At 61.3% G+C, this 57,671-nt stretch carries 35 protein-coding genes (2 of these 35 cut by a window edge); 21 read left to right on the top strand and 14 right to left on the bottom strand.

The window, feature by feature from the left end; genetic code table 11:
* Positions 1–4,222: the 5' portion of a glutamate synthase large subunit gene (gene gltB, locus I6L45_RS18685; RefSeq protein ID WP_216982918.1), read on the bottom strand. Its footprint begins 236 nt before the window's first position; the window shows 4,222 of its 4,458 coding nt (coding positions 1–4,222); it begins with the start codon at positions 4,220–4,222; the stop codon falls past the left edge of the window.
* Positions 4,223–4,834: 612 nt separating this feature from the next.
* On the opposite strand from gltB, the gene I6L45_RS18680 reads away from it, so the two are divergent.
* From I6L45_RS18680 to I6L45_RS18640, 9 genes are all read left to right on the top strand, one after another.
* On the top strand, positions 4,835–5,764 hold the full coding sequence (locus I6L45_RS18680) for a TIGR01212 family radical SAM protein (protein ID WP_216982917.1): 930 nt from the start codon (positions 4,835–4,837) through the stop codon (positions 5,762–5,764).
* Between the two features lie 374 nt (positions 5,765–6,138).
* Positions 6,139–8,283 carry a type I secretion system permease/ATPase gene (locus I6L45_RS18675; protein ID WP_216982916.1) on the top strand — a complete coding sequence of 715 codons (2,145 nt, stop codon included), beginning with the start codon at positions 6,139–6,141 and terminating at the stop codon, positions 8,281–8,283.
* Positions 8,276–9,691, top strand: a complete 1,416-nt coding sequence (locus tag I6L45_RS18670) for an HlyD family type I secretion periplasmic adaptor subunit (RefSeq protein WP_216982915.1) — start codon at positions 8,276–8,278, stop codon at positions 9,689–9,691. Before I6L45_RS18675 ends, I6L45_RS18670 begins: the two co-directional genes overlap by 8 nt.
* A 35-nt stretch (positions 9,692–9,726) precedes the next feature.
* A complete protein-coding gene (locus tag I6L45_RS18665) occupies positions 9,727–11,058 on the top strand; it encodes a TolC family outer membrane protein (RefSeq protein WP_216982914.1) in 1,332 nt (443 codons plus the stop codon).
* A 144-nt stretch (positions 11,059–11,202) separates the two neighbouring features.
* Complete coding sequence (locus I6L45_RS18660; RefSeq protein WP_216984245.1) at positions 11,203–11,925, top strand: transglutaminase-like cysteine peptidase; 723 nt, start codon at positions 11,203–11,205, stop codon at positions 11,923–11,925.
* A gap of 3 nt (positions 11,926–11,928) precedes the next feature.
* Positions 11,929–13,854: an EAL domain-containing protein gene (locus tag I6L45_RS18655; RefSeq protein ID WP_210550444.1), complete on the top strand. Its 1,926-nt coding sequence runs from the start codon at positions 11,929–11,931 to the stop codon at positions 13,852–13,854.
* Positions 13,855–14,121: 267 nt separating this feature from the next.
* The gene (locus I6L45_RS18650; protein WP_254204349.1) at positions 14,122–26,298 is read left to right on the top strand and encodes a retention module-containing protein; all 12,177 of its coding nucleotides are present in this window, start codon (positions 14,122–14,124) and stop codon (positions 26,296–26,298) included.
* Positions 26,299–26,384: 86 nt separating this feature from the next.
* Entirely contained in the window at positions 26,385–26,942 is a 558-nt protein-coding gene (locus tag I6L45_RS18645) for a hypothetical protein (protein WP_216982912.1), read from the top strand.
* Between the two features lie 55 nt (positions 26,943–26,997).
* Positions 26,998–27,699, top strand: coding sequence for an SIMPL domain-containing protein (locus tag I6L45_RS18640; protein ID WP_216982911.1), 702 nt, complete (start codon positions 26,998–27,000; stop codon positions 27,697–27,699).
* A gap of 213 nt (positions 27,700–27,912) precedes the next feature.
* Here I6L45_RS18640 and I6L45_RS18635 read toward each other — a convergent pair whose 3' ends face one another.
* Positions 27,913–29,289, bottom strand: a complete 1,377-nt coding sequence (locus I6L45_RS18635; RefSeq protein ID WP_043759717.1) for an amino acid permease — start codon at positions 29,287–29,289, stop codon at positions 27,913–27,915.
* 355 nt (positions 29,290–29,644) lie between these two features.
* Here I6L45_RS18635 and I6L45_RS18630 point away from each other — a divergent pair, with 355 nt between their 5' ends.
* Positions 29,645–29,938, top strand: coding sequence for a hypothetical protein (locus I6L45_RS18630; RefSeq protein ID WP_216982910.1), 294 nt, complete (start codon positions 29,645–29,647; stop codon positions 29,936–29,938).
* Between the two features lie 121 nt (positions 29,939–30,059).
* Here I6L45_RS18630 and I6L45_RS18625 read toward each other — a convergent pair whose 3' ends face one another.
* Entirely contained in the window at positions 30,060–30,872 is an 813-nt protein-coding gene (locus tag I6L45_RS18625) for a pyruvate, water dikinase regulatory protein (RefSeq protein WP_216982909.1), read from the bottom strand.
* Positions 30,873–31,180: 308 nt separating this feature from the next.
* Between I6L45_RS18625 and ppsA the strand changes: the two genes are divergently transcribed.
* Together ppsA and modF are read left to right on the top strand one after the other, a co-directional pair.
* Entirely contained in the window at positions 31,181–33,553 is a 2,373-nt protein-coding gene (gene ppsA / locus I6L45_RS18620) for a phosphoenolpyruvate synthase (protein WP_210549915.1), read from the top strand.
* Between the two features lie 120 nt (positions 33,554–33,673).
* On the top strand, positions 33,674–35,125 hold the full coding sequence (modF, locus tag I6L45_RS18615) for a molybdate ABC transporter ATP-binding protein ModF (RefSeq protein ID WP_216982908.1): 1,452 nt from the start codon (positions 33,674–33,676) through the stop codon (positions 35,123–35,125).
* An 18-nt stretch (positions 35,126–35,143) separates the two neighbouring features.
* Here modF and I6L45_RS18610 read toward each other — a convergent pair whose 3' ends face one another.
* The 3 genes from I6L45_RS18610 to I6L45_RS18600 form a co-directional block, all read right to left on the bottom strand.
* Positions 35,144–35,323: a hypothetical protein gene (locus tag I6L45_RS18610; protein WP_254204348.1), complete on the bottom strand. Its 180-nt coding sequence runs from the start codon at positions 35,321–35,323 to the stop codon at positions 35,144–35,146.
* Between the two features lie 16 nt (positions 35,324–35,339).
* Complete coding sequence (locus I6L45_RS18605; RefSeq protein ID WP_216982906.1) at positions 35,340–35,879, bottom strand: hydrolase; 540 nt, start codon at positions 35,877–35,879, stop codon at positions 35,340–35,342.
* A gap of 84 nt (positions 35,880–35,963) precedes the next feature.
* Positions 35,964–36,350: a VOC family protein gene (locus I6L45_RS18600; RefSeq protein ID WP_216982905.1), complete on the bottom strand. Its 387-nt coding sequence runs from the start codon at positions 36,348–36,350 to the stop codon at positions 35,964–35,966.
* 346 nt (positions 36,351–36,696) lie between these two features.
* Between I6L45_RS18600 and I6L45_RS18595 the strand changes: the two genes are divergently transcribed.
* Complete coding sequence (locus I6L45_RS18595; protein WP_216982904.1) at positions 36,697–37,518, top strand: MetQ/NlpA family ABC transporter substrate-binding protein; 822 nt, start codon at positions 36,697–36,699, stop codon at positions 37,516–37,518.
* Between the two features lie 77 nt (positions 37,519–37,595).
* Here I6L45_RS18595 and I6L45_RS18590 read toward each other — a convergent pair whose 3' ends face one another.
* The gene (locus I6L45_RS18590) at positions 37,596–38,318 is read right to left on the bottom strand and encodes a phosphatase PAP2 family protein (protein ID WP_216982903.1); all 723 of its coding nucleotides are present in this window, start codon (positions 38,316–38,318) and stop codon (positions 37,596–37,598) included.
* A 280-nt stretch (positions 38,319–38,598) separates the two neighbouring features.
* Here I6L45_RS18590 and I6L45_RS18585 point away from each other — a divergent pair, with 280 nt between their 5' ends.
* The 7 genes from I6L45_RS18585 (at position 38,599) to I6L45_RS18555 (ending at position 47,473) form a co-directional block, all read left to right on the top strand.
* A complete protein-coding gene (locus I6L45_RS18585; protein WP_216982902.1) occupies positions 38,599–39,720 on the top strand; it encodes a 4-phosphoerythronate dehydrogenase in 1,122 nt (373 codons plus the stop codon).
* A gap of 153 nt (positions 39,721–39,873) precedes the next feature.
* Positions 39,874–40,890: an aspartate-semialdehyde dehydrogenase gene (locus tag I6L45_RS18580; protein ID WP_216982901.1), complete on the top strand. Its 1,017-nt coding sequence runs from the start codon at positions 39,874–39,876 to the stop codon at positions 40,888–40,890.
* Positions 40,891–41,183: 293 nt separating this feature from the next.
* Complete coding sequence (locus tag I6L45_RS18575; protein ID WP_216982900.1) at positions 41,184–43,280, top strand: FimV/HubP family polar landmark protein; 2,097 nt, start codon at positions 41,184–41,186, stop codon at positions 43,278–43,280.
* A 166-nt stretch (positions 43,281–43,446) separates the two neighbouring features.
* Positions 43,447–44,256, top strand: a complete 810-nt coding sequence (gene truA / locus I6L45_RS18570) for a tRNA pseudouridine(38-40) synthase TruA (RefSeq protein WP_216982899.1) — start codon at positions 43,447–43,449, stop codon at positions 44,254–44,256.
* Positions 44,257–44,375: 119 nt separating this feature from the next.
* Positions 44,376–45,239, top strand: a complete 864-nt coding sequence (gene accD / locus I6L45_RS18565) for an acetyl-CoA carboxylase, carboxyltransferase subunit beta (protein ID WP_043759743.1) — start codon at positions 44,376–44,378, stop codon at positions 45,237–45,239.
* A 2-nt stretch (positions 45,240–45,241) separates the two neighbouring features.
* A complete protein-coding gene (folC, locus tag I6L45_RS18560) occupies positions 45,242–46,495 on the top strand; it encodes a bifunctional tetrahydrofolate synthase/dihydrofolate synthase (protein WP_216982898.1) in 1,254 nt (417 codons plus the stop codon).
* Between the two features lie 141 nt (positions 46,496–46,636).
* The gene (locus tag I6L45_RS18555) at positions 46,637–47,473 is read left to right on the top strand and encodes an SPOR domain-containing protein (RefSeq protein WP_216982897.1); all 837 of its coding nucleotides are present in this window, start codon (positions 46,637–46,639) and stop codon (positions 47,471–47,473) included.
* A gap of 52 nt (positions 47,474–47,525) precedes the next feature.
* Here I6L45_RS18555 and I6L45_RS18550 read toward each other — a convergent pair whose 3' ends face one another.
* The 5 genes from I6L45_RS18550 to I6L45_RS18530 all read right to left on the bottom strand — a co-directional run bounded on the left by I6L45_RS18550 (position 47,526) and on the right by I6L45_RS18530 (position 54,346).
* Positions 47,526–47,870 (bottom strand): TusE/DsrC/DsvC family sulfur relay protein, encoded by a 345-nt coding sequence (locus I6L45_RS18550; RefSeq protein ID WP_216982896.1) that lies wholly within the window; start codon positions 47,868–47,870, stop codon positions 47,526–47,528.
* Between the two features lie 129 nt (positions 47,871–47,999).
* Positions 48,000–50,144, bottom strand: a complete 2,145-nt coding sequence (gene yccS, locus I6L45_RS18545; RefSeq protein WP_216984244.1) for a YccS family putative transporter — start codon at positions 50,142–50,144, stop codon at positions 48,000–48,002.
* Positions 50,145–50,323: 179 nt separating this feature from the next.
* A complete protein-coding gene (locus tag I6L45_RS18540; RefSeq protein ID WP_043759751.1) occupies positions 50,324–50,980 on the bottom strand; it encodes a Bax inhibitor-1/YccA family protein in 657 nt (218 codons plus the stop codon).
* Positions 50,981–51,412: 432 nt separating this feature from the next.
* Positions 51,413–52,936 carry an arylsulfatase gene (locus I6L45_RS18535; RefSeq protein WP_254204347.1) on the bottom strand — a complete coding sequence of 508 codons (1,524 nt, stop codon included), beginning with the start codon at positions 52,934–52,936 and terminating at the stop codon, positions 51,413–51,415.
* A gap of 156 nt (positions 52,937–53,092) precedes the next feature.
* Positions 53,093–54,346 (bottom strand): anaerobic sulfatase maturase, encoded by a 1,254-nt coding sequence (locus I6L45_RS18530; protein ID WP_216982895.1) that lies wholly within the window; start codon positions 54,344–54,346, stop codon positions 53,093–53,095.
* A 360-nt stretch (positions 54,347–54,706) separates the two neighbouring features.
* Here I6L45_RS18530 and I6L45_RS18525 point away from each other — a divergent pair, with 360 nt between their 5' ends.
* On the top strand, positions 54,707–54,988 hold the full coding sequence (locus I6L45_RS18525; RefSeq protein ID WP_216982894.1) for a DUF6719 family protein: 282 nt from the start codon (positions 54,707–54,709) through the stop codon (positions 54,986–54,988).
* 57 nt (positions 54,989–55,045) lie between these two features.
* Here the strand turns inward: I6L45_RS18525 and prpF are convergent, their stop codons facing one another.
* Both prpF and acnD read right to left on the bottom strand, forming a co-directional pair.
* Positions 55,046–56,245 (bottom strand): 2-methylaconitate cis-trans isomerase PrpF, encoded by a 1,200-nt coding sequence (gene prpF, locus I6L45_RS18520; RefSeq protein ID WP_216982893.1) that lies wholly within the window; start codon positions 56,243–56,245, stop codon positions 55,046–55,048.
* Positions 56,246–56,402: 157 nt separating this feature from the next.
* A protein-coding gene (gene acnD / locus I6L45_RS18515) for a Fe/S-dependent 2-methylisocitrate dehydratase AcnD (RefSeq protein WP_216982892.1) crosses the window boundary here: on the bottom strand, positions 56,403–57,671 show its 3' portion. The gene runs 1,350 nt beyond the window's last position; the window shows 1,269 of its 2,619 coding nt (coding positions 1,351–2,619); its start codon lies beyond the right edge, outside the window — the gene reads right to left on this strand; its stop codon occupies positions 56,403–56,405.

Below are 57,671 nucleotides of genomic sequence, written 5' to 3'. Positions count from 1 at the left end.
GGTTGGTGCGCTTGGCGAAGCTGCCGCTCTCGTCGAGCACGTAGGCAAAGCCGCCTGTCATGCCCGCCGCGAAGTTGACGCCCGTCTCGCCGAGCACAGTGACGATACCGCCGGTCATGTATTCACAGCCGTTGTCGCCAATCCCCTCGACCACCGCGAGAGCGCCGGAGTTGCGCACCGCGAAGCGCTCGCCGGCGGTGCCTGCGGCATAGAGCTTGCCGCCGGTGGCGCCGTAGAGACAGGTGTTGCCGATGATGGCCGCCTCGTGGGACTTGAACGCCACGCCGACGTGGGGCTTGATCACCAGCTTGCCGCCGGTCATCCCCTTGCCCACGTAGTCGTTGGCATCCCCGGTGAGGATCATCTCAAGACCGCCCGCGTTCCAGACGCCGAAGCTCTGGCCTGCGGTGCCGTTGAAGTGAACCCGAACCGGATCCGCCGCCATCCCCTGGTTGCCATGGCGCTTGACGATCTCGCCGGACAGGCGCGCACCCACGGAGCGGTCGGTGTTGCGGATGTCGTAGCGGAACTCGCCGCCGCTCATGTTCTCGACGGCCTCCAGCAGGTCTTCCACCATCTTGAGGTTGAGCGGCCCCTTGTCGAAGGTGGGGTTGTGCTGCTGGCTGAACAGGCTGGAGCCTTCCGGTGCTACCGGGCGGGCAAGCACGCCGGACAAGTCCAGCTTGGCCTGACGGGCAGTGAGGCCGGGCAGGGCTGCCAGCAGGTCGGTGCGACCGATGAGGTCGGTCAGCTGGGTGACCCCGAGTTCGGCCATCAGCTCGCGGGTCTCCTCGGCGATGAACTTGAAGTAGTTCATCACCATCTCCGGCAGACCGGTGAAGTGCTCGCGGCGCAGCTTCTCATCCTGGGTAGCGACGCCGGTGGCACAGTTGTTCAGGTGACAGATGCGCAGGTATTTGCAGCCGAGCGCCACCATGGGGCCGGTACCGAAGCCGAAGCTCTCGGCGCCGAGGATGGCCGCCTTGATGATGTCCAGACCCGTCTTGAGACCGCCGTCCACCTGCAGGCGCACCTTGTGGCGCAGGCCGTTGGCGACCAGGGCCTGCTGGGTTTCGGCCAGGCCCAGCTCCCAGGGGGAACCGGCATATTTGACCGAGGTAAGCGGGCTTGCACCTGTGCCGCCGTCGTAGCCGGAGACGGTGATGAAGTCCGCGTAGGCCTTGGCTACGCCGCAGGCGATGGTGCCGACGCCGGGCTCGGAGACCAGCTTGACCGACACCAGGCAGTTCGGGTTGATCTGCTTGATGTCGAAGATGAGCTGGGCCAGATCCTCGATGGAGTAGATGTCGTGGTGGGGCGGCGGCGAGATAAGCGTCACGCCGGGCACGGAGTAACGCAGCTTGGCTATCTGGGCCGTCACCTTGTCACCGGGCAGCTGGCCACCCTCGCCGGGCTTGGCGCCCTGGGCGACCTTGATCTGCACCACGTCCGCGTTCATCAGGTAGTGGGGGGTGACGCCGAAGCGACCGGACGCCACCTGCTTGATGCGCGAATTCTTCTCGGTGCCGAAGCGCTTGGGATCTTCACCGCCTTCGCCGGAGTTGCTCTGACCGCCGAGGCGGTTCATGGCGATGGCCAGCGCTTCGTGGGCTTCCGGGCCCAGGGCGCCGATGGACATGGCGGCGGAGTCAAAGCGGGGGAACAGCTTGGCCGCCGGCTCCACCTGATCCAGCGCGACCGGTGTGGTCTCTTTCTTGAGCACCAGCAGATCGCGCAGGGTGGCGACCGGGCGCTCGTTCACCAGGCGAGCGTACTCCTTGTAGTCGGCATAGTTGCCGGAGCGCACCGCCACTTGCAGGGTCTGCACCACGTCCGGGTTGTAGGTGTGGTATTCGCCGCCGTGGACGAACTTGAGCAATCCGCCCTGGGCCAGCGGCTTGCGACCGAGCCAGGCCAGGCGAGCCAGGTTCACCTGATCCTGCTGGATGTCGGTAAAGTCGGCACCCTGGATACGGCTCGATACGCCGCGGAAGCAGAGCTCGACCACGGCGCTGGAGAGGCCCACCGCCTCGAACAACTGGGAGCAGCGGTAGCTCGCCACCGTGCTGATGCCCATCTTGGACATCACCTTGTAGAGGCCCTTGTTGATGCCGTTGCGGTAGTTGAGCATGGCCTGGCGCAGGCTCATCTTCAGCACCCCTTCCTCGACCTGTTTGGCGAGGGTCTCGTAGGCGAGATAGGGGTAGATGGCGGTGGCACCGAAGCCCAGCAGGACCGCGAAGTGGTGCGGGTCGCGCACGCTCGCGGTCTCCACCAGGATGTTGGCGTCACAGCGCAGGTTGTTGTCCACCAGGGTGCGCTGCACCGCCCCCACCGCCATGGCGGCCGGGATGGGCAGGGTATCCGGGCTGATGTCACGATCCGACAGCACCAGCAGCACGGTGCCGCTGCGGGCCGCAGCCTTGGCCTCTTCGCACAGGCGCTCCAGAGCCGCCTGCAACCCCTCTTCGGGCTGGTAGTTGAGGCTCAGCACCGCATGGCGATAGTGCTCCCCTTCCAGGGCCAGCAACTGGTGGAAGTCGGAGTAGAGCAGGATCGGTGACTGGAACAGCACCCGGTGGGCGTGACCGAAGGTCTCGTTGAACACGTTCTGCTCTCGGCCGATACAGGTGGCCAGGGACATGACGTGGTTTTCACGCAGGGGATCGATGGGCGGGTTGGTCACCTGGGCGAACATCTGGCGGAAGTAGTCGTACAGGGTGCGCTGGCTGGAGGAGAGTACCGCCATGGGGGTGTCATCCCCCATGGAGCCCACCGCCTCCTGGCCGTTCTCGCCGAGCACGCGGATCACCTGATCCAGCTCCTCGTAGGAGTAGCCGAACAGCTTTTGATAGGTCTTGAGGCGGTCGTCCGGGAATTCGCGGGAGCCCGTGCTGGCGTCGTCCATCTGCTCGAACGGCACCAGGCGCTTGCAGTGCTTGTCCATCCACTGCTTGTAGGTGTGGCGGCTCTTGAGGTCGTCGTCGATCTCGAAGCTGGTCCAGATCTTGCCGTTGCTGGTATCGACCACGAACAGCTCGCCCGGGCCGACCCGGCCCTTCTCCAGCACCTCGTCCGGGGTGTAGTCCCAGGTACCGACCTCGGAGGCGAGCGTGATGAACTTGTCCTTGGTGATGACGTAGCGGGCGGGGCGCAGGCCATTGCGGTCGAGCGCGCAGGTGGCGTAGCGACCGTCGGTCATGACGATGCCGGCCGGGCCATCCCAGGGCTCCATGTGCATGGAGTTGAAGTCGTAGAAGGCGCGCAGGTCGTCATCCATGTTCGGGTGCTTCTGCCACGCAGGCGGGATCAGGAGGCGCATGGCACGGAACAGGTCCATGCCGCCAGCCAGGAAGAGATCCAGCATGTTGTCGAGGCTGGAGGAATCCGACCCCGTGGTGTTGACGAAGGGGGCAGCTTCCTGCAGATCCGGGATGAGCGGGGTCGCGAACTTGTAGCTGCGCGCCTTGGCCCACTGGCGGTTGCCGGCGATGGTGTTGATCTCGCCGTTGTGGGCGAGGTAGCGGAACGGTTGTGCCAGCGGCCAGCGCGGGCTGGTGTTGGTGGAGAAGCGCTGGTGGAAGACGCAGATGGCCGCCTGCATGCGGATGTCGGCGAGATCCAGATAGAAGCGCGGCAGGTCCACCGGCATGCACAGTCCTTTATAGACGGTGACCAGATTGGAGAGGCTGACCACATAGAAGTAGTCGTCGCTGATGCGTTTCTCGATACGGCGGCGAACGATGTAGAGGCGGCGCTCGAGATCCTTGTCGACCCAGCCCGGGGGAGCGTTGACAAAGACCTGTTCAATGCTGGGCAGAGAAGCCTTGGCGATGGTGCCGAGTACATTGGTATCGATGGGCACCTTGCGCCAACCGACCAGACTCAGGGTCTCCTTTTCCAGCTCCTCGTCGATGATATCGCGCGTGGCCTGGGCCAGGATGGGATCGGGGTTCAGGAACAGCATGCCGACCGCATAGTTGCGGCCAAGGTGCCATCCCTTCTCTTCGGCGACCGCTCTGAAGAAGCTGTCGGGTTTTTGCAGCAACAGGCCGCAGCCGTCGCCGGTCTTGCCGTCGGCGGAGATGCCGCCGCGGTGCTGCATGCGAGCCAAGGCTGACATCGCGAGACGGACAAGCTTGTGGCTGGCTTCCCCTTCCATGTGGGCCAACAGGCCGAAGCCACAGTTATCCCTCTCCAGCTTTGGATCATATAGTGACATTGCATTTCTCCCTTGCTCGGCCTTCCATCGCACTGTCATCAACAGACTGCATAAATTGCGATTGGCTCTTGTGGTTCCGTCCGCCTGAGGTGGCGAATCTCCAAACTAATGGGATTTTTCGGCAAGGTCAATTGGACATCCCGCCTGTTTGCAATGTTACATGGCCATAACAAAATGTGGGTTTCAGAGACTCGATTAGGATTTTTATGTATTTAATGCTGTATATTCGTTGTTTATTGGTCACATTGACTGTTATTGGTGGCTTTGATGGTTGAGTGCTTCGTTGCGGGAAACTGTAGTAATTTTACAAATCCATGCGGGCTGGGTCCGACAGGGATCACATTTCAGGATCCTGCACCTTGCATTTGCCCAGATGCGGGCTAATCAGGATTTTTTCATTTTGAACAGATGCTTATAGGTTGGTTGCACTTTCTTTTTCCGTTCGGTGTGGCGCTTCGCTAGTTTCCAAAAGTAGCCATAAATGCCTTCTATTGGGTATTTATCCTGTCTGGTCTGAATATTTATATGACTTTGGGGGAGGATTGCCCTTGATCCAGCGCAGCCTGTCAGGCGACCCGTCCCGGTAAAATGACGCCTCATTTCGGAGGTGTCATGCAGTTACACGAACTCATCAATACGTTTGGCCAGGATCTCAAGCAGCGTCATGGCCAGAAGATCCACAAACTCTCCATTCACGGCGCCTTCACCTGCCCCAACCGGGACGGCACCCTGGGGCGCGGCGGCTGCACCTTCTGCAATGTCTCATCCTTTGCCGACGAGTCGGCCCAGCAGCTCTCCGTGGTGCAGCAACTGCTGGCACGCCGGGATGAAGTGACCCGTGCCAGGCGCTACCTTGCCTATTTTCAGGCCTATACCAGCACCTATGCCGAGGTGGAGTACCTGCAGCGCATGTATGAGGAGGCGCTGTCGGTCAGCGACATGGTGGGGCTCTGTGTGGGGACTCGCCCCGACTGCGTGCCGGACGCGGTGCTCGACCTCCTGGCCGGCTATCAGGCCCGGGGCTACGAGGTGTGGCTGGAGCTCGGGCTGCAGAGCGCGAGCGACAAGACCCTTGCCCGCATCAATCGGGGCCATGGCTACGCCGCCTACGCCGATGCGGTACGGCGAGCCCATCTGCGTGGCATCAAGGTGTGTGCGCACCTTATCGTCGGCTTGCCAGGTGAAGTGCCCATGGACAGTCTGGAGACCCTGCATCGGGTCGTGGAAACCGGGGTGGAGGGGATCAAGCTGCATCCGCTCCACGTGGTGCAGGGCAGCACCCTCGGCAAGGCGTGGCAAGCTGGCAGGCTGGAGGTGCTGACCCAGGAGCAGTATGTGGAGGCGGCGGTCGCCATGATCCAGCACACGCCCCCCGAGGTGGTCTATCACCGCGTGTCGGCCTCGGCGCGCCGACCGACCCTGCTGGCCCCCGCCTGGTGCGAGAACCGCTGGACCGCCATGGCGGCTATCGCCGCCGAGCTGGCTCGTTCCGGCCCCCAGGGTCTGCGACTGGGGCGCGCCTTCACCCTCTCAGATGCATGAACATCAGCTCTAATTTCATTAAAAAAACAGAGGGTTATTAGATGATTTTCAGTCTTTGCAGTATAGTTTCGGGCAGGTCGCCTTGATAAGATGGTCGGCTTAAAAAGATATGGTTATCAATAACTCTTTGCCCTTGATGTGCCGTGCGAGACTGTTTCGCACGCAGTGGCAGGTTCTTTGACGACACCGCGAGCCCTGCCCCCTTCCCGGCATGAAAACAGGTGAGTCTGGCTATGGCATGCCATCTCAATGCCCGGTGCGCTGACGGGGTTGCCGGTGTATGGCAGGGGCTTGCCCTGTATGCATGGAATGCTGCACGGTGCCGGGAGAGGATGCCAGTGACCACCTTCTGAATCATGTTTTGATGGGATGCTATGCAAGCTGAAACCAGCCATATAGATGAGCTATTGGAGTGCCTGGTCTTTTTGACCCGTTTTTATGGGGTGCCCAATAGCCAGGATGCTCTCACCACGGGCTTGCCACTGGTCTCGGGTCGTCTGAGTACGGCCCTCTTCAGCCGCGCCGCCGAGCGTGGTGGTCTCTCCGCCCGGGAGGTGATCCAGCCCCTCGAACAGATCTCCCCACTGCTGTTGCCCTGTGTGCTGCAGACGCGCAATGGCGGAGCCTGCATCCTGCTGGAATGGAATGAAGACCGAAGCCAGGCCAAGGTCATCTTCCCCCAGGCAGGGGACGCGGCCCAATGGGTCAGCACTGCCCAGCTTGGTGACGAATACAGTGGCCGGTTGTTTTACGTCAAGCGGCAGTTCAAGTTCGACGAGCGTTCTCCCAAGGTGCTGGAGACCCGTGATGGTCACTGGTTCTGGAGCACGCTGTTCGAGTCCCGCGGCATCTACCGTGATGTGCTGGTGGCGTCCATTCTCATCAATCTGTTCGCCATCGCCAGCCCCCTGTTCACCATGAACGTGTACGACAAGATAGTGCCGAACCTGGCGTTCGACTCCCTCTGGGTGTTGGCCGTCGGGGCCATGGTGGTGTTTACCTTCGATTTCGTGATGCGCCAGCTGCGCAGCTACTTCATCGACATCGCTGGCAAGAAATCCGACGTGCTGCTGTCGGCCAAGATCTTCGCCAAGGTGATGGGGATGAAGATGGAGTCACGCCCGGCATCGACAGGCGCATTTGCCAAGCACCTGCAGGAGTTTGAATCGGTGCGGGAGTTCTTTACTTCGGCCACCGTCTCCACCCTGATAGACCTGCCGTTTGCCATCTTCTTCCTGTTCATCATCTGGCTCTTCGCCGGCGTCATGGTGGTGGTCCCCATCGTCGCCATCCTGATCCTGGTGGCTTACAGCTTCTACATCCAGGCGCCGCTCAAACAGTCCATCGAGGAGGGATCCCGCCTCGCCTCCCAGAAAAACGCCAACCTGATCGAGAGCATCTCGGGCCTAGAGACGGTGAAGATCTTCGGGGCCGAGAGCATGTTCCAGCACCGGTGGGAGCAGGCGGTGTCCCACATTTCGACCTGGGGTGTTCAAACCCGACGCATCACCAATTCCATGTCGTCGCTCGCGAGCTATATCCAGCAGGTGGTGACAGTGGGGCTGGTCATCGTCGGCGTCTACCAGATCTCGGAGGGGTTGGTGACCATGGGGGGCATGATAGCCGCCGTCATGTTGTCGAGCCGTGCCATCGCCCCCATGGTGCAGCTCTCCGTGCTCTCGACCCGCTACAACCAGGCCAAGTCTGCTCTGGAGATCCTGGAGAAAATCATGATGACGCCGGGGGAACAGGAGGAGGGCAGGCAGTACATCCATCACCCCGTGATCCAGGGCCGTATCGAGTTCGAGAACGTCTCCTTCAAGTATCCGGGCATGGAGAGCAGCACCTTGCACAACATCAACCTGCGTATCGAGCCGGGCGAGAAGGTTGCCATCATCGGTCGGATAGGGGCGGGCAAGACTACCCTCGAAAAACTGCTGATGGGGCTCTATCGCCCGACGGACGGCCTGGTGCGCCTGGACGGGTTCGAGCTGGATCAGCTGCCACCGACCGCCATTCGCCGCAACATCGGCTGCGTGCCGCAGGATGTGACCCTCTTCTTTGGCTCGGTACGTGACAACATCATGCTGGGCAATCCCCTGGTGGACGATACCCGGGTGTTGCGTGCCGCCAAACGGGCAGGGGTGACCAACTTCACCAACCGGGATCCCAATGGTCTCGACAGACAGATAGGCGAGGGGGGGCGTCAGCTCTCCGGTGGTCAGCGACAGGCCATCCTGCTGGCCCGTGCCCTGCTCAACGATCCGCCCATCCTGGTGATGGATGAGCCCACTTCCAACATGGACAACCAGTCAGAGATGCACGTCAAGCAGGAGCTGGCACGGCTAGGACCAGAGACTACCCTGATCCTCATCACCCACAAGACCTCCATGCTGGACGTTGCCTCCCGGGTCATCGTCGTGGAGCAGGGAAAAATCGTGGCGGACGGTCCCAAGGAGGCGGTGCTGCAACAGTTGAAGGAAGGCAAGGTGCGGGTGCAGGAGACGGCTAATGGCTAACAACTGGTTCAAGAAGGGGAGCCCCGACACTGTCTTGCCCGCACCCGAGCACCTGGAGTTTGTGGACGACGGTGCTGCCGCCGTCCTGCTGACGACGCCGACCCGTGCCAGGGTACTGCTCTGGGCCTGCTTCCTGTTTTTCATGAGTGCCATCGTCTGGGCCGCCTGGGCCGAGCTTGATGAAGTCACCGTTGGCCAGGGCAAGGTGATCCCGTCGCGTCAGCTGCAGGTGATCCAGAATCTGGAGGGGGGGATCGTCAAGGAGATCTTCGTCAAGGAAGGGGACATCGTCGAAAAGGGACAGCCTCTGCTGCGCATTGACGACACCCGCTTCAAGTCAGATTTTCGCGAGCGGGAGCAGGAGCTGGTCACCCTCAAGGGGGATATTGCCCGCCTGCGCGCCGAAATCCGCAGCGTGGTGGTCAAGAATGAGCCCAATCTGGGCTGGCGTGAGCAGGTCGCCATTGAGAAGCAGGCCATCGACTTCCCCGAGGGGTACGAGAACGTGTTTGCCGAATATGCTGCCCGTGAAAGATCGGTGCAGGAGGCGCGGCTCAACAACCTGAAGAACCAGCTCTATATCCTGGGGCAGCAGATCGAGCAGAAAGAGCAGGAGACGATCGAGCTCAACGCCAAGATCAGGACCGTGAGCCGCAGCGTGGATCTCGCACGTCAGGAGCTGAACATCAGTCGCCCCCTTGCAAAAGAGGGTATAGTTCCCCAAGTGGAGCTTATAAAGCTGGAGCGGCAGGTGAACGAGATGCAGGGAGAGCTGGAGGCGAATCGCCTGCTGGTGCCCAAGCTCAATTCCGTGCTGCGGGAGACCATCTCCAAGCGCAACGATATCGCCCTGAAATTCAGGGCCGACTCCCAGACCGAGCTCAATGAGCGTCAGGGCAAGTTGAGCCAGCTGTCCGAGGGGCAGGTTGGCCTGCGAGACAGGGTCGATAGAACCAGCGTGATAGCGCCTCTCAAAGGCACCATCAAGAAGCTCAAGATCAATACCCTGGGAGGGGTTGTCCAGCCGGGCATGGACCTGATGGAGATAGTGCCGCTGGAGGACACCCTGCTGGTGGAGGCCAAGGTATCACCCAAGGACATTGCGTTCCTGAGACCCGGATTGGAGGCAGTGGTCAAGATAACCGCTTATGATTTCACTGTTTATGGAGGTTTACATGGAAAGGTTGAACAGATAAGCGCCGACTCTATCCAGGATGAGGAGGGCAATTCCTTCTATCTGGTGCGAGTACGAACCGAGAAGAGTTATCTGGGCGATGAGCTTAACGCACTTCCCATCATCCCCGGTATGTTAGCCAGTGCAGATATCATTACTGGTAAAAAAAGTGTCCTAGACTACTTGCTGAAACCCATCTTGAGGGCTAAGCAGTCGGCACTGAGAGAACGATAAGCCAACAATCAAAAAACAACATGACTGGAGATACCATGAAGAAGACGATTGTTGCCATGCTGGTTAGTGGCACCATACTGTTCCCGGGCCTGAGCCAGGCACAGACGCTGGAACAGTCAGTGGCACAGTCCCTGGCTACCCATCCGAAAATCAAGGAAGCTTTTGATCTCTATCAGGCACGGCTGTACCAGCATGATGGAGCCAAGGGCGGCTACTATCCCACCATCGATCTGCGTGGTGGTGTCGGCTACGAGAAGACCGACAGCCCCACGACCCGTGCGGCAGGCGCCAATTCGCAGACGATCGATGATTCCATGACCCGCAAGGAGGCCGGGATCAGCCTGCGCCAGATGCTGTTTGACGGTTTCGATGTCAGCAACAACGTGGCCCGGACCGACGCCGCGGCCCAGGCACAACGCCTGGCCCTGATCTCCGAAGCGGAGAACACGGCGCTGCGCGTGGCGGAGGTGTACCTCAACATGCTGCGTCAGCAGGAGATCCTGGAGCTCTCCAAGCAGAACCTGGAAACCCACGAGCAGATCCGCAGCGACATCCAGAAACGGACCGACTCCGGTCTCGGGTCGACGGCGGATCAGACCCAGATCGACGGCCGGGTGGCGCGTGCCTATTCCAACCAGGCGGCAGCGGAGAACAACTATCGGGATGCCGAGAGCGAGTTCATCCGTGTCGTGAATGAAGTGCCCAAGGACCTGGTGCAGCCCGTCCCGAACACCCAGCTGTTGCCCACCACCCTGGAGGATGCGCTGAAGACGGCGACCGAGGTACACCCGACCCTGCTCTCTTCCCTGCAGGATATCGAAGAGGCCAAGTATCAGCATGAAGGTTCCAAGTCCGGGTTCTACCCGAATGTGGCCTTCGAGGTGGATCAGAACTGGAACGAGGACATCGATGCAGTCAAGGGTCGCAACGACGATCTTACCGCCATGGTCCGGATGCGTTACAACCTGTTCCGTGGTGGCTCCGATCTGGCCGAAAGCAAGGCCACCTCTGCGCTCTATTCCCAGGCAAAGGACATTCACCTGAATGCCTTCCGTCAGGTGGAAGAAGGGACTCGTCTGGCCTGGAATGCCAAGGAGTCGCTGGCCAAACAGAAAGTCTTCCTGAAAGAGCACGTGGACGCCAGCTACGACACTGTACAGGCATACAAGAAGCAGTTTGGCCTGGGACAACGAACCTTGCTGGACGTGCTGAACACGGAAAACGAACTGTTCGAAGCTCGCCGCAGTTACATCACGGCCGAGTATGACTCCCTGCTGGCGGATTATCGCATCCTCAATGCCACGGGTGGTCTGCTCAACGCCATGAATGTGCAGCAGCCAGCCGAGTGGCAGGCCAACAACAACTGATGGCCATCGCGCTGATGCAATGTCAGGCAAGAGGAATGGCTGCAGCTTGCTGCAGTCATTCTTTTATGTGTCCGGCGTTCACCTGAAGAGTGTGATGACATGCTGCAGGGAAATCGTGTGATATCGGGAGACAAGTTCGAGGGCATGCTGCTTCGACCGTGGTGGCGCATCCGCCCGGCGCCACCCTGGTCTTTCCGCGTGTTGTGGCTTGCACTGCTCGCCATTCCCCTGTTGCTCAGCGCCAGCCAGCCCTTGTCATCGGAGGATATGAAACTGGTCAAGCGTGCGGAGGAGACCTATGGTCCTCGCGCCGGGAAGCGGGTGACCAGTTGGCGTACCCTGGCGGTTCAAAACAAGGCGGCGGGTCTGACGGACAGGCAGAAGCTTGAGAAGGTAAACCAGTTTTTCAACCAGATGCGCTTTGTCGATGACATCAAGTTGTGGCGCAAGAAGGATTATTGGGCGACACCACTGGAGTTTCTGGGAGCTGCGGGCGGAGATTGTGAAGACTTCAGCATTTCCAAGTATTTTACGTTGCTGGAGCTTGGCATTCCGGATGAAAAAATGCGAATGGTATATGTCAAAGCATTGGATTATAACCAGTTTCATATGGTTGTTGCCTATTATGAGACGCCAGCATCAGTTCCTCTCATTCTGGACAATCTTGTCGGTTCCATTCGTCCGGCCAGCCAGCGGGCGGATCTGAAACCAATATACAGCTTTAACGGTAGTCACCTGTGGTTGATGAAAGAGCGTGGTCAAGGGGAAATGGCCGGCCAGTCATCGCGCCTGGGACTATGGAATGACTTACGCAATCGCATGACTTCAGGGCGATTGGCTCGGCCTGTGGTGAATTTGGATGGTTAACCTATGACGCTCTACAAACAACTATTGGCAACCATGCTGTTGCTGTTCGGATTGCTGTTTGCCGCCACTTACTGGGTGCAGTTCGATTCGACCCGCAGCTATCTGGCTCAGCAGCAGGAGACCACCGTCATCAATACGTCCACCGCACTGGGTCTGGCACTGACGCCTTATCTGGAGAACGGTGACAAGGTCGGGGCCGAGTCTGTCATGAAGGCCGTCTTCGACGGGGGCTACTACAAGCTGGTCCGCCTCGATTTGCTGGCATCCAAGGATGTCATCGAACTGGAGAACAGCAGCAATATTCAGGGGGTGCCCCAGTGGTTCATCGGGCTGGACCTGTTCCCTGAGGTATCCAATGAATCGATTCTGACCTCGGGTTGGTTGCAACTGGGCAAGTTGAAAGTGGTGGGGCACCCCGGGCAGGCCTACTACAAGCTTTGGCAGGGGATGAGCGAACTGGCGACCTGGTTCCTGATCGGGTTCCTTGTCACGACACTCCTGTTGATGCGAGCGCTCAACTTCCTGCTCAAGCCACTCAAGCTCATCTGCGATCAGGCGGTCGAGATAGAGCTGCACCATTTTGGTCACGCCATTCCCGAACCCAGAACCCGCGAATTGAAGCAGGTGGTGCAGGCCATCAACACCCTCTCGAGCAAGCTGGCAGTGCAATTCAAGGAGCAGGCTGACGAAGCGGAGAGCCTGCGTGCCCGTGTCTATGTCGATGCGGTATCCGGACTTGGCAACCGTTCCTACTTCGTCGGGCAGGTCAATGCCTGGATTGCCGAGGCAGGCCAGGGCGGGGTGATGCTGGTGGCCGTCGACATGCTGGACGATCTCTATCGTGACGAGGGTTTTGCCGCGCGAGACAACATGGTCAAATCCATTGCCCAGGTGCTGAAGGAGCTGCTGGACGGTTGGAGCGGGGCGGCCCTTGCCCGGATCTCGGCCACGGAATACGCCTTGCTCTGTCCTACCGATGATCTGTCACAGCTCAAGGATATGGCGGAACTCATCAACAGCCGTATCGCGGACCTGGTGGTAAATCCCATGGGAGAACGCGGTGCGCTCTCCGTGGTCGGGATCGCCGGGCGCGATGGCAACGACGATCTCTCTGCCCTGTTGACCAAGGCGGACAATGCGCTGGGCAAGGCGCGCAACGAACGACGGGGTGCCGTTGTCATGGAGGGCGGGGCCGATCAAGGCCTGATGGGTCGCCTGGCCTGGCGTGATCTGGTGCAGGACGCCATTACCAGAAACCTCTGGCGTTTCAAGGCGCAGCCCGCTTGCCGTTTCGATGATGGCGCGCGCCTGCATGCCGAGCTGTTCGCCGCCATCTCGCGAGACGGGACCGACTACTTCGCTGGCCAGTTCTTGCCCGCCATCGAGCAATTCAAGATGGGGGCCGAGTTTGACAAGGCGGTGCTGGACGCTTGCCTCCCCTTGTTCAGACAGCAGCCTGAGTTGGTGCTGGCGATCAATATCACGGCAGGCTCCCTCTGTTCAGATGACTTCCTGTCATGGTTGAAGGAATATCTGACGCAAAATGGCGAGCTCAAGGAGCGGCTGCTGTTCGAGATCCCCGAAGCAGCCATCATGAAGCACAGGGAACATGTGACCCGCCTGGTCGAGGCACTGAGAGAGCTGGGCTTCCAGTGGGGGGTCGATCACTATGGCCGCCACTTCCAGTCCCTGGGTTATCTGGAAGAGCTGGCCCCCGCTTACGTCAAGGTGGATCATGGCTATACCAGCCAGGTGATGGAGCCAGGTGCAGACACCTCCTTCCTGGCGGCCGTATGCCGGGCTGCCCACAACGCTGGGGTGACGACCATTGCGACCCGGGTGGAGGATCTGCAACAGGTTGAGGTGCTCTCCAGCCTGCACATCGATGGTTATCAAGGCTTCGTTCACCCGGCCTTCCCACTGCCATAACCAGCATTGCACGATAGAAAGGGGCCCATTAAGGGCCCTTTTTTATATCTATTTGAAATATATGCGTCGTTATTGTGCAGTAGATGAACAAAAGCGCGGTTGGTCTGATTGGTATTTCATTGATTTTTAAATGTAAAAAATATTCGTTCGATTTGCTTCATCGCATGAAGCCAAAGAGATTCGATCCCATACATTTTTGCAACGGAATCATGATCCACGGGCATATAGAGTGTAGGCATCAAGATCTGTCACCCTGGAGCAATGGATATGCGCACCCAAATCATCGACAAAACCGTCGTCGTCTCTTCAGTAGAAGGCAATGTTCAGATCCTGCTTGCCGATGGCAGTAGCCGTCCTCTCCAGCCCGGCGAGATCTTGCAGCCGGGCGCCAGGCTCAATATTGCTGACGGCGCCAAACTGATGTTGGCCCCCTACGATGACAGCCAGGCCCCTGCCAACGCAGCGCCAACCGGGCCAGAGACACCGGCAGATGGACAGCCCTCCTCATCGGTAGCCAATCAGCAGCCCGGTTCGCCAGAGGTGTCACCTGAAATAGCGGCCCTGCAACAATCCATCTTGCAAGGGGTGGACCCGACCAAGAATTTTGAGGCGTCTGCCGCAGGTGGTGCACCAGCAGCGGGTGGCGGTGGTGGCGGCGTAGGCGGGGTGGCAGGAGCCAGCGGCAACGGAGGCTTCGTCACGATCGATCGGATAGGTGATGCTACCATCGCCGAGGCCGGTTTTGACACCGGCCATGACGCCCTGGCCCCGCAGAATATCTTGCAGGAGGATCAACTGCCGCTGGGCAATCAGCTGGATGACCAGGATGAAGTCGTTGCTACCCTGGAAGAGCAGGCCATCAGTGGCAATCTCCTGGACAACAGCATCAACCTGGATGGCCCCCTCGATACCTCGGTCGTCTCCTACAGCTGGGGCAATAACGTCGATGTAGCCCCGGGTGTCGAGACGACACTGGAGGGCATCGGCACGCTTATCATCAATGCCGATGGCTCCTATACCTTTACCCCGTTTTTGAACTACACGGGGCCCGTGCCTGTGGTCAGCTACACAGTAACGGATGGTGATGATACCAATGATTCAACCCTGACCATTACCATTACCCCCGTGGATGAGCCCGTCATTCTGGAGGGGTTGCAAGTAACAGGGGGTGAGCTTGTCCTGGATGAGGCAGCCCTGGTAGAGGGCAGTGCTCCTGATGCCGCAGACTTGACCAAAGGCAGCACCTTCACCTTCAGTGCGGCGGATGGCGTGCAGAGCCTGACCCTGGGCGGGGTCAGCCTCATCAGCAACGGCCAGGTCATCACCTCGTTCCCGCAATCTATTCCCAGCCCCCTGGGCAATCAGTTGGTGGTGACGGGGATCAGCTTCAATCCTGTGACGGGGGCAGGGAGTGTGTCTTACAGCTACACCCTGCTCGATAACGAGGCCCATGCTCAACCAGCGGATGACACCGCCCTGAGTGAAAGCTTCAGCGTCGTATTGACGGACAACGATGGCGATAGCACCAGCGCAAGTCTGGATGTCGTGATCCGGGATGATGTCCCGAGTGCGAAAGATGATGCCGGCGGGAGTGTCACCGAAGATGCTGCTGGCAGTTTGAGCGGCAGCGTGCTTGGCAACGACTTTGCCGGTGCCGACACTCCCGCGGCCTTTGTGGGGTGGAGTGCGAGCGGGCATGACAATACGGTAGCCCTGACTGCGTTGAATACCTATGGCACCTTTACCCAGAATCCTGACGGAACCTGGGCGTATGCGCTGGACAACACCAGGGTGGCAACACAGGTGCTGAATGCTTCATCGAGCCTGAGCTATGACGTCTGGTACACGATGACGGATGCCGATGGGGATCAAAGCATCGCCAAACTGACCGTCAATATCCAGGGGGCTGATGACTCTGCCAAAGTAACGGTGGCAGCGAGAGGGGCTGATACGACTGTATTCGAAGCCGGGCTGAATCCGAATGGTTCGGCTGCCCAGACCAATGCGGAAACAGACGGTAGTACCTTCCAGGTATTTGCCAGCGATGGCATCAAACAGCTGGTGATTGGAGGCACCACCTTTACGGTGGCGCAGCTGCAGGATCCTGCTTATCTGGCGGCTCATCCCATCAATACCGGCGAAGGAACGTTGACGCTGACGGGCTATAGCAGTGCGGACGGCAAGACGGCGGCCATCACTTACAGCTACACCCTGGATGCCGCCCAGACCCACACCAAGCCGGATAGTGACATAACGCTGACGGATCAGGTGCTTATCACGCTGGAAGGCGTGGGAGGCAGCACGGCTTCTGGCACCCTCAAGATAGACATTATCGATGATAGACCGACCCCGAGCGTGGCGGCCAATGCTGGCGGTACGGCGGCGTTGACGGTCTCACTGGACGAAACCACCGGTGCCAGCGACTACTATGCGTTAGGCGAAGCAGCCGATAGCTACGTCAACGATGATGTGCCTGGTGCGTTGGCCAGAGTGACCACTGCATTGAGCGGTGGCTTGCTCGGTCTGTTCACCATCAACGGTAGCTATGGTGCGGACGGTATAGGGGCGCAGAGCTCGGTGATGAGCTTCCAGGGCGTACCGGTCGGCGGGCTGGCCACCAACCTGGTAGCCACCGATGGTGGGGCGATTACCCTTGTCAGTAGTAGCCCGACCCTGCTGAACGGTGTGGACGGAGATGGTGATACGGTATTCACCATAGCGATCGTCAACGTTGGAGGTGTGCTGCAACTGCAGACTACCCTGTTTGAGGCGCTGGATAACGGCAAAACCAGTCTGTATGACGAGGCAGTAGAACTGCTGTTGGGACAGGGCAGTACGCTGTCACTACAGCTGCAAGTGACCCGTACCGACGGTGACGGCGACACAGTCGTAGCATCGGACACCGTGATGCTGGCCAACCACATCACCTCGGCTTTCAGCTTCGACGACGACGCACCTGTGGCCAGCAACTACACCGGCGCTAACTTTGCCGAGGGCAGTGGCGCTCACAACATCGGGTCTGCCACCACGGTGCTCGGTATCAGTGCGGGCGAGGATGGCCTGCAGGGTACCCTCCAGGGCATCGTGTTCACCAACCAGGGTACGACGGGCGGCACATTGGCCATCGATGGCTCGGGCAACCTGATTTACACCTCACCAGGTAATGTGACCAGCGGTACAGCGGTGACCGAGACCTTCTTGTACACAGTGACTGACAAGGACGGTGATGCGATTACCCGGATGGTGACGTTCGGTGTGACCGATACGGGGATCAGCAATGTCTCGGCCACCAATGAATTGGTCGATGAAGACGATATTGTGGGGGGTAACACAGGCAATGCCGGTGGTGCAGGCGACGATGTGCCGGTAACCACAGGACATATCTCCTATACCCTGGGTGCCGATGCCTTGCAGGGCATCACGCTGTCGGTCGCGAACACGGGGTTGACCAAGCTGGACGGTACGACAGTCCAGACGAGTTGGAATGCGAATACCAACACCTTGACTGGTTATGGCACCAGCTTGGCGGATGTGGTGTTCACCATTGTGCTGAAGAACATAGGCAGCACCGGTGCCGACTATGACTTGACGTTGTTCCAGCCAGTGACACACCCGGGTCATGATGATCCGTCAACCAGCGGCGCAGTGGAGACGTCGTTTGAGGATAACGTTGGCTTCACGGTAGCGATCAGCGTCAAGGATGTGGACAACAGCGAAGGGACTACCAGCTTCACGGTGACCATCGACGACGACTCGCCCGTGGCCAGCAACTACACTGGCGCTAACTTTGCCGAGGGCAGTGGCGCTCACAACATCGGGTCTGCCACCACGGTGCTCGGTATCAGTGCGGGCGAGGATGGCCTGCAGGGTACCCTCCAGGGCATCGTGTTCACCAACCAGGGCACGACGGGCGGCACATTGGCCATCGATGGCTCGGGCAACCTGATTTACACCTCACCAGGTAATGTGACCAGCGGTACAGCGGTGACCGAGACCTTCTTGTACACAGTGACTGACAAGGACGGTGATGCGATTACCCGGATGGTGACGTTCGGTGTGACCGATACGGGGATCAGCAATGTCTCGGCCACCAATGAATTGGTCGATGAAGACGATATTGTGGGGGGTAACACAGGCAATGCCGGTGGTGCAGGCGACGATGTGCCGGTAACCACAGGACATATCTCCTATACCCTGGGTGCCGATGCCTTGCAGGGCATCACGCTGTCGGTCGCGAACACGGGGTTGACCAAGCTGGACGGTACGACAGTCCAGACGAGTTGGAATGCGAATACCAACACCTTGACTGGTTATGGCACCAGCTTGGCGGATGTGGTGTTCACCATTGTGCTGAAGAACATAGGCAGCACCGGTGCCGACTATGACTTGACGTTGTTCCAGCCAGTGACACACCCGGGTCATGATGATCCGTCAACCAGCGGCGCAGTGGAGACGTCGTTTGAGGATAACGTTGGCTTCACGGTAGCGGTCAGCGTCAAGGATGTGGACAACAGCGAAGGGACTACCAGCTTCACGGTGACCATCGACGACGACTCGCCCGTGGCTAGCAACTACACCGGCGCTAACTTTGCCGAGGGCAGTGGCGCTCACAACATCGGGTCTGCCACCACGGTGCTCGGTATCAGTGCGGGCGAGGATGGCCTGCAGGGTACCCTCCAGGGCATCGTGTTCACCAACCAGGGCACGACGGGCGGCACATTGGCCATCGATGGCTCGGGCAACCTGATTTACACCTCACCAGGTAATGTGACCAGCGGTACAGCGGTGACCGAGACCTTCTTGTACACAGTGACTGACAAGGACGGTGATGCGATTACCCGGATGGTGACGTTCGGTGTGACCGATACGGGGATCAGCAATGTCTCGGCCACCAATGAATTGGTCGATGAAGACGATATTGTGGGGGGTAACACAGGCAATGCCGGTGGTGCAGGCGACGATGTGCCGGTAACCACAGGACATATCTCCTATACCCTGGGTGCCGATGCCTTGCAGGGCATCACGCTGTCGGTCGCGAACACGGGGTTGACCAAGCTGGACGGTACGACAGTCCAGACGAGTTGGAATGCGAATACCAACACCTTGACTGGTTATGGCACCAGCTTGGCGGATGTGGTGTTCACCATTGTGCTGAAGAACATAGGCAGCACCGGTGCCGACTATGACTTGACGTTGTTCCAGCCAGTGACACACCCGGGTCATGATGATCCGTCAACCAGCGGCGCAGTGGAGACGTCGTTTGAGGATAACGTTGGCTTCACGGTAGCGGTCAGCGTCAAGGATGTGGACAACAGCGAAGGGACTACCAGCTTCACGGTGACCATCGACGACGACTCGCCCGTGGCTAGCAACTACACCGGCGCTAACTTTGCCGAGGGCAGTGGCGCTCACAACATCGGGTCTGCCACCACGGTGCTCGGTATCAGTGCGGGCGAGGATGGCCTGCAGGGTACCCTCCAGGGCATCGTGTTCACCAACCAGGGCACGACGGGCGGCACATTGGCCATCGATGGCTCGGGCAACCTGATTTACACCTCACCAGGTAATGTGACCAGCGGTACAGCGGTGACCGAGACCTTCTTGTACACAGTGACTGACAAGGACGGTGATGCGATTACCCGGATGGTGACGTTCGGTGTGACCGATACGGGGATCAGCAATGTCTCGGCCACCAATGAATTGGTCGATGAAGACGATATTGTGGGGGGTAACACAGGCAATGCCGGTGGTGCAGGCGACGATGTGCCGGTAACCACAGGACATATCTCCTATACCCTGGGTGCCGATGCCTTGCAGGGCATCACGCTGTCGGTCGCGAACACGGGGTTGACCAAGCTGGACGGTACGACAGTCCAGACGAGTTGGAATGCGAATACCAACACCTTGACTGGTTATGGCACCAGCTTGGCGGATGTGGTGTTCACCATTGTGCTGAAGAACATAGGCAGCACCGGTGCCGACTATGACTTGACGTTGTTCCAGCCAGTGACACACCCGGGTCATGATGATCCGTCAACCAGCGGCGCAGTGGAGACGTCGTTTGAGGATAACGTTGGCTTCACGGTAGCGATCAGCGTCAAGGATGTGGACAACAGCGAAGGGACTACCAGCTTCACGGTGACCATCGACGACGACTCGCCCGTGGCCAGCAACTACACTGGCGCTAACTTTGCCGAGGGCAGTGGCGCTCACAACATCGGGTCTGCCACCACGGTGCTCGGTATCAGTGCGGGCGAGGATGGCCTGCAGGGTACCCTCCAGGGCATCGTGTTCACCAACCAGGGCACGACGGGCGGCACATTGGCCATCGATGGCTCGGGCAACCTGATTTACACCTCACCAGGTAATGTGACCAGCGGTACAGCGGTGACCGAGACCTTCTTGTACACAGTGACTGACAAGGACGGTGATGCGATTACCCGGATGGTGACGTTCGGTGTGACCGATACGGGGATCAGCAATGTCTCGGCCACCAATGAATTGGTCGATGAAGACGATATTGTGGGGGGTAACACAGGCAATGCCGGTGGTGCAGGCGACGATGTGCCGGTAACCACAGGACATATCTCCTATACCCTGGGTGCCGATGCCTTGCAGGGCATCACGCTGTCGGTCGCGAACACGGGGTTGACCAAGCTGGACGGTACGACAGTCCAGACGAGTTGGAATGCGAATACCAACACCTTGACTGGTTATGGCACCAGCTTGGCGGATGTGGTGTTCACCATTGTGCTGAAGAACATAGGCAGCACCGGTGCCGACTATGACTTGACGTTGTTCCAGCCAGTGACACACCCGGGTCATGATGATCCGTCAACCAGCGGCGCAGTGGAGACGTCGTTTGAGGATAACGTTGGCTTCACGGTAGCGGTCAGCGTCAAGGATGTGGACAACAGCGAAGGGACTACCAGCTTCACGGTGACCATCGACGACGACTCGCCCGTGGCTAGCAACTACACCGGCGCTAACTTTGCCGAGGGCAGTGGCGCTCACAACATCGGGTCTGCCACCACGGTGCTCGGTATCAGTGCGGGCGAGGATGGCCTGCAGGGTACCCTCCAGGGCATCGTGTTCACCAACCAGGGCACGACGGGCGGCACATTGGCCATCGATGGCTCGGGCAACCTGATTTACACCTCACCAGGTAATGTGACCAGCGGTACAGCGGTGACCGAGACCTTCTTGTACACAGTGACTGACAAGGACGGTGATGCGATTACCCGGATGGTGACGTTCGGTGTGACCGATACGGGGATCAGCAATGTCTCGGCCACCAATGAATTGGTCGATGAAGACGATATTGTGGGGGGTAACACAGGCAATGCCGGTGGTGCAGGCGACGATGTGCCGGTAACCACAGGACATATCTCCTATACCCTGGGTGCCGATGCCTTGCAGGGCATCACGCTGTCGGTCGCGAACACGGGGTTGACCAAGCTGGACGGTACGACAGTCCAGACGAGTTGGAATGCGAATACCAACACCTTGACTGGTTATGGCACCAGCTTGGCGGATGTGGTGTTCACCATTGTGCTGAAGAACATAGGCAGCACCGGTGCCGACTATGACTTGACGTTGTTCCAGCCAGTGACACACCCGGGTCATGATGATCCGTCAACCAGCGGCGCAGTGGAGACGTCGTTTGAGGATAACGTTGGCTTCACGGTAGCGGTCAGCGTCAAGGATGTGGACAACAGCGAAGGGACTACCAGCTTCACGGTGACCATCGACGACGACTCGCCCGTGGCTAGCAACTACACCGGCGCTAACTTTGCCGAGGGCAGTGGCGCTCACAACATCGGGTCTGCCACCACGGTGCTCGGTATCAGTGCGGGCGAGGATGGCCTGCAGGGTACCCTCCAGGGCATCGTGTTCACCAACCAGGGCACGACGGGCGGCACATTGGCCATCGATGGCTCGGGCAACCTGATTTACACCTCACCAGGTAATGTGACCAGCGGTACAGCGGTGACCGAGACCTTCTTGTACACAGTGACTGACAAGGACGGTGATGCGATTACCCGGATGGTGACGTTCGGTGTGACCGATACGGGGATCAGCAATGTCTCGGCCACCAATGAATTGGTCGATGAAGACGATATTGTGGGGGGTAACACAGGCAATGCCGGTGGTGCAGGCGACGATGTGCCGGTAACCACAGGACATATCTCCTATACCCTGGGTGCCGATGCCTTGCAGGGCATCACGCTGTCGGTCGCGAACACGGGGTTGACCAAGCTGGACGGTACGACAGTCCAGACGAGTTGGAATGCGAATACCAACACCTTGACTGGTTATGGCACCAGCTTGGCGGATGTGGTGTTCACCATTGTGCTGAAGAACATAGGCAGCACCGGTGCCGACTATGACTTGACGTTGTTCCAGCCAGTGACACACCCGGGTCATGATGATCCGTCAACCAGCGGCGCAGTGGAGACGTCGTTTGAGGATAACGTTGGCTTCACGGTAGCGGTCAGCGTCAAGGATGTGGACAACAGCGAAGGGACTACCAGCTTCACGGTGACCATCGACGACGACTCGCCCGTGGCTAGCAACTACACCGGCGCTAACTTTGCCGAGGGCAGTGGCGCTCACAACATCGGGTCTGCCACCACGGTGCTCGGTATCAGTGCGGGCGAGGATGGCCTGCAGGGTACCCTCCAGGGCATCGTGTTCACCAACCAGGGCACGACGGGCGGCACATTGGCCATCGATGGCTCGGGCAACCTGATTTACACCTCACCAGGTAATGTGACCAGCGGTACAGCGGTGACCGAGACCTTCTTGTACACAGTGACTGACAAGGACGGTGATGCGATTACCCGGATGGTGACGTTCGGTGTGACCGATACGGGGATCAGCAATGTCTCGGCCACCAATGAATTGGTCGATGAAGACGATATTGTGGGGGGTAACACAGGCAATGCCGGTGGTGCAGGCGACGATGTGCCGGTAACCACAGGACATATCTCCTATACCCTGGGTGCCGATGCCTTGCAGGGCATCACGCTGTCGGTCGCGAACACGGGGTTGACCAAGCTGGACGGTACGACAGTCCAGACGAGTTGGAATGCGAATACCAACACCTTGACTGGTTATGGCACCAGCTTGGCGGATGTGGTGTTCACCATTGTGCTGAAGAACATAGGCAGCACCGGTGCCGACTATGACTTGACGTTGTTCCAGCCAGTGACACACCCGGGTCATGATGATCCGTCAACCAGCGGCGCAGTGGAGACGTCGTTTGAGGATAACGTTGGCTTCACGGTAGCGGTCGGCGTCAAGGATGTGGACAACAGCGAAGGGACTACCAGCTTCACGGTGACCATCGACGACGACTCGCCCGTGGCCAGCAACTACACCGGCGCTAACTTTGCCGAGGGCAGTGGCGCTCACAACATCGGGTCTGCCACCACGGTGCTCGGTATCAGTGCGGGCGAGGATGGCCTGCAGGGTACCCTCCAGGGCATCGTGTTCACCAACCAGGGCACGACGGGCGGCACATTGGCCATCGATGGCTCGGGCAACCTGATTTACACCTCACCAGGTAATGTGACCAGCGGTACAGCGGTGACCGAGACCTTCTTGTACACAGTGACTGACAAGGACGGTGATGCGATTACCCGGATGGTGACGTTCGGTGTGACCGATACGGGGATCAGCAATGTCTCGGCCACCAATGAATTGGTCGATGAAGACGATATTGTGGGGGGTAACACAGGCAATGCCGGTGGTGCAGGCGACGATGTGCCGGTAACCACAGGACATATCTCCTATACCCTGGGTGCCGATGCCTTGCAGGGCATCACGCTGTCGGTCGCGAACACGGGGTTGACCAAGCTGGACGGTACGACAGTCCAGACGAGTTGGAATGCGAATACCAACACCTTGACTGGTTATGGCACCAGCTTGGCGGATGTGGTGTTCACCATTGTGCTGAAGAACATAGGCAGCACCGGTGCCGACTATGACTTGACGTTGTTCCAGCCAGTGACACACCCGGGTCATGATGATCCGTCAACCAGCGGCGCAGTGGAGACGTCGTTTGAGGATAACGTTGGCTTCACGGTAGCGGTCAGCGTCAAGGATGTGGACAACAGCGAAGGGACTACCAGCTTCACGGTGACCATCGACGACGACTCGCCCGTGGCCAGCAACTACACCGGCGCTAACTTTGCCGAGGGCAGTGGCGCTCACAACATCGGGTCTGCCACCACGGTGCTCGGTATCAGTGCGGGCGAGGATGGCCTGCAGGGTACCCTCCAGGGCATCGTGTTCACCAACCAGGGTACGACGGGCGGCACATTGGCCATCGATGGCTCGGGCAACCTGATTTACACCTCACCAGGTAATGTGACCAGCGGTACAGCGGTGACCGAGACCTTCTTGTACACAGTGACTGACAAGGACGGTGATGCGATTACCCGGATGGTGACGTTCGGTGTGACCGATACGGGGATCAGCAATGTCTCGGCCACCAATGAATTGGTCGATGAAGACGATATTGTGGGGGGTAACACAGGCAATGCCGGTGGTGCAGGCGACGATGTGCCGGTAACCACAGGACATATCTCCTATACCCTGGGTGCCGATGCCTTGCAGGGCATCACGCTGTCGGTCGCGAACACGGGGTTGACCAAGCTGGACGGTACGACAGTCCAGACGAGTTGGAATGCGAATACCAACACCTTGACTGGTTATGGCACCAGCTTGGCGGATGTGGTGTTCACCATTGTGCTGAAGAACATAGGCAGCACCGGTGCCGACTATGACTTGACGTTGTTCCAGCCAGTGACACACCCGGGTCATGATGATCCGTCAACCAGCGGCGCAGTGGAGACGTCGTTTGAGGATAACGTTGGCTTCACGGTAGCGGTCAGCGTCAAGGATGTGGACAACAGCGAAGGGACTACCAGCTTCACGGTCAGCCTCGATGATGATACGCCAATTACTACAGGCTCAGCCCATCACGGTTATGTCGCCAATAGCGTTAATACCTCTGCCACGGGAGATTTGGCTATATCGTTTGGCGCAGATGGTTTTGGATCTTACAGCTTTGACACTCCATTCCCCAATGTGACATCTGGGGGGCGTACAGTTGAATACGTCCAGACGGGGAATGTACTCACCGGGTATGTGGATGCTAATAACAACGATACAGTTGAAAATGGAGAACAAGCTTTCAGGTTGCAACTGAATACAAATGGCACTTATACATTCACATTGTTAAAACAACTTGATGCGCCTGAAACTGTTGGGATCGGTGGATCTAGCTCCTTTGGTTCTGGGCCTGCCCAAGGTCAGCTCCTCACTAACACAGGGGGTACATTACAGCTTGCCGTGCTACAAGGGTGGATGACCAATAACTCCTGGACGTCAGCTGACTTCAATAATTGGCAAGCGCAAGGAGTCTTGAATGCAGCTCATGTCGACCAAGCCTCGGTAAACGGTAGTACGGCAGGTTGGGGGGTTGATAATAACAACTTCAATTCGAGTGAAATCTTACGCATGGATTTCAACAACTACTCGAGTTTCGATGGTGCGACTTTGCCTAGTGCATTTGATGGTCCTGCTGTTAATTATGCGACTATCCAATTAGTCGGTTTTGCACAGACAGAAAAAGTAGCTTATGTCATTCATTACGAGGATAACACCTTCGAGGCTGGTAATGGCACTGTGGCTACTTTGGCTGGAACTGATCTGACGATGACTCTGGGCAGCGGCAAGTACATTGATTACATCGAATTACTTGATGTTGAAAGTGGCGGTGGTGGAAAGTTCCAGTTGGTAAATTTGTCGACCGTTACAAATACTGGCACGTTGAATATGGAGTTTGGGATCAAAGCGACTGATGGTGATGGTGACACCACAAGCCAAGTAATCGCCGTCACTGTCGATGGGAGTAACCCTATCGATGGTTCGACAGCCAATGATTCGCTTGCCGGGGATGCTGGTAGTAACACTATCAATGCTCTAGCGGGTAACGATATTTTGGATGGCAGCTTTGGTAGTGACATTTTGAATGGTGGTGATGGTAATGATGTGTTGATAGGCGGTTTTGGTAATGACACCCTGACTGGTGGTTCCGGGAGGGATACCTTCAAATGGCAATCAGGAGAATCAGGGGGGCCGGACATCATCAAAGATTTCACTACAGGATCTAATGGGGATGTTTTGGACCTGAGTGAGTTGCTGAGTGGCGAGCATGCCAACGCAACTTCCCTGGATCAGTATCTGAACTTCGCCTCAGGTCCGGGAGCGAACAAATCGACCCTGACGATCGATCTGGATGGTTCGGCCGGGGGTACTGCGACCCATACCATCTTCTTTGACAACGTGGATCTGACGGTCAATTCGACACGGAGTGACCAGCAGATCATTCAGGATTTGTTGAATCAGGGAAATCTTAAGGTCGATCCTTAATCAAGCCAGGGGGCCGGGCTTGCCCGGTCCCTGTTATTTGGTTGAGAGGATGGCTAAGATAGCGGCAGTATCGGGAGGGAGTCACCATGCAGTCATTCAACTGGGTCGACATCGATGGCATTCGTTATAGCTGGGACGGGCAGGACAACATTGTCTGCACCGGCCGTTTCGGCTATCAGGCCACCATGACGGGTGACAAACTCAACGGTCTGGAGCTGGAGAGCGAGGATGGGGACGTGGCAGGACTGCTCGACGTGGACTTTGCCGCCCCCAGCATTCACTTCACGCCAGCCGAGGATGCGCCCTTGCCCCACATGGTGGTGCTGGTTGGTCACGAGTGGGGGCAGCAGGAGTATTCATTGCAGAGTCTGAGCAGCACCTCCTTGCAGGGACTGCTCAGCCACAATGAAGAGATCGACTGGAGTGGCCTGATGATGGCGACAGCCCCGGAGTCGAGTGCGCCATCGCAAGGTCACGTTTTGTCGTGGGACTCTTTCCACTTCGACGATGAACCCTTGCTCGGAGCACAGGCGCCAGCGTCCGTGATGTCGAGTCATGGCAGCCCGCTTGGCAACGAGATCAGCATCAACATCGACATGACCAACCAGGTGCTGGAACAGCTCCCTCCGTCGCACGAGATATGAATCCCAATCGACGACGTGCATAATGGCCTCCATCTAATCGATGGAGGTTTTTTCTATGTGGCGTCCCCTTCTTACCCTGTCTGCGCTGGTTGTCAGTACCCCGCTGTTCGCCATTGAGGTGCCGCAGGCGCCCCATCTTGTGGTCAGTGGCTACGCGGAGCAGAAGGCCGAACCCGATATGCTGACGCTGAATGTGGCGGTGACCGCGCTGGAGAAGCAGGGCATCAAGGCCAAGCAGAAGGTGGACACCAAGGTCGCCGCTTTCTTTGGGCAGCTGGAGAGCCTCGGCATCAAGCGCAGCGATGTGGAGGCAGGCAACCTGGTGATCTCCCCCGAGTACCAGTATCCCCAGAACAAGCAGCCCGAGATGGTGGGCTATCGTGCCCAGCGTCAGCTGGCGGTCAAGCTCTATCAGCTCGACAAGCTCAGCCAGTTGATGGATACCGCCCTCAAGGCGGGTCTGGAGTCCGTCACCCAGATTGAATACGGCCTCAAGTCACCCCAGGTCATCAAGGAGCAGGCACGCCTTGGCGCGGTGGCGGATGCCACGAGCAAGGCGGAATCCCTAGCCAAGGCCTTTGGCATGAAACTTGGCAAGGTATACAGCGTCGAGTATCGCAACAGCACCCCTGTCCCTGTCTATAGCCGCGCCATGAAGGCCGCTGCTGCCCCTGCCGACGACATGATGGAAAACAGCTACCAACAGCAGCAGATCAGCATCACGGACAACGTGGAAGCCGTCTTCCTCCTGGAGTGACGGGCAGCAACCCTCTCTGTACTTGACCCAAACCCGGGGCCCTGCCTCGGGTTTGTCGTTTATGGGCCAAGGCGGGGCTATCGGCGTCAACAAACCAAGGTCGGTTGCTAACTCGAGCCAGATCAGGAAAAGAAGGGTGGCCGATATCACGCAAGCAGAGGCAGAAAGAAAAATGCCGGTCAGTGACCGGCATTATGAGATGGCAGTGAGGGATCAACCGAGGTTGGTGGCTACCCGGCGCTGGCTCTTCTGTTTGAGCAGGTAGCCGATGCCGAGAACCAGGACCCAGGCCGGGATCAGCTCGACCGAGATGCGGGTGCCGTCGTTCATGTACATGATCACCAGGATGGCGGCCATGAAGGCGAGGCAGAGGTAGTTGCCAAACGGGCTCCACAATGCCTTGAACTTGGTGGTGACCCCTTCGGCGGCCTTGACCTTGCGGAATTTGAGGTGCGCCAGGCTGATCATGGCCCAGTTGATGACCAGGGCGGAGACCACCAGGGACATCAAGAGGCCGAAGGCCTTGCCCGGGATCAGGTAGTTGATCAGCACGCACAGCAGGGTGGCCGCGGCCGAAATGGTGATGGCGGTCAGGGGCACACCGCTCTTGTTGGTCTTGAGCAGCGCCTTGGGACCGTTGCCCTGCTTGGCCAGGCCAAACAGCATACGGCTGTTGCAGTAGACGCAGCTGTTGTAGACGGACAGCGCGGCGGTCAGCACCACCAGGTTCAGCACGTTGGCCACCAGGTTGCTGTCCAGGGCGTGGAAGATCATCACGAACGGGCTGCCACCTTCCACCACCTTGCCCCAGGGATAGAGGGAGAGCAGTACGGTCAGGGCGCCGATGTAGAAGATGAGGATGCGGTAGATCACCTGGTTGGTGGCCTTGGGGATGCTTTTCTCGGGGTTGTCCGCTTCCGCCGCCGTGATGCCGACCAGCTCCAGGCCGCCGAAGGAGAACATGATGAAGGCCATGGCCATCACCAGCCCGCCGACGCCGTTGGGGAAGAAGCCGCCCTGGGCCCAGAGGTTGCTGACCGTGGCCTCGGGACCACCGCTGCCGGAGAACAGCATCCAGCCGCCGAATCCAATCATGCCGAGAATGGCGACGACCTTGATGATGGCGAACCAGAACTCCATCTCGCCGAACGCCTTGACGTTGGAGAGGTTGATGGCGTTGATCAGCACAAAGAAGAAGGCCGCCGACATCCAGGTCGGGATCTCGGGCCACCAGTACTGGACATAGATGCCGACAGCCGTCAGCTCGGCCATGCTCACCAGCACGTAGAGCACCCAGTAGTTCCAGCCGGAGGCGAAGCCGGCAAAGTCACCCCAGTATTTGTAGGCAAAGTGGCTGAACGAGCCGGCAACCGGCTCTTCCACCACCATCTCGCCGAGCTGGCGCATGATGAGGAAGGCGATGAAGCCGCCGATGGCATAGCCCAGCAGCACCGAGGGGCCCGCCATCTTGATGGTGTCGGCAATGCCGAGGAACAGGCCGGTCCCGATGGCACCGCCCAGTGCGATGAGCTGGATGTGGCGGTTTTTCAGGCCACGCTTCAGCTCTTCGCCTTGTTGTTGAAGATCCATTCTTCCTTCCTTACGTCGCTGAATTCACTCGTTTTCGCCTCGTCGGCCATGGCACTTCCTGTGCCCGGCGCAGCATCTTGTGCCGAAAACGTGACGAAATCCGTATTTATATCGTTACGGTTTGCCGCTGGCTGTTTTTTGTAGCGGCTACCAACCCGAGCAGAATAGTGATAAACGCCCCCTCATGCACCTGTTTTCATCATCATTGGCTGGCTTTTTGTGCGCTATGCAGGTTTTTTATGATCTGGGAAGGGGTTTTGGAAGTGATTGCTGGCTTTGTGAACGGTTGATCTTGATGGCGTTGACATTGTGGCGCGCTGGTGGGTTGATGGCCCTTTCTCAAGAAAGGACTCATATGTTCGAACGTATTGTCGCCGGGCTGTTGTGCGCCGTGCTGTGGCTGGGAGTCTGGCTCTCCCCCATGTTGTTGACGATGGCGATGGCCTGCCTGCTCGTCTGGGGATGGCAAGGGGCGGATTATCTGGTGAGCCACATTGCCATGGTCCTGGCCCTTGCCGCCGGGCTGGGGCTGCTCCCCGCGTGCTGGCTGAGCGAGCGGGTGCGCAGGCGCCACGGGCTGCTCCGCTTTTACGGCATGTTGATGAACAACAGGGAGCTCAACCAGCCCCCATCCCGTCCTCTCCCCTGAATGCCGTGACGCCTGCCAGCCGCAGGCGTCATCGCTCTTCTGTCTGGTTGTCTCGTTATCTTGCCATGGGTCTGATCCGGTGCGCGTCCCGTGCGTATCAGGCTGCCAGCACAGCTTTCCTTTAGCAGAGTTGGCGGCGCAGGCCGGTCGCCTCCAGGATCTTGGCGCTGATCTCCTCCACCGAGTGGGAGCTGGTATCGAGGAAGCGGATCGCCTCCTGGCGAAACAGCCGCTCCACGCTCGCCAACTCCTGTTCGCACTGTTCCAGCGAGGAGTAACGGCTGTTGGCACGGCGCTGGTTACGGATCTCGTGCAGCCGCTGGGGCGCAATGGTGAGGCCGAACAGCTTGTGGCGATTGGCCTTGAGGGCGGCGGGCAGATCCAGCGTACCCATGTCCTGCTCGATGAAAGGGTAGTTGGCGGCACGAATGCCGAACTGCAGCGCCAGGTAGAGGCTGGTTGGCGTCTTGCCGCAGCGGGAAACCCCGATGAGGATGATGTCAGCCTCCTCGTACTCCTTGGTGGTGATACCGTCATCGTTGGCCAGCGCGAAGTTGACCGCCTCGATGCGATCGTCGTAGAGCTTGCGGTTTTCCATGCCATGGGTGCGGTGCAGCCTGGGCTCAGCTTTGATGCCGAACTCCTGCTCCAGGGGGCTCACGAAGGTGTTGAGAAAATCGTGGTGGCTGGCCTGCGCCTTCAGCACCTCCTCGCGTACCTGCGGGTCGACGATGGTGTGAAACAGGATGGGGCGTACCCCGGTCTGGCGAAACTGCTCGTCGATGCGGCCCCGCACCTGGCGGGCCTTGTCCAGGGTCTCCACGAAGGGGATGGTGACCTGCTCGAAGGCGAGGGGAAACTGGCTCAGCACGGCGTGGCCGAAGACCTCGGCGGTGATGGCGGTACCATCAGATACATAAAATACGGTGTGCACTGCGGACTCCTGTGGGGCGCTCCTGGGGAATGACGAGAAATAAGTATCTCTCGAAACCATATCGTTTTTGTCAACAGATCTGCCGTACCCAAGTTGTGAACTGGCTTGCAAACCTGAGTCGTTACCTTTTTGTGTCGCTATTGTAGAATGCCTGTGTCAAACGGCCATCCCCAACTCTTGCTCGGGGATTTTTTTGACAATAAATAGAAAACGTTTTCATGGTCGTTGGCAACAGACACCAACAAAAACACATGATTTGGCACAGCTGGTGATTGGTCACCCTGGCCCCCCAACCTGGAGACATGCAAATGCAACAGTACGTACTCTGGTACGAACAGCTCGGTATGCAGGACGTCGAGCGCGTCGGCGGCAAGAATGCATCCCTTGGCGAGATGATCAGCAACCTCTCTGGTGCCGGCGTGTCCGTGCCGGGCGGGTTCGCGACCACCGCCTTTGCGTTTAACGAGTTTCTGGAGTTAAGCGGTCTGAACGGCAAGATCCACGACCTGCTCGACAGCCTGGACGTGGACGATATCGCTGCCCTCAACCGGGCCGGCCAGCAGATCCGCGACTGGGTAGTTGAAGCGCCGTTCCAGCCTGCGCTGGAGCAGGCCGTGCGTGACGCCTATGACAAGCTGAGTGCCGGGCTGGAGGCCTCCTTTGCGGTGCGCTCGTCCGCCACCGCGGAAGACATGCCGGATGCGTCGTTTGCCGGCCAGCAGGAGACCTTCCTCAACGTGCGCGGTATCGACGCCGTCATGACCGCCATCAAGCATGTGTTTGCCTCTCTGTTCAACGATCGCGCCATCTCCTACCGGGTGCATCAGGGCTATGACCACAAGGGCGTCGCCCTCTCCGCCGGGGTGCAGCGCATGGTGCGCTCGGATCTCGCCGCCTCCGGCGTCATGTTCACCCTGGATACCGAATCCGGTTTCAACGACGTCGTCTTCATCACCGGCGCCCAGGGCCTGGGCGAGATGGTGGTGCAGGGGGCCGTCAACCCGGACGAGTTCTACGTCCACAAGCCGACCTTGAAGGGCGGCCGTCCCGCCGTGGTGCGCAAGACCCTGGGGTCCAAGCTCATCAAGATGACCTACTCCGACGATGCCGGTCACGGCCGTCAGGTGAAAATTGTCGACACCTCCGAGGCCGAGCGCAGCCGCTTCTGCATCACGGATGAAGAGGTGATGGCGCTGGCCAAACAGGCCCTCATCATCGAGCAGCACTACGGTCGCCCGATGGACATCGAGTGGGCCAAGGATGGTCAGGATGGCAAGCTCTATATCGTCCAGGCCCGTCCGGAAACAGTGCGCAGTCGCCAGGAGGCGAACACGCTCGAACGTTTCGCGCTCAAACAATCCGGCAAGGTGCTGATCGAGGGGCGCGCCATCGGCCACAAGATCGGCGCGGGCCCGGCCCGGGTCATCTCCTCCATCAGCCAGATGGATGAAGTGCAGCCCGGCGATGTGCTGGTCACCGACATGACCGACCCGGACTGGGAGCCCATCATGAAGCGGGCCTCCGCCATCGTCACCAACCGCGGTGGACGCACCTGCCACGCCGCCATCATCGCCCGGGAGCTCGGCATCCCGGCAGTGGTGGGTTGCGGCAACGCCACCGATCACATCCAGGATGGCCAGCTCATCACCGTCTCCTGTGCGGAAGGGGACACCGGCTTCATCTATGACGGCGAGCTCGACTTCGACGTGGCGGTGACCGAGGTGGGCAACATGCCGCGCCTGCCCATCAAGGTGATGATGAACGTCGGCAACCCGGACCGTGCCTTCGACTTCGCCCAGTTGCCGAACGCCGGCGTGGGCCTGGCCCGTCTCGAGTTCATCATCAACCGCATGATCGGGGTGCACCCCAAGGCGCTGCTGGAGTTCGATCAGCAGACACCGGAGCTTCAGGCCACCATCAGCAAGATGATCGCGGGCTACGAGAGCCCCCGGGAGTTTTACGTGGCCAAGCTGAGCGAGGGGATCGCCACCCTGGCGGCCGCTTTCTGGCCGGAGCGGGTCATCGTGCGGATGTCGGACTTCAAGTCCAACGAGTACGCGAACCTGGTGGGGGGCCGTGGTTACGAGCCCCACGAGGAGAACCCCATGATCGGCTTCCGTGGCGCCTCTCGCTATATCGCAGACAGCTTCCGTCCCTGCTTCGCGCTGGAGTGCGAGGCGATGAAACGGGTGCGCGACGTCATGGGGCTGACCAACGTCGAGGTGATGATCCCCTTCGTGCGTACCCTGGGTGAGGCGGAGCAGGTCATCGACATCCTGGCCGAAAACGGCCTGCGTCGTGGCGAGCGTGGCCTCAAGGTCATCATGATGTGCGAGCTGCCCTCCAACGCGCTGCTGGCGGACAAGTTCCTCGAGCACTTCGACGGCTTCTCCATCGGCTCCAACGACATGACCCAGCTCACGCTTGGGCTGGATCGGGACTCGGGGCTCATCGCCCATCTGTTCGACGAGCGCAACGAGGCGGTCAAGGCGCTGCTGGCCATGGCCATCGCCGCCGCCCGCAAGGCGGGCAAGTACGTGGGGATCTGCGGCCAGGGGCCGTCCGATCACCCGGACTTCGCGGCCTGGCTGGTCGAGCAGGGGATCGATTCGGTGTCGCTCAACCCGGATACCGTGGTCGATACCTGGCTCTATCTGGCCGAGCAGCACAAGGCCGGCTAAGCCCGTCCCCCGCTCTTCAACGATACGGCGCCGCAATGGCGCCGTTTTTGTCTGCGCCCCCCTTTTTCTGTTACAAGGGGAGGGAGCAAGGCTGCTTCCCGCGACTCACAGGACGACCCCATGACCTCATTGCAGTGGCAAGCCGCCACCCTGGCCCTGCGCGGCCACCGTACCCTGGTAATCCCCGAGCTTTGCCTCACCCCGCAGGCGTGCTGGGCCTTCGTCGGCAGCAACGGCAGCGGCAAGACGGCGCTCGCCTCGGCCCTGTGCGGGGAGCTCGCCCTGCGCGAGGGGGCCGCCAGCGGCCGGGTGAAGGCGGTGCGCCTCTCTTTCGAGTCGCAGCAGCAGCTGGGGGAGCTGGACTGGCAGCGGCGCAACACCGACATGCTGGGGGAAGAGGAGGAGGCGGGTTACCGGGTGTCGACCCTGATGCTGGAGGAGGGGGAAGAGCCAGCGGCGCGCGCGCTGTTGGCTCGTTTTGGCATCGAATCCCTGTGGGAGCGCCCCTACCGTTATCTCTCGAGCGGGGAGGGGCGCAAGCTGTTGCTGGCCCGGGCCCTGCTGGGGCGCCCCGAGCTGTTGGTGCTGGATGAACCCTTCGATGGGCTGGATCAGGGGGCCAGGGCCTCCCTGATGGCGCTGCTGGCGCAACTGGTGACAGGGGGGCAGCGGCTGGTGGTGATCGTCAACCGCTTCGACGAGATCCCCCCCTTCGCCACCCACCTCGGCCTGCTCGGCGAGTGCCGCCTGCTGCTGGCGGGGAAGCGGGAGGCGGTGCTGGGCAGCCGGGAAGTGGCCCAGCTGGCCCGTGCGCAGACGGCCTCCCCCCGGTTGCCGCCTCCGCTCACGGCGCCCGCCTCCTTGCCCCCGGGGCCCTGGGTCGTCATGCGCGCCCTGCGCGTGGCCTACGGGGAGCAGGTGGTCATCGATGGCCTCGACTGGACGATGGGAGAGGGGGAACACTGGCAACTGGTGGGGCCCAACGGGGCTGGCAAGTCGACCCTGCTCTCCCTCATCACCGGGGATCACCCGCAGGGCTACAACAACGATCTCCACCTGTTCGGGCGGCGGCGGGGCAGCGGCGAGAGCATCTGGGAGATCAAACGCCACATCGGGCTGGTGAGCCCGGTGCTGCACCTGGACTATCGCGTCGGCTGCTCGGTGCAGATGGTGATCCTCTCCGGCTTCTACGACTCCATCGGGCTCTATACCCGGCCGGGGGATCGCCAGCTGGCGCTGGCCAACCAGTGGCTGGCCCTGCTGGGGCTCGAGCAGCAGGGGGCAACGCCCTTCCACGGCCTCTCCTTTGGCCAGCAGCGCCTGGTGCTCATCGCACGGGCCCTGGTCAAGCATCCGCCGCTGCTCATCCTGGATGAGCCCCTGCAGGGGCTGGATCCCCTCAACCGCCACCTGGTGCGGGAGATGGTGGTACGCCTCGTGGGCGAGGGTACCCAGTTGCTGTTCGTCTCCCATCACCCCGAGGATGCGCCCCCCGGCCTCACCCACAGGCTGAGCTTCGTGCCAAGGAAGGAAGGGGGATACGACTATCTGCAGGAGCGCCTGGGGGAGTGAGCCACCCGGGCGGCATGATCAGAGCGGGGCTGGCCCGGCGAGGAGTGGGGGCATGCCCAGCAGCGCCCACCACAGCCCGAAGAAGAGCATGATCCCGAGCCAGAGCCAGGCCAGATATTGGCGGGTGGCGGCCATGCCCGTCATGGTCACCGTGAGTGCCACCCCGAAGGAGATGAGGGCAAACATCAGGGGGGCCATGTTGTCCATCACTTGGCTATTTCACCAGAGAGAGGATCTGGCGAAACGCCGGGTGTCGGCAATCCCCCATCAGCTCATAGAGGCACATCTCCACCGAGGTGAGGGCCGCCCCCCGGGCCGCCAGCTGACCGATGGCGAGTTCCCGGTTGGCGGCGCGACGGGACGACACCGCATCCACCACCAGCGAGACCCGGGCGCCGCTGGCCAGAAGCCCCAGCACGCTCTGGTAGACGCAGATATGGGTCTCGATGCCACACACCAGCCAGTGGTCGACCCCGCTCTCGGCCAGCGCGGTCGCCACATCGGGCTCCCCCAGGGCGCCGAAGCTGAACTTGGGGAGCACGGGATCCCCCGCCTGCAGCGGCTGCAGCTCGTGGACGGTGGCGCCGAGTTTCCCGGGATTTTGCTCCAGCCAGACAACCGGCAGCCCCAGCGCCCTGGCCCCTTGCACCAGCGTGGCGGTATTGGCAATCAGGGTGTCGCTCTCCTCGACCAGGCGGGCGAGCTTGCCCTGGATATCGACGACCAGCAGGCCGGTGGTGTTGTGCTCAAGCATGAATGTCTCCTTGTTTGTGGCGGGTTGCCTGGCCTGGTGCCCAATGACGCCGGGCTTTTGGCTGGATGACTGCGCGGCGCTTCTTCACTCGCTCATCGTGCCCGGGCGCTCAAGGTAGGCCAGCGCCTCAATGTTGTTGCCGTCCGGATCGCGCAGGAAGGCGGCGTAGTAATCGGGGGCATAGTGGGGACGCAGCCCCGGCAACCCGTTGCAGGCAAAGCCGGCCATGACGCCGGCCCGATGGAACGCATCCACCTGGGCAGCGGTGCTGGCCGCGAACGCGAGATGGCAGGGGGCGCCCCGTTCGCCGCGCTCTATCAGGAAGCCCACCTTGTCGCGACCCACAGGGCCGAAGCCTGCGGCGCCTTCATCCGCCCATTTGAGTTCTATCAGGAGGGGTGCCAGCACGGTTTCGTAGAAGCGTCGGCAGTCGTCGACGTTCACCACCTTGATTTCAACATGATCGAACACAGCCGCTCCTTGTGCTGTCTGGATGAAGAAGGGGGTACTGTCGCCCCCTCGATGCCGCAGTGGGCCCTGGATAATGGGTATCGAATGACCACAATAGGCCAGATGCAGCCTTCAACGGCATGGGAGAAACTCGTAACTGTGTGTGCCGTCAAAAATTCTCCATGAAGGCGCCGGCCAGGCCCTGCCAGTATTCGGGCAAGCTTGCCCGGTTTTGTTGCTTGGCGAAGGGAACAAGCTCTGTTATGGTGTCATCAATTGGCCGTTTGGATGGCTGGATGGTTGTGTTGTCGCTTCTTTCCTGACACCGACCGCCCACCGCTTTTGATCATGTAGACAGGGAGTTTCTATGCAGCGTCGTACCTTCTTCACCCTCTCCGCCCTGGCCCTGCTGGCCGGCAGCCTGCCATTCTCCGTCCTGGCCGCCGATCCGGCCAAGAAGGAGATCGTCATCGGCACCACGGTCGGGGACTTCGCCGACATGGTGACCGACTCCATCAAGCCCCAGCTCGAGGCCAAGGGTTACCAGGTCAAGCTGGTGGAATTCACCGACTATGTGACCCCTAACATCGCCCTGGCCGACGGCTCGCTCGACGTGAACTGTTTCCAGCACAAGCCCTATCTGGACAGCTTCTCCAGGGATCGCGGTCTGTCGCTCGCCCCCATTACCCAGGTGCCGACCGGCCCCATGGGGCTCTACGCCGGCAAGCTGGCGGATCTGAAGGCGCTCAAGGAGGGGAGCACGGTCGCCATTCCGAACGATCCCACCAACCAGGCGCGGGCGCTGCTGATGCTGCAGGATCTGGGCTGGCTGACCCTCAAGGAGGGGATCAATCCCCTCAAGGCGAGCGAGTTCGACGTGGTGAAGAACCCCCACGGCATCAAGCTGGTGCTGCTGGAGGCGGCCCAGCTGCCGCGCTCCCGTGAAGACGTGGACTTCTCCGTCATCAACGGCAACTTTGCCGCCTCGAGCGGCATTCCGTTCAGCACCGGCCTCTTCCTCGAGCGCAGCTACGACTTCATCAACTGGGTGGTGGTGAAGAGTGCCGACGCGGACAAGCCGTTCGCCAAGGACGTGGCGGCCGCCTACAACTCCCCCGAGTTCAAGGCCTATGCCGCCAAGCGCTTCGTGGGCTACAAGTATCCCCAGGGCTGGCAGCCGAAGGGCTGAGGGCCACACCAAAGACAAAAAAACGGGCACCCAGGTGCCCGTTTTTCATTGGCATACCGCGAAGGCGGCCTGTGTGCTCAGTAGTGGCGCAGCCACCAGCGGGCGGCCAGGAGCGCGGTCAGGCTGCCGAGCAGGGCGCTGGCCAGCACGTCCAGAGGCCAGTGCATGCCGATCAGGGTGCGTGACAGGCCGATGCCGAGGGCCCAGAGCGGCAGCAGCCAGACCCCGGCGGGGGCGCGCGCCAGCCAGATGAGGCCGAAGAACTGGGCCAGGCTCATGGCGGCGATGCTGTGGCCGGAGGGGAAGGCGTAGTTGACCTCGGCCCCCCAGTGCTGGCCGAGCCAGGGGGGGATCGCGAGCAACTGGGTGGCCGCATGGACCTGCTCGGCGCGCAGCGCCTGGCTGCCGGCATAGAACTGGCGGATGTCGGGGATGAGGTGCTGACTCTCCAGCCAGAGCAGGTAGGGCCTGGGCTCTTCGGTCAGTGTCTTGATGAGGCTCTTGATGATCCAGTCGCTCGCGAGCACGGCAAACAGGGCGCCGGTCAGCGCCAGCAGGGCGCGACCATCCAGCGTCAGCTTGTGCCTGGTCACCAGCAGCAGGGCGACAACGGTGAAGACCAGACCGGGCACATCCACCATGCGCGTGAGGGCGTAGGGCCACCAGAGCCAGCCCGATTGCAGGGACTGGGTCATGAACGGCTGCCAGGGCAGGCAGAAGAGCAGAAGCAGCGGCAGCAGCAGCACCGCGTTGAAGCCAAGCACCCGGCGGCGTGGCAACGAAGAGGAGTGAGTCGGCATAACGGGCCCATCGCGGGGCGCGGGGCGCGCCAAAAAAGAGGCGCCATTGTGCCAGCCAGGGTCCTGTGGTCAAGGCGGGAGAGGGGCGGGGCAACATGTTGTTACATATGGCGGAGACCTGCCGTAGAGGGCGCTTGCCTGGGCGCGAGCCGTGATGTCAGGGCGCAGGCCTGCGGGTCGGGCGCATGCCCCGGGTGCGCCCTGGAACAAGCCCCTGAAAATTCGGTTCGTTTGGGCTAGAATGGCGCGCCTGTGGCCCTTGTGGATGAGAAGCGTGCCGATGAAGATCGTGGTTGATGAAAATATGCCCCATGCCCTGGAGCTGTTTGCCGAATTTGGCGAGGTGATCCCCCTGCCGGGACGAGAGATACAGGCGGCGGATCTGCAAGAGGCGGACGTGCTGCTGGTGCGCTCCGTGACCCGGGTCAACGCCTCGCTGCTGGCGACCAGCCCCAGGCTGAGCTTCGTGGGTACCGCCACCATAGGCACGGATCACATCGATCAGGGGCTGCTGGCGGACCGGGGCATTCCCTTCTTCAGCGCCCCCGGCTGCAACAAGGTGTCGGTGGGGGACTATGTGCTCTCTGCCCTGCTGGTGCTGGGGGAGCGCCATGAACTCGACCTCGCTGCCATGACCCTGGCGGTGATCGGGGCCGGCAATACCGGCGAGTGCGTGGCCGGCAAGGCCGAGGCGCTCGGCATGCGGGTGCTGCGCTGCGATCCGCCCCTGGCCCGCAGCGGCGCGGCCGGTGACTACGTGGATTACCAGACCGCCCTTGGCGCCGATATCGTCAGCTTCCACGTCCCCTATACCCGGGACGGAGAGGACGCCACCTTCCACTTGCTGGGGGAGCGGGACATCGCCGAGCGCCCGGCCGGGCAGATCCTCATCAACGCCTCCCGTGGCGAGGTGTGGGACAATCAGGCCCTGCTCGCCCGCCAGCAGGGGGCCCATCCCCTGCGGCTGGTGATGGACGTGTGGGAAGGGGAGCCGGAGCCCCTCAAGGCCCTGGTGCCCCATACCGAGCTGGCGACCCCGCACATCGCCGGTTACAGCCTGGAAGGCAAGGCTCGGGGGACCTGGATGCTCTACGAGGCGCTCTGCAAACAGCTTGGCCGCCCGCCGCGTCAGGATCTGCAATCCCTGCTGCCTCCCCCGGAGGTGCGCGAACTGACCCCCGGGCAGCCGGCGGATCAGAGTCTGATCAAGCAGCTGGTCCACCTCATCTATGACGTGCGCCGGGACGACGCCCGTTTTCGCAACCGGATCGGGCTGCCCGGCAGCTTCGATGAGCAGCGCAAACGCTACCCGGAGCGGCGCGAGCTCTCCTCCCTGCAGCTGAAGGGCCCCTTCGCCGACGACAGACTGGCCCGCCTGGGCTTTTGTGTCCCGGCGGTATAAACCTGATTTCAACGGGCAGGGAGACGGACGCAATACCGGATCCTTGCCCCGGCCCGGCACCTTGGCCGGGCCAGCCATCTTATCGAACACGCCTGCCATTCGGGGGCCCGCCATCCGTGGGACCCGAGGGGCGGCAGCACAGGAGACACAACAGTGAGTCAGCAATTCAACGTAGCGGTACTGGGCGCGAGCGGCGCCGTGGGTCAGGCCATGATCGAGATCCTGGAGGAGCGCGCCTTCCCGGTCGCCACCCTCTACCCCTTGGCCTCCAGCCGCAGCGCCGGCGACACTGTGCGCTTTGGCGGCAAGAACGTCGACATCCTGGACGTGGAGGAGTTTGACTGGAGCCAGGTGCAGATAGCCCTCTTCTCCGCCGGGGCCGAGGTCTCTGCCAAGTGGGCGCCCATTGCCGCCGAGCACGGCTGCATCGTCATCGACAACACCTCCTGCTTCCGTTACGACGAAGACGTTCCCCTGGTGATCCCGGAGGTGAACCCGGACGTCCTGGCGGATTTTCGCAACCGCAACATCATCGCCAACCCCAACTGCTCCACCATCCAGATGCTGGTGGCCCTCAAGCCCCTGCACGATGAGGTGGGCATCGCTCGCATCAACGTGGCGACCTACCAGTCCGTCTCCGGCTCCGGCAAGGAGGGGGTGAGCGAGCTGGCGGGCCAGACCGCCCACCTGCTGAACGGCCGTCCGGTGGAGCCCACCCTCTATCCGCAGCAGATCGCCTTCAACCTGATCCCGCAGATCGACAGCTTCACCGACAACGGTTACACCCGGGAAGAGATGAAGATGGTGTGGGAGACCCAGAAGATCCTCGGGGATGCCAGCATCGCCGTGAACCCCACCTGCGTGCGGGTGCCGGTGTTCTACGGCCATGCCGAGGCGGTCCACGTCGAGCTGCATCAGCCACTGGATGCCGAGCAGGTCAAGGAGCTGCTGCGCAATGCGCCGGGCGTCACCCTGTTCGACGACGAGAACGACTATCCGACCCCGGTACGAGACGCCACTGGCCAGGACGAGGTGATGGTGGGCCGGGTTCGCCAGGATATTTCTCATCCTTGCGGTATCAATATGTGGATCGTGGCCGATAACGTTCGTAAGGGCGCGGCGACCAACAGCGTGCAGATTGCCGAACTGCTGGTACGCGACTACCTCTGAGGCCGGTTGCCGGCCCGTGGCGGGGAGGGAACCCCGCCCTTGAGCCGAAGCAGCGGCCCCGGGATGTGACCGGGCACCCACTCTCCGGTTTTAGGAATGTTGAGTGATATCAGTGAACTAGGTTTTTTTCTACACTCTGGTTCGCGTCCGGAACGACCATCTGGTGGTCGCCGGGCGTGAAATATGTCGCAACGCTGGCTTGAGACCGGCGCCTGCTTTATATTGAGCCGATTGTTTTGGGGTAACTATCCAGGTTTTTCAATGTGATAGGGCCGTCATACGAAGGAACGAATATGGGACATTCCCGCATAACGCTGGCAACGCTACTCGCATTGGGGCTTCTGGGCACGGTTCAGGCTGACGAGGCGGGGCGCGAGCCTTTCTTTGTCGAGCTCAAGGGACCGGATGGTTCCCCCCCTCCCGCCGTACAACCAGAGCCCCGGGCCCAGCCCGTGGCGCCAGTTACCCTGCCCAAGGCGCAACCCATAGTGCGCCAGGTCGCCACTGCGTCGGCCGGCAGTTATGGTCCCGTTCGTCCCACCGACACCCTGTGGAGCCTGGCGAGCAAGCATCGCCCCTCCAGCCGGGTGAGCGTCTACCAGACCATGGTGGCGATCTATGACAAGAACCCCAGAAGCTTTGCCGATGGCAACATCAACCACATTCTGGTGGGGTCGCGCATCCTGTTGCCGACGGCCGCCGAGGCGGGCCGCATCACGGATGCCGAGGCGCGCCGCCGCTTCAACAGCGACAACGCGAGCTGGAAGGGGTTGAGCCCCAAATACCTGGCGAACAAGCAGACGCACACCGCCCAGCCCGTCGTGAGCAAACCGGCTGCGCCAGCCAAGCCGGCCCCAGTGGCAACGAACACTGCGCCCAAGGCGGCCCCGCTCCCGGTGCCGGCTGCCAAGGCACCGGCGCCCCTGCCGGCCGCCGACGCCAAAGAGACGGTCAAGGCGCCGCCCGCGCCGGTCACCGCGAGTGCCGCCAGCGCCACGACGCCGACGCCTCTGCCTGCCGCCCCGGCGGGCAAACCCTCCACCGAGATGGCGCTGGCTCTGGAAGACGCCAATGCCCAGCTCGGCCAGGTCACCGAGATGAACCACAGGCTCAAGCTGCGCCTGCAATCCCTGACCGAAGAGGTGGAGACTCTCAAGGCCCAGCTGCAGGATCAGACCGCGCTGCAAAAAGAGGTGGCCGAGCTCAAGGCCAAGCCGGTGCCCCCCGTGGTGGCGCCCGCGCCCAAGCAGAGCTGGCTGATGGAGCTGCTCTCCTCGCCCCTCAACCTCGCCATGATCATCCTGCTGCCGGTGCTGTTGGTGCTGGCCCTGGTGACGCTCTGGCTGCGGGCCCGCGCGCGCCGGGAGCTGGAAGAGCAGGAGAAGAGCCTGTCCGAATCCACCGCCATGGTGATGGGGGAGGAGAGCAGCGAGTTCGATCAGCTGATGACGGTCGGCATCACGGATGAAGATTCCCTGCACCCCATGCCGGACCTGAATGAGCCGGAGGCACCACGGGAGGAGAAAACCCAGGCCGACATCGTCTTCAGTGAGGATGATACGGCGCTCTCCGCCTTCGACGTGGAGCCGGCGGTGACGACGGTGCGGGACCCGGATCTGGTGCCCGAGCTCGATCTGGCTCACGAGGGGGACTTCGAGTTGCCCGGTGGGCCCGATCTCGATCTCTCCGGCGAGTCTGATACGGCCCCCCGTGGCCGCGACGAGCTCATGAGCGAGGAGGAGCTGCAGGCTGCCCTGTTTGCCGATCTGGATGCGGAGATCGAGGCGGATCTGGCAAAGGCCCAGGTTGAGAGCCGCAGCCAGCGTGACGACGAGCTTGCCAATTTCGACCTGAGCGATATTGAGACCGGCTTTGACGAGCCGACCGGCAAGGGGCTGCCGGACGAAGACGCCGGCTATGGCAAGGACAATGTGGACGACATGCTGGCCGAGCTCGGGCTGGAGCCCGCCAAGGGGGCGACCCCGGCCTGGGATCCCAACGAGCTGGCCCTGGCGGACTTCGAGGATGCCTTCGCCGAGGTGGAGTCTCACCAGAGCGATGTGAAGCCCCGCGAGCAGGCGCAGGCCAACGACTACGTGGAGATCGACAAGCTCCTGGCCGATGCCAACGCCAGCAACACGGAGCAGGAACCCTATCAGGGCTTCTCCCTGGACGTGGGGCTGGACGGTTTCCCCGAGGTGCTGCCGGAGTCCAACGGCTTCGACGTGGACGCCGACGACGGTGGTGTGGGGGCCAAGCTGGATCTGGCCCGTGCCTACCTCGAGATCGACGACAAGGAGAGCGCCCGGGAGCTGCTGGAAGAGGCGGCGGCCCAGGGCAGCGAGCACCAGCGCAACGAGGCAGAGAAGCTGCTCAAGCGCCTGGGATAAGCGGCCGCTTGTCATGCATGAACCAGGAGGGCAGCCCGCGGGCTGCCCTCTCTCTTTGGGGCACACTGCACCGCTGCCTCGCCCGGTCTGGGACTTTTGGGCCCGAGCGCGTATAATCCGCCCCGTTTCTTTCACTGCATCCTTTCATCAGAAGACACCTTTACCCATGCGAATTGCCCTTGGTATTGAATATGACGGCAGCCGGTACTTCGGCTGGCAGCGTCAGCGCGAAGTGATCAGCGTGCAGGAGGAGCTGGAAAAAGCCCTCAGCCGCATCGCCAACCACCCCGTCTCCATCCAGTGTGCCGGGCGCACCGATGCGGGGGTGCACGCCACCGGTCAGGTGATCCACTTCGATACCGAGGCGAACCGCGCCGAGGGGGCCTGGACCCTGGGGCTCAACTCCAACCTGCCGCCTGACATCGCCGTGCGCTGGGTCAGGGAGGTGGACGAGCACTTCCACGCCCGTTTCAGCGCCACCGCCCGTCGCTACCGTTATGTCATCTACAACCACAACTACCGCCCGGCGATCCTCGGCAGCGGCGTCAGCCACTACCACGAGACCATAGACGCCGATCTGATGCACCAGGCCGGCCAGTCTCTGCTGGGTGAGCACGACTTCAGCACCTTCCGGGCCATCGCCTGCCAGTCCAACACCCCCTGGCGCAACGTGACGCACCTGTGTGTCAGCCGCTCCGGCTCTTACATCGTGCTCGACATCAAGGCCAACGCCTTCCTGCACCACATGGTGCGCAACATCACCGGCTCCCTGCTGCTGGTGGGGCAGGGGCTTCAGCCGGTGGAGTGGATTGCCGAGGTGCTGGCGGCGAAGGATCGCAACCTGGCGGGCCCGACCGCCAAGGCGGGTGGCCTCTATCTGGTGGACGTGGATTACCCGGCGGAATTCGGCTTGCCCCAGCCGCCCCTCGGCCCGCTGTGGCTGCCGGACTCGGCACCGGGTACGACCAGTTTTTAGTAACTGGGCCCGAAAATTTGTGGTTTAATGATCCGTCGTTTATTGCCATCGAGCCGTTAAGTCATTGAACAATCAAGGTTCGATGTGTTTTGTCAGGCACAAATGCATTAAGGAATTCCATGAGCTGGCTTGAGAAGATCCTTCCCAAGAGCAAGATCACCACACCGCGTCGTCACAACATTCCGGAAGGGGTGTGGACCAAGTGTACTGCTTGCGAACAGGTGCTCTACCGGGCAGAGCTGGAGCGCAATCTCGAAGTGTGCCCCAAGTGTGACCATCATATGCGCATCAGCGCACGTGCCCGTCTCGAGAGCTTCCTCGACGCCGAGGGACGCAGTGAAGTCGCGGCCGAGCTGGAGCCGCAAGACATCCTGAAATTCAAGGACTCCAAGCGCTACAAGGATCGTTTGTCTGCTGCCCAGAAAGAGACGGGCGAGAAAGATGCGCTGGTGGTGATGAAGGGGACCCTCAAGGGGGTGCCGGTCGTCGCCTGTTCATTCGAGTTCTCCTTCATCGGGGGCTCCATGTCCTCCGTGGTCGGCGCCCGCTTCGTGCGCGCCGTCGAGGAGAGCATCAAGGAGGGCCGCGGTCTGGTCTGCTTCTCCACCTCCGGTGGTGCGCGGATGCAGGAAGCCCTGTTCTCCCTGATGCAGATGGCCAAGACCAGTGCGGCGCTCGACAGGCTCACCAAGGCGGGCCTGCCCTTCATCTCCGTGCTCACCGATCCCACCATGGGTGGCGTCTCCGCGAGCCTGGCCATGCTGGGTGACATCAACGTAGGCGAGCCCAAGGCGCTGATCGGTTTTGCCGGCCCCCGCGTCATCGAGCAGACCGTGCGCGAGAAACTGCCGGAAGGCTTCCAGCGCTCCGAGTTCCTGCTGGAGAAGGGTGCCATCGATCTCATCATCGACAGGCGCGAGATGCGCGACCGTCTGGCCGGTCTGCTGGCCAAGCTGATGAACACTCAGGTCATCGAAGACTGAACATGAGTTCACACATGCAACAATCCCAAAGCCGGTCGCTGGTCGACTGGCTTTCTTATTTGGAGCAGATCCACCCGGTCAACATCGACATGGGACTGGATCGGGTCGGTGCTGTCGCCCGTCGCATGGGGCTCACCGAACTGCCGTTCAAGGTGATCACGGTGGCGGGCACCAACGGCAAGGGTTCCTCCTGCGCCATGGCCGCCAGCATCCTGATGGCGGCGGGCTACCGGGTCGGTGTCTACTCTTCCCCCCATCTGCTGCGCTTTACCGAGCGGGTGCGCGTCAACGGCCAGGAGCTGGCGGACGGCGATCACTGCGCGGCCTTTGCCGAGGTGGAAGCCGCCCGGGGCGACATCGCCCTTACCTTCTTCGAGTTCGCCACCCTGGCGGGTCTGTGGCTGTTTCGCCGCGCCGCCCCCGATGTGCTCCTGCTGGAAGTGGGGCTGGGGGGCCGGCTCGACGCCACCAACGTGGTGGAGTCCGACGTCGCCCTGATCACCTCCATCGCGCTGGATCACTGCGACTGGCTCGGGGATACCCGGGAAGCGGTGGCGGTGGAGAAGGCCGGGGTGTATCGCGCCGGCAAGCCCGCCATCAGCGGGGAGCCCAACCCCCCTTCGACCATCGCGAGCGAAGCGGCGCGCCTGGGCGCATCCTTGCGCCAGGTCGGCCGTGACTTCCACGGGGATGAGCACGAAGGCGACTGGGACTACCACGGCCTGCACCACTGGCTGGGGTTGCCCAAGCCGGCTCTTCCGCTGATGAATGCGGTCACCGTGCTGGCGGCGCTGGAGTCCCTCGGTCTGCCACTGGCGGAGTCTGCCATTCGCGAAGGGTTGGCGACGGCCCGGCTGGCGGGGCGGATGCAGCAGTTGCAACAGGATCCCCTGGTCATCGTGGACGTGGCCCACAACCCCCATTCGGCGGCCTATCTCGCGAGCCAGCTGCGCCTGCTCCCTTGCAAGGGCAAGCGCCGCGCCGTGGTCGGCATGCTCAAGGACAAGGACATGGCGGGGTCGCTGGCCGAGCTCGACGGTCTGATTGACGAGTGGTTCCTGGCGAGCCTTCATGGTCCCCGCGCCGCCACGGCGGCCCAGCTGGCCGCAGCCCTGGGTGAACAGGGGCCGGCGGTGCAGTGTGAGTCGGTGAGCGAGGCATATGAGGCAGCGCTGGCCGTATCGAGTCCGGATGATATGGTCATCGTGTTCGGCTCGTTTTACACTGTCGCCGACGTGCTGGCCGCGAGCGCCTGAGCCCTTTCTGTCTATCATGGCTTCAGCGACAGGGGGCAGCCTGGCCTGGCTTGGGTTTCACAACGGAATGGCGCGAGGGGGCGTTCGTCGTTGATGCCAGCAACACGGTAAACATTCTAAGCAATATGGGTGGAAATTAACTTGGCTTCGAAGTTTCAAAACAGATTGGTGGGCACCGTCATCCTGGTCGCCCTGGTGGTCATCTTTCTGCCGGACCTGATGGATGGCAACAAGCTGGAGCAGAAGGACGAGGCCTTTGCCAAGATCCCGCTGCGCCCGGAGCTGGAGCCCGCCAAGCCTGCCCTTCAGGTCTCGGCGGCGAGCACCCTGCCGGCGGAACATCTGGCGAGCCAGCAGCAGGCCTCTGCCGCGACCCAGTGGCAGGTGGAGGAGATAGGGGACACCGTGACCCTGGCCAATCAGGCTGGGACCAATCAGGCGGTGGCCACTCAGGGCTCGGCGAACCCGGCCGCGACGGCCCAGCCGCAGCAGCCGCAGCAGCCGCAGCAGCCGGCGGTGCAGGCCGTGACGCCGCCCAAGCCGCAGCCCAAACCCGAGCCCAAGCCCGAGGTGATCGCCAAGAAGCCGGTGGAGCAGCCCAAGCCGGTGACTCCCAAGCCGGTCGAGGTGAAAAAGCCGGTGGAGAGCAAGCCGCTGCCGGGCCAGATCAAGTCCATGGATGATCTCATCGCGAGCAAGATGGCGCAGCCGACCACGGCGCCTGCCGCCGCTCCGGCACAGGGTAGCTGGATCCTGCAGCTCGGTGCCTTCAAGAACGCAGACAGCGTCAATGCCCTGGTGAGCAAGCTGAGGGCCGCCGGCTACTCGGCCCAGACCTCGCCGCGCACCCCGGTGCAGGGGAAGATCACCCGGGTCTTCATCGGGCCGGATGTCTCCAAGGCCAAGCTGCAGGGCATGCAGAGCAGGATAAGCCAGATGACCGGGCTCGGTGGCTCAGTCGTGGCCTACAACCCTTGAGGTTGGCCCTCGTCTGCCATAATAAAAAACCGCGCCTTGGCGCGGTTTTTTATTAGATGCACTTCACCGGTTTTGGCAGGCCCGCGATCTTGGTGGCCTGCTTGGCGGGGCCTTCCGGGAACAGCTTGTAGAGGTAGCGGCTGTTGCCCTTCTCCGGGCCGTATTGCTTCTCCATCGCCTTGACCAGGGCGCGGATGGCGGGGGAGGTGTTGAACTCCAGATAAAACGCCCGCACGAAACGCACCACCTCCCAGTGAGGCTCCTCCAGCACTATGCCCTCCCGCTCTGCCAGCACCAGCGCCAGCGCCTCGCTCCAGTCAGTGACATGACGCAGATAGCCCTGGGCATCGGTCTCGATGGCCTGGCCGTTGAATTCCAGCTGATGATGCTCAGACATAAGGGCTCCTCACAAAGGGGCGGTCGGAATGGGGTTATTAAGATTGGGCGGGCATGGTAGCGCCTTGCCTCCCGCTCGGCAACCGGCGGGACCCGTGCCCCTTCGCCGGCTGCCCGGCGAGGGGGGAGCTCAGCCCTGATCCTGCCCGGTCAGCAGGTGACCGTCGTTGGCCAGCATCAGCAACTCGTCAGCCAACTGGCTGATGAGGCTGAGCTGCTGGCTCAGCATCAGCTGCTCCTCACTGCTCTCCGGGGCGATGGCCGGGCACTGGCCCTCGAGGTGCGCCGGCATCTCGCCCGCCAGGTGGCCGGCGGCCTGCTCCAGGGTATGGCTGATGTGGCGGCTGATCTCCTCCAGCCCCTCGATGGGCTCGAGCTTGTCACGGTGCGCTCCGAGCGCCGAGATGTAGGAAAGCAGAGCATGGTTGCGCCAGGTGAGGGTGAAGCAGAGGTCGAGGAAGCGGCGGCGCTTGCTCGGCTCCACCAGCATGCTCTGCCAGGCCATGGCCAGCTCGCTGTCGGCGAGGTGGGCGCACTTGCGGGCCACCCGGTAGTCGAGGGACTCGTCCCGCTGGCGGTGCAGGCTGGCGAGCACGGCCGAGAGGTACTTCGCATTGGCGGACAAGGAGTTGGCGATGAGGGTCGGTAGGCGCTTGTACTGCCAGTCCGGCCACAGCCAGGCCACCAGGGCGTAGGAGAGCAGGCAGCCGAGCAGGGTGTCGAGCAGGCGCGGCCCCAAGATGGCGAAGCCGATGCCGTCCAGCAGGTTGAAGGCCATCAGCACATAGAGGGTGATGAAGCAGACGGCGGCGCTGTAGTTGCTGCGTACCTGGGTGAAGAAGAGAAAGGCGGCGAGCCCCATGATCCCCAGCTGCAGGTGCAGCTCGGGGAAGAGCCAGAGCACGGGCACGCCGATGAGGATGCCGGCGAAGGTACCGAGCATCCGCTGCACCAGACGGCGCCGTGTGGCGCTGTAGCTCGGCTGGCAGACGAACAGCACGGTGAGCAGGATCCAGTAGCCCTTGTCCAGATGGAACGCCTGGAGTATGCCATAGCCCACCACCAGCCCGAGGGAGAGGCGCAGGGCATGGCGAAACACCATGGAGTTCGGGGTCAGGTGTTGCTTGATCAGGGCCAGCAGCGGCAAGGGGGCTGGCCTTGCCAGGGGCGGCAGGCTGGTGGGCGGGGAGGCGGGGTTTTGCAGCTCCTCGGCGCTTTGCAGCAGCTGGTTGATGCTGGCCAGGTTGCGGCGCAGAAACTTCATCGGCGTCAGCAGGGTCTTGGGGTAGTGCTGCTTGAGGTGGGTGAACTCCAGCTGATCGCCGAGGGCCTCCAGGGTCCAGTGGATGCGCTTGTGATGACGGTAGGGCTTGTGCACCAGGATGGCGTAACCGAGTTGCTGGCACGCCTCGGCGAGCTGTGACAGCACCTCCTGGAAGCCGTCGAGGACGATGCCCTGCTTGAGCTCGGCTTCCAGCTTGCTGTAGGGGTAGTGGCTGGAGGTGGCCCGCTCCTGGATCTCCAGGGCCAGCAGATAGAGGCGCAGCAGGCCGGCGAGCTCGGGGGCCACCCGTTGCCCGCTCATGGGGGAATTGAGGCGGGCATTGAGCGCCGTCTTGGCCAGGTTCAGGGCGTTGACCAGGTTGATGTTGAGCTGGGCCAGGTTGTGGCGGATGGCCTGGGCGCCGTGCTCGTCTGCCGGGAAGAAGCGGGATTTCTCCTGCAAGTAGCGGGCGAGGGCGAAGTAGCTCTGGGCCAGCTGCTCGTGCAGGGTCTTGTAGGGCAGCAGCCAGAGCCAGACCAGGGACACCAGGCCGTACCAGAGGGCCCCGGCTCCCAGCGCAAGGGGCTGATAGAAAAGATCCGGCGCCTTGGCGGCCCCCAGCATGGTGTAGATGGCGATGAGCAGGGAGCCGAAGCTGATGGTGGCGTAGCGCTGGCCGAGGGCCCCCACCATCACGAAGAGGAAGGTGGAGCCCGCAAGCCCGATGGCAAACAGCCAGGGGGTGGGGAAGAGATACTGGACGCACAGGGAGGCGAACAAAAAGCAGACCAGCGTCATGGCGAGGTTCTTGACCCGGCCCCAGAGGCTGTCGTCGGTCTCGGCGATGGCACCCGCCACGACCCCGAGGGAGAGCAGCACGGTGAGCTGGATGTCGCCGGTAGCCAGCGCGAAGGCGAGCAGCCCCACGATGGCGAGCAGGACCTTGAGCGCGAAGTAGATGTGACTGTCTGTCAGCAGCCGGCGCAGCAGGCTTGAGAAATCCATGGGCATGGGATGGCGGCAACCCTTGAGCGAATCGAAAGCGAAAGCATAACCCGTCGACAGCGAAATGGCCCTGATTTGGATCAGGGCCATTTCGCATCATCTTCTTGATTTACTGGTTATCCTGACAGAAATAGGAGCCAATAAAAACCCCGCCGAAGCGGGGTTTTGTGCATCATCAGCATCCATCAGTTGCGGTTGCCGCCCAGGAGGCTCAGCAGGCTCAGGAAGATGTTGTAGATGGAGACATACAGGGTGACGGTAGCGGAGATGTAGTTGGTCTCGCCGCCGCGCACGATCTGCTGGGTGGTCAGCAGGATGGCGCCGGAGGAGAACAGCATGAACATGGCGGACAGGGCCAGGCTCAGGGCGCTCATCTGCAGGAAGATGTTGGCAATCATGGCCACCAGCAGCACCCAGAAACCGACGAACAGCATGCCGCCGATGAAGGAGAGGTCACGCTTGGTGGTCAGGGCATAGGCCGACAGACCGAAGAAGGTGAGCGCGGTACCGCCGAGGGCCGTCATCACGATCTCGCCGCCGCCGTTGTTCATGTACATGTTGATGATGGGGCCGAGGCTATAGCCCAGCAGGCCGGTCAGGGCGAAGGTGAACACCAGCCCCATACCGTTGTCACGGTTCTTCTCGGTCAGGAACATCAGACCGTAGACCCCGATGAGGAACACGGCCCAGTGCAGGGGCGGCAGGTTCATCACGGTCGCTACCCCGGCTACCACGGCGGAGAAGCCAAGAGTGAGGGAGAGCAGCATATAGGTGTTGCGCAGCACCTTGTTGGTGTCGCGCACGGCACCCTGGGTGCCAGTGTAGATAGAACGGGTATCCATCTTGATGTCCTCTTGATTTCCGGGGGAAGCGGCAGAGCCCGCTTCGTTAACGCATTGTATGCACTGAATGTGTGGATGACGAGCGCTGTTTTCAAGCGCCTCCCCACCTGTATGGGACCCACTATTCCAGAGCAAAGATGTATTGCGCATGAACAAGGTGTTGTCACCGCCGGCAGAGTGCTCGGCAGAGTGCCCGGATGAGGGCCGTGCAGATCACGGTCCCGGCCTTGAAAACGGCAACGGACAAGCCTCCAGAAGTGCCATCCTCTTGCCCTGGGCGGTGGGATCAGGATCCCGTTTTCTGGGCAACGCTCGCCGCGTATCCGGCAGTGAGGACCGGGGGCGCCTCTGTGGGGAGGGCGGGGGCCAATACCGATATCAGGAAAGATAAGAGCCGGCAACGCCGGCTCTTGGGGGGTATGACATCGGGTATTATTGCGGACCTTTCTGGATGGTGTCCGCGATGATGTTGGACATGTCGAAGCTGGTGCCACCCTGTACCGGCGGGTAGTCCTTCAGGGTCTTGACGTGCTGGGCAACCACTTCGCTGACGGGGGCCAGCAACCAGGACATCTTCTGCATCAGGTGACCCTGGGCATCAATCGTGTCATAGCTCTCGAACGGATCGGCCCGCAGGTTGTAAATCTTGGGCACGGTGAGCGGCACGACGTTGGCGTAGTAATCCTCCTTGGTGGAGAAGTGGAACTTCCACTGTCCCATGCGCACGGCGGTGAGCTTGTCCTCGTAGTAGTAGAGGATGGAGTTGCGGTTGGACTCTTTGGATTGGCCAGTCCAGTAGTCGAGGTTGTTGATGCCATCGATGTACTGTTTCTTCTGCTTCATCATGTCATCGGCCACGTTTTTCACGCCGGCGGCCGCAGAGAGGGTGGTGAACAGATCCTGGTGACCCTGGATGCCATTGAGCACCTCACCGGCCGGGATGTGATCGGGCCAGCGTGCCATCATGGGCACCCGTACGCCGCCTTCGTAGGTGGTCATCTTCTCGCCGCGGAAGGGGGTGGTGGCACCGTGCGGCCATGAGGAGTGCTCCGGACCGTTGTCGGTGGTGTAGATGACGATGGTGTTCTTGTCCAGACCGTTCTGCTTGAGGTAATCGAGCACGACCCCGATGTCGTGGTCATGCTGCAGCATGCCGCTGCCGTGCAAATCGTACTCGCTCGTGTACTTCTCGGCGGCATAGCGCCACTTGTCGTTGAGTCGGGTGTAGAGGTGCATACGGCTGGTGTTCAGCCAGACGAAGAAGGGTTTCCCATCCGACTTGGCCTTGTCGATGAACTTGAAGGTGGCCGGAATGACCTCCTTGCCGTCGAAATCTTTCATCCGCTCCTGGGTCAGCGGGCCCGTGTCGGTACACTTCTGCTTGCCGACTTCGCCAAAGCGCGGTTCGACCGTCTTGTCTTCGGTGCCGCTGGCGTAGCAGTGCAGCACACCACGTGTGCCGAACTTCTCGTCATACTTCTCGGCTGATCCGGCATAGGCCTTGGCAAAGTTCTGATAGTCCCGTTGTTCGGACTCTTCCTGGGTATTGAGGTGGTAGAGGTTGCCGAAGAACTCGTCGAAGCCGTGCGCCGTGGGCAGGGCGAAGTTGCGATCGCCCAGGTGGTTCTTGCCGAACTGGCCGGTGCTGTAACCCTGGGCTTTCAGTACTTCAGCGAGGGACGGGGACTCGGCCTTCAGGCCCAGCGCACCACCCGGCATGCTGACGGTGGTCATCCCCGAACGGATCGGATACTGGCCGGTGATGAAGGCTGCGCGTCCGGCCGTAGAGCTTGGCTGGGCGTAGTGATCGGTAAAGATGGCCCCTTGCTGGCCAATGCTGTCGATGTTGGGGGTACGGTATCCCATGGTGCCCATTCCGTAGGCACTGACGTTCTGCCAGCCGATGTCATCACCAAAGATGACCAGGATGTTCGGCTGGGCTGCTTCCGCCGCCAAAGGCGGCCAGCAAGGCCGTCGCGAGGATGGTTTTCTTCATCTTCTTACTCCTATGTGCTTATGCCAGACAACAGTAATGCTCAACATGTAACGGATTGCTTCCTGACCTCTTTTCGGCAGGCGGTTGGTGGGCAGCCATGGGCGATGCCGACCCATTCAGGATTGCAGGTAGCCCATTCTGGTCAGGAGATGGACGACATCGGGCCCCACGTGATCATAGAAACGATAGAGTCCGCTGCAGAGATAGTTGAGACCTGCCTCACCTTCTTGACTTTTTATCAGACGATTTTTGGGGCACTCCCCCCAACACAGCCTCAGGTAGTCACACTGGCGGCATTGGGTGGGCAGGGTATCGCGCTTGGCGAGACCAAATGTTTGCTGGGGCACTGAAAAGGCGAGGTCGCCGAGATGGGTCTGATGCAGGTTGCCGAGGCGGTATTCGGGATAGACGAAGTGATCGCAGGAGAAGACCTCCCCGTCGTGCTCCACGGCCACGGCCTTGCCACAGAATTCCGACTGGGTGCAGGTCTGGCCGGGCTGACCGGCGGCCTGGGCAATCAGGGTCTCAAACAGATTGACGTGTACCCGACCCAGATCCTGCCGTTTCCACTCCTCCCAGACACCGATGAGAAAGGCGCCATAGTCATCGGGGTCGACGGACCATTCCGTCACGATGGAGAGGGGATGACCGGGGCGCGCCTCGGCGGTGCCATAGTCCGGCATCAAGCCGGGAGCCAGCTTGGCTGGCGCGGTCTGGCGATAGAGCTTGGGTTCGACCGCAGGGGTGAACTGCACCCGCCAGGTTCCGACCTCATCGACCAGAAAACGGTACACCTCTTTCGGGTGCAGGGCATTGAGGCGGTTGACCACGCACAGGGCAGCAAAGGGAATGTTCGCCTCCCTCAGGCGGGTGGCTGCGGCCATGACCTGTTCGAACGTGGACTTGCCGCTGCGGGTCTTGCGATAGGCATCGTGCAGTGCCTGCGGGCCATCGATGGAGAGGCCGACGTGAAAGTCGTGCTGGCGCAGGAAAGTAATCCAGCGATCATCCAGGGCGATGCCGTTGGTCTGCAGATCGTTGGCGATGCGTTGCCCCGGCTTGGCATATCGGGCTTGCAGGGCGACGATCCGCTCGAAGAAGGGCAGCCCCATCAGGGTCGGCTCGCCCCCCTGCCACGAGAACACCACCTCGTTCCCGGTTTGTGCCTCGATGTACTGGCGGATGTGTTGCTCCAGCGTCGATTCGCTCATCTGGCTGTGCTGAGAGTGTTCCAGCAGCTCCGTCTTGTGCAGATAGAAGCAGTAATCGCAATCGATGTTGCAGCGGGCACCACCCGGTTTGACCATGGCGTGAAAACGGTAATGGCGCCCCGCCGGCAAGGGGGGCAGATTCAGTACAGGTATCCTCATGCACTCGTTCCGGGAAGAGTCGATTGTACCAATGTAAACCTAACGTTCTGATTTTCATAGTTATGGTCAGCACAAAAAGTGCCTCGCATGACGCTGGTTTCACGGGGGAATCGTCTCTTCAGCCCCGGAGCCTTCCTCCTCTGATGGCATGTGTCAGGCAGGGCTGCGGCACTCTCTGCCCGATGCGGGTTGCAGGTGCCAGGTTCGGGAGGCGCAAAAAAAGGTATCCGCAGGTGTTTTCCTGTGTCTGGAATCGTCACAGCGCCGCTGGGCGCGGGTGTCGGCCCGGGGGCGTCGCTGGGTACACTGCCGGAACAAGGGGCGCCGGTTCGGCACCCCGACAGAGGCAGGGAGTGAGCTATGGCGGTTGCAGGAAAGAGGGGAGGCGTGCTGGCACTCTGGTGTGGCGCACTCCTGATGTCGGGGTGCAGTGTGCTCGCGCCCGTGCCCATCAGCTATCTGAGCCAGGATCCGCCCCCCGGCAGGCTGCCCCACGGGGAGACGGCCTACGTGGATGACGGCCGGTGTCCGGCGGGTCAGGTGAAGCGGCTCATCGGCGGGGATGCGAAGCAGAACATCCCGCGTAAGGTGGAGTGCGTGCCACGCCCTCAACAAGAAGGGGAGTGGTGGACAGGGTTTTAAAAAACAAGCCCGGGCGAGGGCCCGGGCTTGCTCGCCTTTGAGGGGAGGCTAGACGGGCTAGAAGGCATCCCCCGGCACGCGCACCCAGCCCTCCATCAGGATGCGGGCGGAGCGGGACATCACCGCCTTGGTGACCGTCCATTCCCCCGCCAGCTGCCGCGCCTGGGCCCCGACCCTCAGGGTGCCTGAGGGGTGGCCGAAGCGCACCGCCTCCCGCTCGCCGCCCCCGGCGGCCAGGTTGACGAGGGTCCCCGGGATGGCCGCCGCCGTGCCGATGGCCACGGCGCAGGTGCCCATCATGGCGTGGTGCAGCTTGCCCATGGAGAGGGCCCGCACCAGCAGGTCGACCTCCCCGGCCTTCACCTCCTTGCCGCTGGCGGTGCGATAATCCTTCGCCGGCGCGACGAAGGCGATCTTGGGGGTGTGCTGGCGGGTGGCCGCCTCTTCTGCGGTCTTGATCAGTCCCATGCGCAGAGCTCCGGCGATGCGGATCGCCTCGAAGCGAGCCAGGGCCTCGGGATCCGTGTTGATCTGCTCGCGCAGCTCGGTGCCCGTATAGCCGATCTCCTCGGCATTGACGAAGACGGTGGGGATGCCGGCGCTGATCAGGGTCGCCTTCAGCATGCCGCTCTTTACAACAGACGCGGGCACCTCCAGTTCATCCACCAGATTGCCGGTGGGGAAGAGGGCACAGCCCTCTTCGCCGTCATCGGAGGGGTCGAGAAACTCCAGCACGATCTCGGCGGCGGGGAAGGTGACGCCGTCCAGCTCGAAGTCCCCGGTCTCCTGCACCTGGCCGTTGCTCACCGGCACCTGGGCGATGATGGTTTTGCCAATATTGGCCTGCCAGATCCGCACCACGCAGGTGCCGTTCTCCGGGATGCGGGCGGGATCCACCAGGCCAGCGTGGATGGCGAAGGCGCCGGCGCCGGTGGAGAGGTTGCCGCAGTTGCCGCTCCAGTCCACAAACGCCTTGTCGATGGCGACCTGGCCGTAGAGGTAGTCCACGTCGTGATCGGCCTGGCTGCTCCTGGAGAGGATCACGCACTTGGAGGTGGAGGAGGTGGCTCCCCCCATGCCGTCAATGTGGGCGCCGTAGGGGTCGGGGCTGCCGATGACGCGCAGGAAGAGCGCGTCCCTGGCCGGGCCCGGCACCTGGCAGCGTTCGGGCAGGTCCTGCAGCCGGAAGAAGACCCCCTTGCTGGTGCCGCCGCGCAGGTAGGTGGCCGGGATTCTGACTTGTGGTGTGTGGGCCATAGAGAATGTCCTGAGAAGAGTCATGGTTCTTTCTCCCTCTGGGAGACGGTGCCCGAAGGGCGGATGAGGGAATTTCCCCTCACCCCAACCCTCCCCCAAAGGGAGAGGGTGCTTTTACGTCTTCCCCTTTTTCAAAGGGGCGGAGCGGGGTTGCGAGTTAGCTTGCGGCCTTTTGCGCCGTCGACGCCAGGAAGTCCTGGGCGAAGCGTTGCAGCACACCGCCCGCCTCGTAGACCGAGACCTCCTCGGCGGTGTCGAGGCGGCAGGTCATGGGTACCTCGACCACCTCGCCGCTCTGGCGGCGAATGACGAGGGTGAGATCGGCGCGGGGCTGGCGCATCCCCACCACATCATAGATCTCGGTGCCATCCAGCCCCAGGGTCAAGCGGGTGATGCCCGGCTTGAACTCGAGCGGCAGCACTCCCATGCCGATCAGGTTGGTGCGATGAATGCGCTCGAAGCCTTCCGCTGCTATCACCTCCACCCCGGCGAGCCGCACCCCCTTGGCCGCCCAGTCACGGGACGAGCCCTGACCGTAGTCGGCGCCGGCGACGATGATGAGGGGCTGCTTGCGGGCCATGTAGGTTTCGATGGCCTCCCACATCCGCATCACCCGGCAGTCCGGCTCGACGCGGGCGAGGGACCCCTTCTTCACCGCGCCGTTCACCACCGCCATCTCGTTGACGAGCTGGGGGTTGGCGAAGGTGGCGCGCTGGGCGGTCAAATGATCGCCGCGGTGGGTGGCGTAGGAGTTGAAGTCCTCCTCCGGCAGGCCCATCTTCGCCAGGTATTCTCCCGCCGCGCTGCTCGGCAGAATGGCGTTGGAGGGGGAGAGGTGATCGGTGGTGATGTTGTCCGGCAACACCGCCAGGGGCCGCATGCCGCGCAGGGTACGCTCACCGGCCAGGGCCCCCTCCCAGTAAGGGGGACGACGGATATAGGTGCTTTGGGGGCGCCAGTCGTACAGAGGCGCCACTTTCGGTCCGTGGTCTTCCTCTAGGGTAAACATGGGGATATAGACCTGGCGGAACTGGGACGGCTTCACCGAGGCCTTGACCACGGCGTCGATCTCTTCATCCGATGGCCAGATGTCCTTGAGGCGAATGTCCTTGCCGTCCACCACCCCCAGCACATCCTTCTCGATGTCGAAGCGGATGGTGCCGGCGATGGCATAGGCCACCACCAGGGGCGGGGAGGCGAGGAACGCCTGCTTGGCATAGGGGTGGATGCGGCCGTCGAAGTTGCGGTTGCCCGACAGCACCGCCGTGGCGTAGAGATCCCGGTCGATGATCTCCTGCTGGATGGCGGGATCCAGGGCGCCGGACATGCCGTTGCAGGTGGTGCAGGCGAAGGCCACGACGCCAAAGCCGAGCCGCTCAAGCTCGCTGTCCAGCCCAGCCTCTTTCAGGTAAAGCGCCACTGTCTT

The organism is Aeromonas sp. FDAARGOS 1415 (assembly GCF_019048365.1).
GTDB classification, from domain to species: Bacteria; Pseudomonadota; Gammaproteobacteria; order Enterobacterales; family Aeromonadaceae; genus Aeromonas; species Aeromonas taiwanensis.
The sequence above is the reverse complement of the archived record's forward strand: the minus strand, read 5'-3'. Positions and strand labels throughout refer to the sequence as shown.

Bases quoted from the DNA above. Each gene is read 5' to 3' on its own strand.
- yccS (WP_216984244.1), bottom strand. From the start codon at position 50,144: ATGCCCATGGATTTCTCAAGCCTGCTGCGCCGGCTGCTGACAGACAGT.
- I6L45_RS18590 (WP_216982903.1), bottom strand. From the start codon at position 38,318: ATGCCGACTCACTCCTCTTCGTTGCCACGCCGCCGGGTGCTTGGCTTC.
- I6L45_RS18645 (WP_216982912.1), top strand. From the start codon at position 26,385: ATGCAGTCATTCAACTGGGTCGACATCGATGGCATTCGTTATAGCTGG.
- I6L45_RS18680 (WP_216982917.1), top strand. From the start codon at position 4,835: ATGCAGTTACACGAACTCATCAATACGTTTGGCCAGGATCTCAAGCAG.
- I6L45_RS18650 (WP_254204349.1), top strand. From the start codon at position 14,122: ATGCGCACCCAAATCATCGACAAAACCGTCGTCGTCTCTTCAGTAGAA.
- I6L45_RS18610 (WP_254204348.1), bottom strand. From the start codon at position 35,323: ATGGCCCCCCTGATGTTTGCCCTCATCTCCTTCGGGGTGGCACTCACG.
- prpF (WP_216982893.1), bottom strand. From the start codon at position 56,245: ATGGCCCACACACCACAAGTCAGAATCCCGGCCACCTACCTGCGCGGC.
- modF (WP_216982908.1), top strand. From the start codon at position 33,674: ATGACCTCATTGCAGTGGCAAGCCGCCACCCTGGCCCTGCGCGGCCAC.
- I6L45_RS18655 (WP_210550444.1), top strand. From the start codon at position 11,929: ATGACGCTCTACAAACAACTATTGGCAACCATGCTGTTGCTGTTCGGA.
- I6L45_RS18670 (WP_216982915.1), top strand. From the start codon at position 8,276: ATGGCTAACAACTGGTTCAAGAAGGGGAGCCCCGACACTGTCTTGCCC.
- ppsA (WP_210549915.1), top strand. From the start codon at position 31,181: ATGCAACAGTACGTACTCTGGTACGAACAGCTCGGTATGCAGGACGTC.
- I6L45_RS18525 (WP_216982894.1), top strand. From the start codon at position 54,707: ATGGCGGTTGCAGGAAAGAGGGGAGGCGTGCTGGCACTCTGGTGTGGC.
- I6L45_RS18530 (WP_216982895.1), bottom strand. From the start codon at position 54,346: ATGAGGATACCTGTACTGAATCTGCCCCCCTTGCCGGCGGGGCGCCAT.
- I6L45_RS18595 (WP_216982904.1), top strand. From the start codon at position 36,697: ATGCAGCGTCGTACCTTCTTCACCCTCTCCGCCCTGGCCCTGCTGGCC.
- I6L45_RS18635 (WP_043759717.1), bottom strand. From the start codon at position 29,289: ATGGATCTTCAACAACAAGGCGAAGAGCTGAAGCGTGGCCTGAAAAAC.
- truA (WP_216982899.1), top strand. From the start codon at position 43,447: ATGCGAATTGCCCTTGGTATTGAATATGACGGCAGCCGGTACTTCGGC.
- I6L45_RS18585 (WP_216982902.1), top strand. From the start codon at position 38,599: ATGAAGATCGTGGTTGATGAAAATATGCCCCATGCCCTGGAGCTGTTT.
- I6L45_RS18660 (WP_216984245.1), top strand. From the start codon at position 11,203: ATGCTGCTTCGACCGTGGTGGCGCATCCGCCCGGCGCCACCCTGGTCT.
- folC (WP_216982898.1), top strand. From the start codon at position 45,242: ATGAGTTCACACATGCAACAATCCCAAAGCCGGTCGCTGGTCGACTGG.
- I6L45_RS18550 (WP_216982896.1), bottom strand. From the start codon at position 47,870: ATGTCTGAGCATCATCAGCTGGAATTCAACGGCCAGGCCATCGAGACC.
- I6L45_RS18675 (WP_216982916.1), top strand. From the start codon at position 6,139: ATGCAAGCTGAAACCAGCCATATAGATGAGCTATTGGAGTGCCTGGTC.
- I6L45_RS18630 (WP_216982910.1), top strand. From the start codon at position 29,645: ATGTTCGAACGTATTGTCGCCGGGCTGTTGTGCGCCGTGCTGTGGCTG.
- accD (WP_043759743.1), top strand. From the start codon at position 44,376: ATGAGCTGGCTTGAGAAGATCCTTCCCAAGAGCAAGATCACCACACCG.
- I6L45_RS18665 (WP_216982914.1), top strand. From the start codon at position 9,727: ATGAAGAAGACGATTGTTGCCATGCTGGTTAGTGGCACCATACTGTTC.
- I6L45_RS18640 (WP_216982911.1), top strand. From the start codon at position 26,998: ATGTGGCGTCCCCTTCTTACCCTGTCTGCGCTGGTTGTCAGTACCCCG.
- I6L45_RS18605 (WP_216982906.1), bottom strand. From the start codon at position 35,879: ATGCTTGAGCACAACACCACCGGCCTGCTGGTCGTCGATATCCAGGGC.
- I6L45_RS18575 (WP_216982900.1), top strand. From the start codon at position 41,184: ATGGGACATTCCCGCATAACGCTGGCAACGCTACTCGCATTGGGGCTT.
- I6L45_RS18540 (WP_043759751.1), bottom strand. From the start codon at position 50,980: ATGGATACCCGTTCTATCTACACTGGCACCCAGGGTGCCGTGCGCGAC.